This window comes from Cloacibacillus sp. (genome assembly GCF_020860125.1).
Classification (GTDB): Bacteria; Synergistota; Synergistia; order Synergistales; family Synergistaceae; genus Cloacibacillus.
Window position 1 is genome coordinate 62,554 of sequence record NZ_JAJBUX010000118.1, and the last position, 49,122, is coordinate 111,675.

Below are 49,122 nucleotides of genomic sequence, written 5' to 3' on the forward strand. Positions count from 1 at the left end.
TAGTCACGCCCTCACGGGCGTGCTAGTTGAAACCTGGCGACGCGATAAATTACCTGCACCCAGCGTCCGTCACGCCCTCACGGGCGTGCTAGTTGAAACCCTTGTGCATTTCTGATAGGTTACTTTTTTTCCGGTCACGCCCTCACGGGCGTGCTAGTTGAAACAATTCAGCCTTTTATCCAGCATGGGGTCGTCATGTCACACCCTCACGGGCGTGCTAGTTGAAACGTGCCGGAGTCCCGAAGTTGCCGAGCTCAAAGCGTCACGCCCTCACGGGCGTGCTAGTTGAAACTCCTGCGCCGACTGTAGGTAGCGCGGGAATTTCGGTCACGCCCTCACGGGCGTGCTAGTTGAAACAAACTAACAGAGGCTACCATCCTCTGACGTTAGGTCACGCCCTCACGGGCGTGCTAGTTGAAACACGGCACCAGTCGGCATAGGTGGTACGCGATGTGTCACGCCCTCACGGGCGTGCTAGTTGAAACCATCAGCCCGAGCGTCATACCAAATACGGTCAGGTCACGCCCTCACGGGTGTGCTAGTTGAAACCGGCAACGAAGGAGGCTTCCACGCGATCTTGGACGTCACGCCCTCACGGGCGTGCTAGTTGAAACCCTCCGCGGTGGCGCTTCATCTCAATAAACAGGTCACGCCCTCACGGACGTGCTAGTTGAAACGCAATGCTGGCGGTTATCGTGCGCGTGCTGAGACATCACGCCCTCACGGGCGTGCTAGTTGAAACACCCCCGAAGAGAGCAGGAAGCCCCGCCAGCTCGTCACGCCCTCACGGGCGTGCAGTTGAAACTCACGCATATATGCCACGCGAATATGGAAGCATCAAGCGGTAATAATACACATACCGTCTTTGCCCTATGCCTCCTGTACCGCGCCCTTCATGGACATCGCTATCAGGTGCGAGCGGACGAAGCCGTAGCTGCGCAGGTCGTCGAGGAAGTTGTGCATGCGTTCTTTTGATGAGAAGGCCGCTTCGATGAGGAAGTCCAGCTCGCCGTAGATCTCCCAGAAATGGATGACGTCGGAGGATGAGCGCAAAATGGGGATGAGGATGTCGTTGGGCTTTTTATCGTATTTCTGGCCGCTGTTGAAATTGAAGCTTATCATCACGTGGAGCGCGCGGCCCAGCGCGTCTGTGTCTATCTCCGCTTTGTAGCCGGTGATGACGCCGTTTTCTTCCAGGCGCAGTATTCTTTCGCGCACCGCGGGGCGCGTCATGCCAACCGTTTCGCCGATCTCTTTGTATGTCTTTCTCGCGTCCTGCTGAAGCTCCCGCAGGATCTTCCAGTCGGTCGAGTCCGGATTATTTTTGTTCGCCGCCATCGCCGTCACCTTCCTTCGCCCCTATGTTACCCGTAACGCGGCCTTTGTTCAATTTCCCGGTATAAAAATGTTTTTGCCTTACAAACGGAGGCGAAAGTTGTTTTCTCCTTTCGCCGCGGTATTTATTTACCGGCGTTTTTAGGGGAAAATAATGACGATAGGAACAGTGATGACGGCAGATTAAAAGGAGTGGTGGGAATGGGTGAAGAGAAGACGGCGATAACCTCCGCCTGGGATAATATCAATTTTTGCAGCTGCGTCGATCGCGAATGCCCCAATAATCCGGCTAACTGCACGCTGGGCTGCACCCCCTGCGTGGAAGAATGTCTCAGGCAAAATGAGATACCTGCCTGCTTTTTCAGAAAACAGAAGCCTGATATGGACCGCAAGCAGGATTATTCCTTTGAGGGTTTCGCCAGGTTCACGCTGGGCAAATAGCTGATATTTTCACATACAAAGGGCGTCCCATTGAGGGGCGCCTTTGTCGTTTTACTTGCTGGTGTTCTCTGTTTTTAAAGAGAGTCGGCGTGCCGCACTGTCTCCATAGCGTCTTTCGCGTAACGGTCAGCGCCGGTGTATTCGGCGAGGCTCTCGGTGAGCACCGCGCCGCCGACGATCACCTTGACGTCGGGGCATTCTTTTCTTAGAAGCTCTATCGTATCTTTCATGCTGGCGACGGTGGTCGTCATCAGCGCCGACAGTCCGACGAGCTTCGCGCCCGTCTCCCTCACCGCTTCTAGTACGCGCTGCGGCGGGACGTCTTTGCCAAGGTCGGTGACGTTGAAGTTGTAGTTTTCGAGGATCACCTTCACGATGTTTTTGCCGATGTCGTGGATGTCTCCGTGGACGGTGGCGATGACGATCTTTTTGCCCTTCTGCGTGTCGCCGCCGGTCTTTACCAGCTCCGCGCGCAGCACCTCAAAGGCCGCCTTCGCCGCCTCGGCTGATTTTATGAGCTGTGGCAGGAATATTTTCCCGTTCTCGTAGTCTTTGCCGACTGCGTCGAGCGCGGGAATGATCTCTCTTTCCACGATCTCAAGCGGCGGATGTTTGATGAGCAGCGTCGCCGCCGCCTTTGCCGCCTCGTCTTTCAGGCCGCGCGCGATCGCATAGCCGATCTGAGGCGTATCTTCCTTGACGGAAGTGGCCTGCTGCGGCGCGGCGGCGCCATATTTTTCGATGTACTCTTTTGAGTCGGCGTCCTGTTCGAGCAGTACGCGCGCCGCGGCTACGGTCTCCGTCATTCCCGCGTCGCCGGGGTTCATTATCGGCGCGTCGAGCCCGGAGGCGAGCGCCATCGCCAGCATCGTCCGGTTGATTATCGGGCGGGCTGGAAGGCCGAAGGAGACGTTGCTGACGCCAAGCACCGTCTTTACGCCGAGCTCGCGCTTTACGAGCGAGATCGCCCGCATCGTCTCGTGCGCTTGGTCGGGCTGGGCGCTGACCGTCATCATGAGGCAGTCGATGAAGATATCCTCTCGCCTCAGCCCCGCAGCCTCTGCAGCCGCCACGATGCGGCGCGCTATCGCCAGGCGGGCCTCCGCGTCCTTGGGGATGCCGTTCTCGTCCAGCGTGAGGCCGAGCACCGCGCAGCCGTATTTTTTCGCGATCGGCAGCACCGCGTCAAGCGATTCCTTTTTCCCGTTCACCGAGTTCAGCAGCGGCTTTCCGTTATATATGCGGGCGGCGCGTTCGAGAGCTGCGGGCGAGGCCGAGTCGAGCTGCAGCGGCAGGTCTGTCACGGCCTGGATCTCACGCACCGCCTCGGCGAGCATTGCCGGTTCGTCGATGTCCGGCAGCCCCATGTTTATGTCGAGCACCTCTGCGCCCTGCTCCTCCTCACGGATCGCCTCGCGCAGCACGAAATCCATATCGTGTGCCCGCAGCGCCGCCTGGAGAGCTTTTTTGCCGGTGGGGTTGAGCCATTCGCCGATGACGGTGACGCGCTCGAAGCGTGCCTGCCGCGAGGGCGAGCAGATGCCGCCGCGCGGGGCCGCCGCCGTTTTGACTGGAGCCATGCCGCTTATCATCGATTTTGTAAGTTTTATGTATTCCGGCGTCGTGCCGCAGCAGCCGCCGACGAAACGTACCCCTTCGCCAACGAAATTTTTTACGCAGGCGGCGAACTCCTCAGGCGTGATGTCGTAGCGCGTCACGCCCTCTTCCATCACCGGCAGTCCGGCGTTGGGCTGGACCAAAACTGGCAGGCGCGTCGCGGCTAGGATGCGGTCTACGACCGGTACGAGCTGTTTGGGGCCGAGCGAGCAGTTTACCCCGAGGGCGGAGACGCCGAGCGCCTCGAGCGTCATCACCATTGACTCCACCGAGGCTCCGAAGAAGGTCGTCCCGTTTGCCTCGAAGCTCATCGTGGCGAATATGGGCAGGTCGGAATTTTCTTTCGCGGCGATCACCGCCGCCTTCAGCTCGTAGAGGTCGGTGAAGGTTTCAAGAAGGATGAAGTCGGCTCCCGCCGCCGTTCCCGCGCGGATAATTTCCGCGAATACTGCCACCGCTTCGTCGAAGGGCAGATCTCCCGCCGGCTGGAGCACTCGTCCGCAGGGTCCGATGTCGAGCGCCGCGTATTTTCCCGGCGCGCCGCCGATGGCTCTCTTGGCGGTCTTTACCCCCGCCTCTACCATCGCCGCGAGTTCCATTCCCGCCTTTTCGGCCTTGAAGCGGTTCGCGCCGAAGGTATTTGCGAGAATGACGTCGGCTCCTGCCGCGAGATATTCCCGGTGTATCGCCTCTATCGCCTCCGGAGCGGTGACGTTGAGCGTCTCCGGCACCGTTCCCAGCTCAAGGCCGCCTCTCTGGAGCATCGTCCCCATCGCGCCGTCGAATAACAAAATTTTATCAAGCTCTATCACCGCAGTAAGCTCCTCTCTTTCTGTATGGGCAGGCTCCTGCGGCGGCGCAGGCCGCGCAGCTCCTGTATCTCTTCTGCGGCCTGTCGGCGATGCCGATGATGGCCGTCACGGATTTTATCGGTACTAGCATTCCTGAATGGGTAAGAGAGAGTCCGATGGCCCTTCCCGCGTTGAGCGCCTCAATTATCTTCGCGGATTCGGCGGGCTCTACGCCGGAGTAGCCGGGGCTGAAACGCATCGTCAGCCAGATCTCACCTTTGACGGCCACCAGCGCGGTGCGCGAGGCCTCCGCCATGATCGCCGGTTCTGTTTCGTCGCAGAGCCTCTCTATCTCGGCGGAGGCGCAGGCGTCGAGGATCATCGCCCTGGAGATCGATTCCGTCTGTGTGCGTGTGATAAGCCTGTCCACGCCGCTCCCCAGCGTCGCCGCGAGCAGTGCCGCCCGCCGCAATTCTCTGCATAATTCAACAAGCGCCGCACCATGCAGCCGCAGCTCCGGCGTTATCTCTACGGTGTCGTCATCTGCCCTGATATCGAATATTTTATATACGGTTCGCGGAGACGAATGACGCAGAAGCTCCGCGTAACAGTTCTCCATCTCGGCGGAAAGCTCCGCCTGCGGCTCGCCGGATACACCGAGCAGCCGCAGCGCCTCGGCGCGGACGGAGGGCGGCAGTTTGCCGTCAGCCACGTTTTACCCTCAGCGAATATAACACGCCGCGGATGTTTTCGCAGATGCGCTTGGCGATGTCGGGCTGATTCATCGTATAGAGGTGGATGCCGTCGACTCCCTCGGCGAGCAGGTCGATTATCTGGTTCGTCGCGTAGGCGATTCCCGCCTCGCGCATCGCCATGCTGTTATGGCCGTAGGCGCGGATTATCTTCTGAACCCCCTCGGGAACCGAAGCGCCGCACATCGAGACCATGCGGTTTATCTGCGTCGGAGAGGTTATCGGCATGATGCCAGCCTCGATGGGCGTCGTGACGCCGAGCTTTCTCGCCCTCTCCCGGAAGCTGTAAAAGGAGGCGTTGTCAAAGAAGAGCTGGCTGATGAGCACGCTGACACCGCACTCGCACTTTGCCTTGAGGTGTTCCAGGTCCTCCTGCATCGAGTAGGCTTCGAGGTGTTTCTCAGGATAGCAGGCGGCAAAGACACGAAAATCATAATTGTCGTTGATGAATTTTATCAGTTCGCTCGCGTACTTGAAATCCTTCGTGCCCTCGTTGTTGATATCGCCGCGCATCGCGAGAATATTCTGGATACCCTTTTCCTTCAGCTTGTCGAGCGTGGCGCGCATCTCTTCGCGGGTGCTGCCGACGCAGGTGAGGTGGGCCAGCGCCGGGATCGCGTAATCGCGCTGGATGCGCGAGGCGATCTCCGCGGTGTTCTCGCGGCTCGTGCCGCCAGCGCCGTAGGTGACGCTGATAAGGTCGGGATCGAGGCTCGCGAGGGCGTCCACCGTGCTGAATATCTGGGAGAGATCTCCCGCCCCCTTGGGGGGGAATATCTCAAAGGAGAAGGTGGGCTTGTCAAGTTTGAAGAAGTTTTTCATCGTCGTCTCCTGCCTGTCATGTAATAATAAAATATATAAAAACACGCTCCGGGCCGGTCAAGAGAATTGGCCGCCCCGGATTTATCCCTGCCGGCTGTTCCTTCGCAGCGCCGCCACGGCCTGTTCCACTATCTGGGCGGCCCCGTCCTCGGTGTTCGGCGGCGCGATGATATCCGCCGAAGCCTTTACGATCTCCTTCGCGTTGCCCATCGCGACGCCGGTACCGGCCCAGCTTATCATCTCGATGTCGTTCACGCCGTCTCCGATCGCCATCACCTCTTCGCGCGCGATCCCGTAGTGTTCGCTGACCCGCTCCAGCGCCTTGGCCTTATTGACGGTGGGGTGGACCATCTCAACGAAGGCTCCCCATGAGGTGGCCTGATAGATCCGTTCGCCGAACTCTCCGCGCACGGCGGCGCACATCCGTTCAAATTCCGGCTGGTCGAAGGAGATACCGAGCAGCTTCGCGGAGTCCAGTCCGCACTCCCAGAAATCCTCTCCGAGTTCGACAGCCCGCAGCCCGCAGATATTTTCGTAATATGTGCAGCGTTCGTCGGCGCGGTCTTTGACGACGAGCTTATCGTCGGCGTATATCTGAATATACCAGCCCCGTTTTCTGAAAAAGTCCAATATCTCGCGCGTGAGCTCCCTGCCGAGAGTTTTTTCATAGACGGTCTCACCCGATATCGGATCGCGTATCAGCGCGCCGTTATAGAAGATAGAGGTGCTTTCGATGCCGATGTCGCGGATATGTATCATCGCGGAAGGGTACATGCGCCCCGTCGCCGCGACGACCCTTATGCCGCTCTCCTGCGCCGCGCGCAGCGCCTCTTTGGTGCGCCGGGTCAGGCGGCTGTCGTTGTCGAGCATCGTGCCGTCCATGTCGAGGGCGATAAGTTTCGGAGTCGTCATATCGCCGCCCACACCATCAGTGAGGCCAGCTCCGCCGCCACCGCCGCCGCCCCCATAACGTCACCGTTCACGCCGCCGAGGCGTCTGTTCATGTGCAGGGCAATAACGAAGCCGATTACCGCCGATACCGCGGCGCAGACGGAAAAATGAAAAATAGAAACTGGTAAAAAGATGACGAGGCAGAGCGCCGATATAAAAAGGTCATAAGAGGTGAAGGTGTCCACCCAGCCCTTGCCCATCCCATATTCCCAGGGATATTTCCCGAAAAATGCCGCGACGTTTTCCGCGAAGCGGGCCGCCGCCGCCGAGGTGACGCAGGCCGCCAGCCGCATATCGGGAGAGACCGTGGCGAGCAGCGAGGTCCAGAGGCCGAAAGCGATTATAAGCGAAGCGCCGCCGAAGGAGCCGAGACGGCTGTCCTTCATCACCTCACGCAGGCCGTCGCCGGTGCGTCCGGAGCCGATGCCGTCCCACAGGTCTCCCCAGCCGTCGAGGTGGAGCGCCCAGCCGATGAGAAAATAAAATGCCGCGCCGACCCAGGCGCTTGCCAGGGCATTAAGGCCCAGTACCGAGGCCGCCGAGACCGCGAGTCCGGTGAGCAGTCCGAGCAGCCCTCCGGCAAGCGGCGCGAGCGCCAGCGCGCGGTTCCCATTGGGAACCGTTTCCGGCCACCATTCCTTGGGCAGTGGGATACGCGAAAGCAGCGTCCATATAACGATGAAGCGCGCCGCGAAATCCCTCTTAAAGCCCTTGTCGTGAAGCTCCCCGTCAAGCTTTCTCGAATACTCCCTTAACTTTTCACGATAGTCGTCCATTGGGTTCACCATCCATAATAATTCCGTTATCATGCCGCGCCGGGCACGGCCATGTTTTATAGTTGATCATACAAAAATAACACGGTCAGTGCGGCAGAGTTTACGCCGTCCCGCCGCCCTTTATCCAGAGTGGGCAGCCGGCGACCACCAACGCGACATTCTTCGCGTATCCGGCGCAGAGCTGGTTCATACGTCCCTGCAGGTCGCGGAAGCGACGTCCCATCAGATATGGCGGCACGAGGCCGAAGCCGACCTCGTTGCTCACTATTATAAGCGAAGCGCCGCCGCCCACGCTCCCGCAAAGCTCTCTAGTGAGCGAAGCGATCTCCCCTTCGCGCTCAAACCAGGCCGCTTCGTCCTCTCCCTCTGATTCAGGGAAAGAGAGGAACAGCCGCGTCAGCCACATAGTCAAACAGTCCAGCAACAGCAGGCCGGAGGCCGAGGCGACGGCGCGCAGCAGCTCCCGCGGCTCGCCCTCCCAGGTGCCCCATTCGGCGGGCCTGCGGCTCCGGTGTATCTCTATACGCTTCTTCATCTCGCCGTCCCGGCAGTCAGCGGTGGCGAGATAGGTGACATGTTCTTTCTGACTAAGGGCGAGCTCCTCGGCGAAGGTGCTCTTCCCGCTCCTCGCACCGCCGAGGATGAGCGTGATCTCTCCCATCGCTACAGACCGAAGTCAACGTTCTTGAGCAGATTCTCGAGTGTCTGCTCGAAAACCTGTCCCTTCGCGTCGCCGCCGAGGTCGCCGTCTCCGGGGCCGACCGGTATCTCGAATTTGAAGCGGAAGGTCGTGTTGCCGTCCTGCGTGAGGCTCTTCTCATCCGGGTCGCTGTTGCTGGTCGGTATCGAATCCTTCGCCGAATTCTGGCGCACCGCCCGCTGTACCTTCACGTTATAAAAATCGGGAGCAGTTATCGTACCGCCGATATTCATCGTCACAAAGCGGAACTCGTTCTTCGCGAAGCCTGAAAGAACGCCGCCGAGCACGCTTTGCAGCACCTCGCCCTTATCGAGCTGTCCAGAGGTGTAATCAAGACCGGCGGAGACTAATCCCTGAAAGGCCCCGATGAGCGAATTCAGCGCGCGGATATTGACCTTGCCCATCGCGAAGAGGCTGATATCCTCCTTGCGGCTGATATAGCCGTCAAGCATCACATAACGGTAGAGAGGGTCGTTCTTCGGCGCCGTCGCCTGGCTGCCGGGGAGGATGTTGAGATCTCCGCCGTCATAGGTGAAGGTCGCCTGCACCGAGTCATAGCGCAGTGGCTTGCCGCCCGTAAACTTCTTCGCCGTTTCGAGGACGTCAAAGCTCGTCACCTCTCCCTTATGCAGGTAGAGGGCGCCGCCGGCGTGTACCGTCGATTCGCGGCCAAATTCGCCGCCGCCGCGTATCTTAAGGTCTCCGAGTCCCGATATCGACCCCTTTAACTTGGGCGCCGCCTGCTTCACGAGCATCTGCACATCAGTGCTCAGCACCGTGAGATTGCCGCCCCATTCGCTGTTCTTGAGGTCGAAACCGACGCCTCCCGTGAGCGTTCCGCCGTTGGTGGAGGCGTTCAGGTCTTCTATCATTATGTAATTCTGCGAGACGAAGAAAGGCGCTTTGATATCTTCAAAGCGTATCCCCATGAGCCTCATCTTCGGAGCGGAAAATACCCCCGTCCCCGTCAGCTCGGAGAGCTTGCCTTCGCCCTTCATCGAAAAATCGGCGACGCCGCCGAAGCGTGAGCGGAAATTCTCCGGCAGATAGGCGCCGAACTGGCGCATGTCTATCTTTTCTCCCTTTATATTGAACTTTCCGCGCCAATCATTCTCATCCTCGTAAAAATGTCCGTAGGCCTTGAAAGTCCCGTTCTTGAGCAGCGCGTGCGCGTCGCTGATCACGATATCCTTCAAAGAACCGTGATACTGGACCTCTACGATTGGCAGCAGGAAGCCGCGGTAACGGAAGGGAGCGATACGTCCCGAACCGTCGAACTTGGGATCGCCCACCGTCCCGGAGACCTTGATCTCCGTTTCGATCAGCCCCTGCACCGTGCGGACCACCGGCAGGTGCCTGCGCAGCAGCTCGTAGACATTCAGCTTTTTGACCGAGGCCACGAGATCCAGCTTCGCGGTGGAGAAGGGCTCTCCCGCCCCCGGCATCTCTATCCTGCCGCTGCCCGTCGTCGCGCCGTTGAGAAACACACCGTCGGCCTTTTTAATCAGGATCTCCCGCGGATTGCCCTCGATGGCACCGTTTATCTTCTGCACCTTAAAATTACGCCAGTGCACGTTGTCTCCTGTGAAATCAAAGCTCCAGTCAAGGCCGCCGCCCGCCGCCGAACCGGCCGTCACCGTGCCGGAGACCTCGCCGCCGATATCCTCGCCCGCCTTGAGCAGGCCGTTGATTATTGAGAAATCTACGCGGGAGACCTTGCCGTCAAGCTTCCACGAAGTCGGGCTCTGAGTGCCGTCCGCCCGCTTTACGGGCAGCGCGACATTACAGGCCAGCGTGCCGCGTCCGCCGCCGGCGTTTATATTTATCGGGTCCATGCGCAGAGCGTTCCCCGAATATTCAATATTCATGCCGAGCTTCGCCAGCCGCAGATCGCGGAAACGCGCCGCGCCTGTGCTGACACTGGCTTTGACGACCGGCGACTTCGGCGAGCCCGTGAGGCTCCAGCTCCCGGAGGCGACGCCCTCCACATCAAGCGTCTTCAGCACTGAAAGCAGCGGATAAAAGCGTTCGGCGTCCACATTTCGGAAAGTCCCGTCAAAGCTGAGCTGCTTATCCGCCGAGACAGCGAAGGATGCCGCTCCCTTTGCCGTTATCCGCGCGCCGTTCCACTCCGCCGAAGACTTAAGCAGCGAGACCTTTTTATCTCCCATGCTGTAAGAGGCGGATAGACTGATATCGGAGACCTTGCCGACCTTATCGGCGGTTATCAGCGGCGAAGCCGCCTCCGCGCCGACCACCCAATGGCCGATAAGCCCCCTGCAGCTTCCCTTAAGAGAGACACTGCCGCTCACCTTGACATTTTCCGTCTGCGGCAGGCTCTTCAATATCTTTTCAACGGGGAAGCCCTCTGTGGAAAAGGCGATATCCGTTGGCACCTTCTCGCCAAAGCTGAGCATTCCCTTTAGCGCGAGGGCTCTGCCTCCGGCGGTCGCCGACATATCGAGCACCCCGGCGGGCTGACCGTTAAAGACGGCGCTGCCGTGAAGCCTGTTAAGGGCGATATCCTGATAACTCAGGTCGGAGGGTGCCATGTCTATGCGTCCGACAAGGGCGTTGAGCGGCCCCTTGAGGTCCGCGCTGAGAGAGGAGATACTGCCCTTGAGGAAAAGCGCCCTGCCGGCCGTCTCCTTCTCGAACTGCGCCGTCCAGTCGGCGAACTTCAGATTCTTAACATCTGCCTTAAGCGTGAGATAGCTGTCCGCGGAGGTCGTATTCAGGCTGAAACTGCCGGAGAGGGATGAGTCGAAAATCTTCCCCTGTCCCACCTCCACGCTGATCTCGCCGGGGCGGTAGCTCCACTTTGTCTGCACCTCTTCCAGCGGGATACCGCGGATGACGGCGTTGTGAAGACTGCCGCTGCCCTCTGTGACGATGTTCCTGCCGCTGCCGGAAATCTTGGCGCTGCCGGAGAGCACGCCGCGTACGCCGTACCTCTCAAGCGCCGGCACTAGGTCGGCCACCGTGGTAAGATTTAGCTCCTTCAGCGATATCTGCATATCCATCGAGGGATAAAGAGCGCCGGAGAGCGAAACGCCGCCGTCCTCCAGACCGGCGGAGAAATTGTCGGCGTGCCACACTCCCTGCGATTTGCCGATCGAGCCGTTCACGGAAAAATCCTTGCTCTCCACCGTTCCCTTTACGTCGAGATCATAATTCAGCGAATTCTTGATACGGATGCGGCTGGGCTTGAAATTAATCGTACCCCACTCCGTCCTCAGCGTGTTGTCGCTGATCATGACGGTGTCGATAGGGATATCCGTCGGTCCGTCGGACTTCTTCTCCGACTTGGGCATCAGCTCCTGCAGCGCTTTGAGCGAAGTATCCACGCCGTCCAGGCCGATAAGCGAGACGCGCGGACTGCCGGAGAGCACGCTTGGCAGAGAAATATCCACGCCGATATTCCTTATAAAAAGCAGCTTATCGCCGGAACGGGATATCTCGACATTCGAGGCGGTGAAGCCGGTGACGGGGTTTCCCTGCAACGGGGACATCGTGACCTTCAGATTCAGCTGCTTCTCCGCCGCCTCCTCCACCTTGCCCTGCACGAACTCTCCGAGGAAATTTGTATTTGATAAGACAAAGCCTCCCCCCGCGATCAGGACGATAAAAATCGCCACGCCGATCATCCATTTTCTTGCCGCTGACCTTTTGTTCTCTATATCCTTATCCAAAACGAATACCACCTTATAATACATTCCGAATATCTTTATTATATGTACGTTATATGCGCCGCAGCATTTTTAAGCTCTCCTACAGCCTGAGAGACAAAATAATTCTATCACGTTAAAGGGATTTTAAACCGTATATATGGCATATTGGAAGACAAAGCAATATTATGCACCCGCATAAAGCGGGGGAGCGGAGGATATTAAATAAAGCGGCCATACATGTCCGCTTTATGAGTCAGATTTGAGCGGCGGGGAAGAAGAAAACAGGCCGCCATTTTACGGTGCCGGTGCCTGTCATAACCTGCGTACATTACCGCGGCGGCAGGCTCTTTCTGTTGGCGGATTTCGGCGCGTAGTCGCGCATGCCGGGGACCGCGCCGCCCGCGATCTCCCAGAGATAGAGCGAAGCGAGGCTGCCGCAGGGGGAGTAGCGTTTTCTGTATCTTTCAAAGAGCGCCGGGGTAATCTCCTTGTGGTGATAGAGCATCCGCAGGCCGCGGCGGATGCCGAAATCCCCGAAGCTCAGCACGTCGCGCCGCTGCATGGAGAAAATCAGCAGCATCTCGGCGGTCCAGACTCCGATGCCGCGGAGGGTGCTCAGCGTCTCGATCACAGCCCCGTCCTCCATCTCCCACAGCGCGGCGGGGTCAAACTCTCCGGCCTCCGTCTTCCGCGCGAGCTCAGTGATATACTCGGCCTTTCTGAACGAAATGCCGAAACCCTGCATCCGTTCCAGACCGGCGGCGTGGACGCTGCGAGGCGTCACCTCGCCGAGACCGGCGGAAATCCGCGCCCAGACCGTCCTCTGCGCCTGTGTCGAAATCTGCTGTCCCGCGATATGGTGGACGAGCGCGGAAAAAATATCCGGCTCCACATGCCAGCCGGAGAGCGGCCCGATCTCTTCGATCGCCGCCGCGAGTTTCTTATCCCTCTTTTTCAGATGATTCAGCTCTTCTTCCGTATATGAAAAATTCACGTGCCCCTCACGCCCTTATCCCCGTATATCTTAATTATAAGGGGAAAAACAGGCGCCTGTCAGCGGTATGTCCGAAGAGAGCAAGGCAAATGTATAAATTAGCCGCCATCCGACGGCGGTTACGGCCTTCTGCGCGTTCTGAGCGGCGCGCCAGCAATCATGAAGAGCAGCAGTACGATACCTACCGCGCCGTTGGCGCTGTAAATGATATTTACCAGGCTCTTGAAAGAGATAAACGCGCCTGCCAGACAGCCCGCGGCGGAGAGCGCCGCCGTCAGCAGATAAAATTTTCGCGACCTTTCGGCGGCAAAACGCGCCGATACCGCCCACAAAAGCGGCACGGCGGAGGAAAATATGCCGCCCATGATGATAAATGAAAAGGCCAGCGCGATTTCGGGATGTATCTTTGCCGCGAGAATCAGCGAGGGGATGTCGGCGGCGGCCACCTCTTTGATGGAGGCGAACATTCCGCACATCAGCACGATGATGCCCAGCGCGAAGCCGGCCGCGCCCAGCGAAGCGCCGAGCACCGCCTCCTTCGCCGAATTGGCCCGGTGCCCCATCGCCGCGGTGAAGGCCGCCAGCCACAGCATCTGGTTGCCGCTGTAAAAGACGCCGGCGGTGAACCAGTTCGTCCCCGCCCGGTAGATATCGACCTCTCCCGCTTCGACGAGTTTAGCGCCAGCCATGATACCGCTGAGATTTCCCAACGCCGAATAGAGGCCGATGCCGACCGCGAACAATATCAGGACCGGGCCGATCATACCGATGACGTCTACGATCCTGCCGAGGCCGAGCATCACCGTACCGCCCGACAGCGCCGCCATCAGCGCGCAGCCCACATAGACCGGCAGGCCGTAATACTGGGCGACCGTCGCCCCCGCGCCGCCGATCAGCACGATAAAAGAGGCGTAGATACAGACGACCGAAAAATAATCATAGACGCCGCCTATGTGGCGTCCGCAGTAACAGCGAAAAATATCGTTGGTGTTTTCAAATTCCGTGGCATAACCGGTGAAGGCGAAGCTGCCCGCCGCGTAGGCGATGACGATCAAAGTCAGCGCCGCCGTAAGAAAACCATTCAGTCCATAGCCGGTGAAATACTGAAGCACCTCCTGCCCCGTAGCGAAACCGGCTCCGACGAGCAGGGATATCGTCGACCCCGCAAAAATCACGACATTCCACAAACTTACCTTTTCGGTTCTCATCAGCGGTCATCCTTTCACGTCTATTATATTTGTCATAAAATGAAGGTACTTTCCACGCTGTTAAATTATAAAACGGCAAGTCCAACAATAGTCCAACAAACCCATCCTGCCGTCATCAGTGATTTCACCGGGCGTCCTGCCTGCGGGAAGAGGGGCCGGGCGGCGGAAATTCTGTTAAAATTACCGCATCACCTGTGAAAGGAGCGGCAATATGGCATTTGAAATAATCCACGGAGATATTACCAAGGTGAAGGCCGACGCGATCGTCAACGCGGCCAATACGTCTTTGCGCGCGGGCGGCGGGGTATGCGGCGCGATATTCGCGGCGGCGGGCGCTGAGGATCTGACGCGCGCTTGTGAGGCCGTCGGCGGCGTCGCCACGGGAGCCGCCGTCGTCACACCCGGATTCGCACTGCCGGCTAAATATATAATCCACACCGCCGGCCCCGTCTGGCATGGCGGCGGCGCGGGGGAGCCGGAGCTTCTCGCCTCCTGCTATAAAAGCTCGCTGAAACTCGCCGCGGAAAAGGGCTGCCGCTCAGTGGCCTTTCCGCTCATCTCCGCCGGCATCTTCGGATATCCGAAAGACGAGGCAATGCGCGTCGCCGAGACGTCGATAAGAGAATTCCTGCGGGAAGATGACGGCATGAGGGTAATGCTGGTGCTCTTCGCGGGCTGACAGCGCCGCGTAACATTCCTTATAGCTGGTAAAATCGAAACATAGCGGCGGGACGCCGAAAGCCCCCGCGACATTCCTGTGCGGGGGCTTATCGCGTAATGAGACATACCTGCGCCGGGCCTAGTCAGGCGGCTCTTAGAAAAAACAAAGAACGTCCGCCGTCGTGGAGAGAGGCTCTGTTCTACGCGCCGAATACCGCTTTTGCCTGCCGCATATTTTCGACGACGGGTACGCCGAAGGGACAGCGGCTCTCGCAGGCCCCGCACTCAAGACAGTCCTGCGCCTTATGAGGCAGCGCCGCGTAATGCTCGCGCACCGTCTCCGGCACCGCGCCCTGCGCCTTTGCCAGACTGAGAAACTTCGTCACCGCCGCGACGTCGATCCCCGCGGGGCAGGGCGCGCAGTGACCGCAGTACATACAGTGGCCGCGCCAGCTTATCTTCGGCAGCGAGGCGAGAGCCGCCGCGTAATCCCTCTCCGCCGCCGGAGCCTCGGAATAGGCGATACTCTCCCGCAGCTCTTCCGGCGTACGCGCCCCGGAGAGCACCGTGGCGACGGCGGGGCGCGTCAGCGCGTAATGGAGGCACTGATATGGAGTGAGCGCGCGCCCCGCGGGCGACAGCTCTTCGTCCAGCAGATCGCCGCCGCCGAAGGCCTTCATCACCGTTATCGCCACACCGAGGCGGCTGCACGTTTCGTAAAGCGCCTCGCGCTCCGCATCCATATTCAGCAGCGGTTTACCGTAACTCTCCGCGCTCCAGAGCCGTTCACAGTCCTCGTCTCCAGGCTGCAGATCGTAACAGGGATTGACGCTGAACATTAGAACCTCGACGAGTCCGCTCTCCGCCGCCGCAATCGCCGCGGCGGGGTTATGGCTGCTGACGCCGATATGCCTTATCCTCCCCGCCGCTTTAAGCTCCCGCGCGTAGCGCATCACGGGACCCTCCGCGATCTCGCGCCAGTCCTCCGTCGAATCGCAGTAATGTATCATGCCGACCTCGACATAGTCGGTGCCGAGCAGCTGCAGCAGCTCCTCAAAACTCTCGCGCACCTCTCCCTCGTCGCGCGTGCGCCGGTACTGCCCATCCTCCCACGTCGTGCAGAGGTGGCCCTGTAAGATGAACTCCCCGCACCGCCCCGCGAGGGCGCGCCCAAGGTTCTCCCTCACCCGGGGGTCCGAGGAATAGAGGTCTATATAATTCACGCCGCCCGCGGCGGCGATATCCACCAATTCTTTCGTATAACGCCCGTCGTGACCGACAAATCCCTCGCAGCCGAGGCCGATCTCGCTCACCATAATTCCCGTCGAGCCAAGTTCGCGGTATTTCATCTTTCTTCCTCCCTGCGGCTCCGACGCGCGGAGCCGTTCAATCATTCTTGTGCGATGAGACTATAGTACTTGGAGTTGGCTCTAAGTCAAGAACCTCACTTTCTTTTTTGTAACCTTCCGCAGCTCCTCTCACTGTTAAAGTTGTCATACCTTGGCAACTTACAAAACCCAATAAGGAGGACTGCGACAATGCAGAAAGAGAACCAGCAAGTTCACTCGTCTCCCCTACCCGTACCCCGGCCGAAGCCCGTTTCCGTTCCGGAGGCCGTCCGTGCCTACAAGCCGCTTGTAAAGGCCGCCGCGAAACGTTACCAGGGGCGCGCCTCAAAAAGATCCGCAGAAAGATAAAAAAGGTGCTGAACGAATAAATTGCCTAGATTAAGTAAATTATGCTATACTATACTCGGTAAAATCACCTACCAATAAGATAAAAATAATATGAAGGAGCGAACTATGTTGAAAACTCAGAACAGAGACCACTGTAATATTTTTGCATTGAACGAGAGTGCCCCCCCAGAAAGTAAAATCAAGTTTAAGATATTCCTGTCCATTTATTTTAATTCTTCTCTTACTTTCACTTACACTCATACTGAATACGGCGCGGCCCGCGGCGGCGCTGACAAGCGCGGACGTAGTCTATTACGGGACCTATCCTCAGACTAAGAATGCCTCGGGAGATTTTTCAGCCGGACCTATCGCGTGGCGTGTGCTTGAGGTCAGCGGCGATAAGGGGTTCCTGCTATCCGAGAAGGTGCTGGACTGTATGTATTTTAATAAAGTCCCCACTAGCCGTCCTTCTCAATATTGGCTATGGTGGAGCGAATCCCCGATACGTAAATTTCTCAATGGTAAAAAATACGTGCCCTCCGTATCGGCGGATATTACGGGGCATGTTGTCGAAAATCCCAAAGATTACAGCTTCTACGAAAGGGCCTTTGTTTCAGGCGAACAGAATTGTATATTAGAGGTGAATCTGGACAACAGTGTAAAGCTTTTTTCAAATGATATTCCTACAGGACCCAACACAGACGACAGAATTTTTCTGCTCTCTACCGCGGAGCTTCAGGATAAAAGGTATGGTTTTGACAGTGGCGGAAACGGAGATCCAGCGCGCGATGCCGAACAGACGGCCTACTGTGACAAGAATGGAACACTTGCTGGATATTGGTGGACCCGTTCTATTGCGAACGACCTGGCGGATCACGAAGTGGTGAATGTATTTCCCTCCGGTATGCTTGCCGGCAACCCCATCTATAACTGGATTCTCGGGATTCGCCCCGCCTTTTACTTAAATATGAAAAACGTCATCTTTACCTCCCCCGCGAACGGAGGCAAGGGCGGCGGCGTGACGTCTGTCCTGTTAAAGCAGAACTATACCTCCGACTATAAGGGCAGGTGCGAGCAGAAGCTCACTATAGCTGCTGATAAATATAAACTGTCATCAGCCGCGCTTACGACGGGCGCTGTGGCTCCGGGCACTGATATTAAGCTGTCGATAGAATACGCGGGGGCCTCTACCGGTCCGGAATATCATCTTGCCGCGGTTGTGACCGAAGGAGACAGGGCCGTTTACTACGGCAGGATAAAAAGCCTCGCCTCGGCGGCTGACAGGGACGGCTCCGCAAACTTTACAATTCCGGAGTTTAGGGATGGAGACAGTCTTCACGTCTTGGTCGAAGGGCGCAGCAACAATCATAACTATATGACAGACTTCGCGAGCATGCCTAAACTCCTCGCCGGCACCGGTACGGGCAGGCCGCAGGAGGCGCTGTCAGAGGATGTTGTCGAAGAGCCTGCCCCTAAGACCACTGCTATAGAGGTGAACCCCTCCGCACTTACCATTGTTAAAGGATATGCCACGCAGTTATCCGTTATCTTTGCTCCCGAAGGAGCCTCCGAAAAGATAATCTGGAGCAGCGACAAGCCGGATATTGCCGCAGTAAACTCCAGCACAGGCGTCGTAAAGGCGCTTGGCGCGGGAACTGCCGTCATAACGGCCTCCACGCCCGGCGGCAAAACCTCGTCGTGCGCGGTGACAGTGACGGAAAAAACGCAGGCGGAGGGCATCGTCCTGACACTGGCCTCTATGACTATGCACAAAGGTACAAAGGAAAAAATCACAGTCTCCTTTAACGGCATAGCAGAACAGCCGCTCGTCTGGAGCAGCAGCGACGAAAAGATAGCCAAAGTGGACGGACAGGGTAATGTCACCACGCTCTCCGAGGGAAAATGTATGATAAAAGTTTCCACCGCGGATGGCACGGCGGGCGCCGAGTGTGCGGTTAAAGTTACGCCGGGCTCCGGCGGCTCAGGAGGCGGTTCCGGCGGCTGCAACGCTGGGCTGGGGCTCGGCGCGCTCGCGCTTTTGGCGCTCCTTCCCTGTGCAGTCAGGAAAAACAAAGGCGAAAAATAAAGGCTAAAACACGGAACGGAGAATGTAAAACTCCGTTCCGTGTGCCATTATGCCGGGAGATGATCGGATGTCTGCGAAACATCAAGGATTTCACGCGCCGCTGTTGATCGCGATACTTTTTTCAATCTGCCTCTTCCTCATCTTTTGCCTGATGGTTCACGAGTGGCGATATTGATAGAAAGTTCCGTGAAATGCTTATACGCGGGAAAGAATAAAATCTTTCTCGAAAATAGTCTGCCGGAGGTAACAGGCCGTACCCCCCAACCGCAGAACAGGAGTGAGACGGATTGCGCTTAAAAGACTCGAAACGATTCTTCCGTGACCTGATGGAAGATGCAACTATACGCGGTAAATGTATTGAGATCGCCATGCTGCCCAAAAATGAACGTGGTATGGCACTCCGCGCGCTCGGATACTCATTCACCCCTAAGGAACTGGACTACGTGCTTTGCCGCGAATTTTACCTCATACCGGAAGAAGAGCGCCGTCTGCTCGGCCCCGGCGACTTGCGCGATATTGTGATGGATATGTGGGGCAATTGTATGTGACGGCGGCTCTTAGCCGCCGTCTTTGTCGTCGGGCTCAGGTCCTGTTGAGCTAAATCAGCGGTGCGTCTAAACGCCGATCCACCTTTGGTCAGAGAAAAGAGATAAATAACGATTTTCCTTTGGATAGGAAAAGAGATAAATAGTGGTTTAGCTTTTGCCCTTGCTCTTAAAGGCGCCCTCTCCGAGGGAGCTGGCTCGGCGGTGTTTTTCCGTCGAGACTGAGGGAGAGTTGACCTTAGGTTCTTCCACGGCTTTCGCCGCGGGCTTTGTTTGGCGCGGTTTCCGCGCCAAACAGAGCAACACTCCTTCCGTCAGCCGCCAAAAGCAGGCGGCCGACACCTCCCTCGGAGAGGGAGGCTGTAAGGGCAAAGTCAAAAGAAAAGTTAAACCGCTATTTATTTTTTACCCTATCAAAGCTAAATCGCAATTTATCGTTTACCCTGTCAAAAGCTAAATCGGCGTTTAGATGCGCTGCCGGTCTTTATTAATGTGTTTGCCCCGTTTTCCCCGCCACGCTGTTTGACAATAAAAAATGCCGGTAATATCATATAGGGGTTGTATTTGAAAAGAGGTTACATGAAATTGAATGTTTTGCTTATAAAACGTTATCTGGTATTTATTCTCGGGGTCCTCATCAATTCATTCGGAATCAGCTTTATCACAAAGGCCAGCCTCGGCACTTCGCCGATAACCAGCGTTCCCTATGTGTTCAGCCTGCGTTTCACGCCGACGCTGGGGGAATGTTCCTTCGTCCTCAATATGTTGTTTATCTTCCTGCAGCTTTTGCTGCTGCGGCGTGATTTTCAGAAGATCCAGCTGCTGCAGATCGCGGTGAATTTTGTATTCAGCTGGTTTATCGACGTGAGTATGCTGCTTCTGGCCTCCTTCGCGCCGGTGAGCTATGCCGCGAAGCTCGTCTCATTGGCGGCGGGCTGCGCGATACTCGCCTTCGGCATCAGCCTCGAGGTCTACGCGAACGTCCTGATGATCCCCGGGGAGGGGGCCGTCTACGCGATCTCTAAGGTGCTGAATAAGGAGTTCGGCGTCGTCAAGGCGGGCTTCGATATCACGCTGATGCTCACGGCGGTGACGCTCTCGCTGCTGTTTTTCCGCGGGCTGAACGGGATAGGGGAGGGGACGGTGATCTCGGCCTTTATCGTCGGGATGATCGTCAGGCTGTATAATAAACGGCTCGGTTTTATCGGCAGTTATCTGAATCCGCAGCGTCAGTGACGCGGAGCTCTCAACTATTTTATTTCAGCCTCATACGCAGTACGGAAAGCCGCCGTCTCCGAAAAAGTCGTGCGTCGCGAGCATGGCCTGTTCCCAGATGTCAAGAAGCCGCTCTTCCAGAGAGGCTTCAAGCCGCGCCGGTTCGTATAATTCCCATTTCCCGTCAGGCTGCATGTAGAGTTGCCTTATTCTGAGGCCGGTTTCGTATTGTAGCCCTCGTTGTAGTAGCGCCTTTTGCCAGCCGTACGCTTACCGTACTCGATTGCCTCCGCGGGGCAGCCGCAGATGCAGGCCATGCAGTGGGTGCAGCGTCCGTTCCATGATGGGCGTCCCTCTTTGATCTCGATGCCGTTCAGCGGGCAGAGCTCGGCGCACCTGCCGCAGCCGGTGCATTTATCGGTGGCGTGGAAGGATTTGCTCTTTACCGCCAGCAGGTAGAATAGGGGATTGACGACGGCGCTTTTTAGGATATCAATAAAAGATGGTCTGTAATCGTTGATATAGGCTCCACGGCTGATGCTCTCGGCGATCGCGAATATCTGCGGCGTCGTCGCCCTGATTATGCTCTCGGATCGCTCCCGGTCCGGTACGTTCATGAGCGCCACGTAGTTCTCCGGCATGTCTACGGAGGCGAGCCCCATGAACTCCAGCCCCTTCGACTCGCAGAGCCTCTTCGCGTAATGCACGGCGTTGCCGGCCTCTGAGGCGCAGGTGACGACGAAGTAGGCTTTTTTACAGCCCTCGAAGGAAGCCGCGCGGATGAAGCTGTCGACGGCGCGCGGGATGCGCCACGCGTAGACCGGCGCGACAAAGACGAGGGGCCTTTCAGATTTTATCGCCGCCCCGGTGTCATGCTTCATAAGCCTGTTGAGGAAGGCCGTTTCATCCTTCGTGACCGTCTCGATCACCTGTGCCGCGTAGCGGCTATTTCCGGTTCCGCTGAAATATAGAATCATTAGCTCATACTCCTTTATCTTCAGCATTCAATGATACTTTACGGCGGGGCAAAAAAGCAATAGGAAAAGTGAAAATAGCCGCATAAATTGCGCCTCCGGCGTAGTTTTTCGCAGGTTTTTGCGGTTTGCGTCATATGATCACGCGCCGCTTCGTCCGCGCCTGCCATTTGGCCTGTCGCGCAAAGAGAGATATAATGTAGCCTATGTGTATTTTTTAGTGGAATATATTTCATTTGTGGAGCGGGAGGCGTTATGGACAACAGACTGAGCCAGAGGGAAGTTGAAATATTCGAGACGATGTCTGTGCCAAAGGCCGTGGCGGCCCTCGCCGTGCCCACCGTCATCAGCCAGATCATCGCCATGGTCTATAATCTCGCCGACACCTGGTACATCGGGCAGCTCAACGATACGAACATGATGGCGGCGGTGACGCTGATATTCCCCACCTTTCTCATGCTCTCCGCGCTTGCGAACCTCTTTGGTATAGGCGGCGCGAGCCTGCTTTCAAGGTCGCTTGGCGAGCATAACTACGCGCGCGTGCGCGAGGCCGGGGCCTCAAGCGCCTGGATGGCCGTGGCCGCCGCGTTGACCTATTCGCTGCTCACGATGATATGGCGCGTGCCGCTGCTGCGCATGCTCGGCGCGGACGAAGGCACGATAGGTTATGCGAACGGCTATCTCTTCTGGACCGTGGGTGTCGGCGGTCTGCCGACGGTTATGAACATGGTGCTCGCGCACCTGATCCGCTCCGAGGGAGCGTCGCGCGAGGCAAGTTTCGGCATGAGTTTCGGCGGGCTGCTGAATATGCTGCTCGATCCCTTTTTTATCTACGACTGGGGGCTGGGACTGAGGATGGAGGGTGCTGCCATCGCCACCTGTATCTCCAATATCGCGGCGACATTCTATCTTCTCTATTACCTCTTCCGCACGCGCCGGGAAAATGTCATTTCGCTCTCTCCGAAGTATTTCCGTTTCAAAAAGAGCGTCGCCGGCGAGATATTCTTCGTGGGGCTGCCCTCCTCGATCCAGTCCATGATGAGCGTCCTCTCCAACGCGGTGCTGAACTATCTGATGGCCTCCTACACGGCAAGCGCCCTCTCCGCCGTCGGCATCGTCAAGAAGGTCGATATGGTGCCTACCTACGTCGTTCAGGGGATATGCAGCGGCGTCATTCCTCTCCTGGCCTATAACTATGCCTCCGGGAACTATAAACGCCTCTGGCGGTGCGCATATTTCGCGGGCGTCTGTTCGCTCTGCGTCACCTTCTCTTATCTGGCGCTCTGCGAATCTTTCGCGCCCTTCATCATCAGAATATTCATCGATAACGTCCGGGCAGTGGAGCTGGGGGCGGTATTCCTGCGCCTGCACTGCATGTCAACGCCCTTTCTGGCGATATTCTTCCTCGTCATCGCCTTCTTCCAGGCGACAGGGCGAGGCACGCCGGCGCTGTTCATCTCTTTTTTGCGCAAAGGCGCGATAGACATTCCCTTCATGATCGTGATGAACATCGTCTGGCCGATGTACGGGATAATGGCCGTACAGCCGATGATGGATTTTATCGTCGCCATCATCTGTCTCGCCATCTACAGGGTAGTGCAGAAAAAGGACCGAAGGGAGCTGGAGCTCAAGAAAGCGGTATAGGCGCGCTTTTGCTGGTATGCAGCGATGGTTTGGATAAATAAGTACACGGCGTCCCTACAGATACAGCCTATGCTATAATTGCGCGTAGGGAGGAAAAATAATGGCGAATGCGCTTATCGGAACACTTTCAGCGGAGATCAAGACATTGCTTTCCCTACCATATATTGCTGATGCGCCGATACTTATCGGTGCTGGTAACATTACCCATATGAAGGCAAGACATCCCGAAGACTACGCGAAATATGGCGCAGACATTGCGTCCATAATTATGGCTCCAGACTATGTTGGCGTCAGCGCCAAAGATCATTCGATAGAATATATAAAACAATATGCGGTAAATGTGGAATACGTAAAAGTTGCTGTCAGAGTCTCAAACAGTGGTGTCCTTTTCGTAAGATCACTATATGTTATAAGCGAGACGAAAATCTACAACTTTATAAAGTCAGGTACACTAAAACAACTTTCGTCCAGAAACCCTTGACATAAAATCCATAATTTCATACTATATAAACATAAAAAATAAAACCCTGAGGACGGAACGGGCAGCCGTCGCCCCTCGCAAGAGGTTAGGAGATGCGGGAATGTCACCCTGCCTGGTTTTATTTTTATGTAACAGTAAATACGAAAGGGGCGGGGAGCGAGCTTCCCGCTTTTTTTACATACTTATGGTATGTATGGCACATTAGTGCTGCTGCATAACAGCTTTTCAAAAACATATAATATCTCAGTCTCAGATCTTTAGATTCTATTAGATACCGATGGTTTGACGTTTGTCATATATAAGCCCTTTAAGAAAAGAAAAAGCCCTGCAAATCTACTGATTGCAAGGCTTGTTATTTACTGGTGGAGATAAGCGGGTTCGAACCGCTGACCTCTTGAATGCCATTCAAGCGCTCTCCCAACTGAGCTATACCCCCAAAAGACAAAAGGAATTATACTGACTTCCGGCGGCGATGTCAAGAAAATCTTTTCGCCGCCCGCCGGCGGATTTTTTACTGCACGTAGCGCTTCAGTTTCACATTAGCGGGTAGCACCTTGAGCTCCGTGAGACGGAGGCGTATATATTCCTTTTCGTAAACCTCAAGGACGCCTGTCGCATCGACCCAAACGCCGGGGCGGGGGTAGGGCTTGTCCCATTTCACCTCAAAGCCGGGGTTGAGGTCCGTGCCGCAGCAGCCGGGTCCCTGGCGCGTCACGGAGTAGAAGGTCTCTCCCGTATCGTCGTCGGTGTATTTTTCAAATATGCCCTGCAGCCGTATTTTTTTGCCGATGTAGTCTTCGGCGTTGAGGTATATTTCGTTGGTCAGCGAGACGAAGACTCGTTCTTTTATCTCGATCACCTTTTCCGCCGCGGAGAGCGGCGCGGCGCAGAGGATCAGCAGGCAGAGCGCCGCAAAGAGAGGCCGTCTCATCTCAGCCTGCCCACCGCGGTAAAAATGAGGAAGAAGGCGAGGTTCACAAGCACGATGCTCGCGCCCGCCGGCATGCTTGCCGTGTACGAGAGTACAAGCCCGACGAGGAACGAGGAGAGCGAGACGGAGGCGGCGGAGAATACCACGCCGCGGAAGCTCTTGAAGAAGTGCATCGAGGTGACGGCGGGGAATATTATCAGCCCGGAGATGAGCAGCGCCCCCATCAGCCTCATGCCGACGGCGATCGTCACTCCCGTGAGCACGGCGATCACCATGTTGTAGAGGCCCGCCTCCACGCCGGTGGCCCTTGCGAAGTCCTCATCGAAGGTGACGGCGAATATTCTGTTGTAGCAGAGGAGAAATAGCAGCAGCACTCCCGCCGAGGACATTATGCTGAGCCGGACGTCGCTTTTGCTCATCGCGAGGATGCTGCCGAACATATAGTTGCAGACGTCGGTGTTGATGCCGCCGGAGAGCGATATCGCCGTCACTCCCGCCGCGAGCGAGCTGACCGATATCAGTCCGATCGCGGCGTCGCCTTTGATGCCGCTGTTGTCTGTCAGCCTCAGGAGCACCGCAGCCGCCGCGACGACCACGGGAATGGTGATTCCCAGCGGCGAGGTCCCCATCGCCACCGCCGCCGCGAGGGCCCCAAAGCCCACATGTGACAGGCCGTCGCCGATCATAGAGTAGCGTTTGAGGACGAGGCTGACCCCCAGCAGCGCGGAGCAGAGCGAGACCATGAGCCCGACGGAGGCGGCGCGCACGAGGAATTGGTAGGAGAACATCTCCGTGATGAGATCAAGCATTGGCGCCGCTCTCCGCGCCGTGGCCGGGCCAGCCCGCGCGCTCTCCGAAATATTTCTGCCCGCCGCTGAGTTCGAGGATGTGGCTGGCCAGGGAGGGGGCGCGCGCGAGATCGTGCGTCACCATGATGACGGTGGCCTTTTCGTTGGCGTTTATCTTACGCAGCAGCGCGTACATACTTTCCGCCGCCTCCGCGTCAAGTCCCGTAGCCGGTTCGTCGAGCAGTAGCAGTCCGCCGGAGGCGCAGAGGGCGCGCGCCAGCAGCGTTCTCTGCTGCTGGCCGCCCGAAAGTTCGCGAAAGGCCCTTGTACGCAGCTCCCAGATGCCGGCCAGCCGGAGGTTTTTCTCGGCCTCCCGGTGGTCGCGCCGGTTGTAAAAGGGGCGCGGGCCGATGTGGCCAAGTCTTCCCGAGATGACGATCTCGTAGACGGTGGCGGGAAAGTCGTTACGCGCCTCCCTCTGCTGCGGCAGATAGCCGATGTCTCTTTTTTTAAGGCCGCCGCCCAGGCGTATCGACCCCGACGAGGGCTTTATCAGGCCGAGCAGCGCCTTTATCAGGGTGCTTTTTCCCGAGCCGTTTTCACCGACCACCGCGAGGAAGGCGCCGCAGGGCAGCTCGAAATCGACGTCTGAGAGCGCCTCCCTGCCGCCGTAGGCCACGCTGAGGCCGCTGCATACAAAGGCCGCCATTTTAGTTGAGCGCCTCTTTGATGTTCTCGAGGTTTTTCCGCATCAGCTTGACATAGGTTGCGCCGCTTTCATATTCTTCGCGGGAGATATTGTGACAGGCGTGCAGGAGCATCTTCCTGGCTCCCGTCTCGCGGCATATGGCGTCGGCGGTCTTCTCGTTGGACATCTCGATATGGAACACGACGGGGATCTTCTCCTCTTTCACCCTGTTTATGAGGTAGGCGATGGTCGCGGCGCTGGCCTCGCTCTCCGCCGCGCAGCCGGGGAAGGCCGCTGAGTATTTCAGGCCGTATTCATCGGTCAGATAGCGGAAGGGGAAGCGGTTGCCGAAAATCAGGCGGTGCCGCTGGACGTTGGAGACTGCTTGGCGGAAGTCCTTGTCCAGCCTGTCCAGCTCCGCGATGTATGCCTTGGCGTTTTCCTCATAGGCGGAGCGGTTCTGCGGGTCTATGAGGATGAGCTTGTCCATGATCGCGGCCGTCATCTTTTCGGCGTTGCGCGGCGAGGTCCAGATATGTTCGTCATATTCGACTTCGTTGTCATGATTATGGTCTTGCCCATCCTTATCCTCTGCCCCGTGGGCATGTTCCTCTTCCTTGTCGTGATCATGATCCTCGGCCTCCGCCTGCATGCCCTCCGCCAGCTCCTCCTCCACGGGGGATACGCAGCTGATGAGCTTCAGTACCTGTGGCCGGTGCTCTTTGTCTATAGAATCGAGTATCTTATCCGCCCATACGTCGTTCTCTCCTCCGATATAGATGAAGAGGTCACAGTTCTGGATGTTGACGATGTCCTGCGGCGTGGGGGCGTAGGAATGGCTCTCCATGCCGGGCTTGAGCAGCATAGTGAGCTCTATTTTATCGCCGCCGACCGCGCGCGCAAAGTCATATTGCGGGAATATCGTCGTGATCACCTTTGGTTTCGAGGTCCCCTTTAAGGCGATAGCCGGCGTTTTTCCTCCGGTGAACAGATAAATGACAGCGGCTGCTATTATCAGAATGGCCGCGCATGCCAATACCAAGAGATATTTTTTCATAATAGGGTGTTACCTCCATAATTTCTAATATTTTTTATATTTTTATCGTTGCCGGGGTATGGAGGAGCCCCTATTTATTCATCTCCGTCTTGAGGGCGGTGAGGGTGCGGACGAGGATGCATTGTGACTGCGGCGGCAGGGGCAGGCTGGTATATCCCTCAAGAGCCCCCGCGCCGTCCTGTAAAGTGGGCAGCGGGGCGGTGTTGTCCGTCTGGCACCTGCTTATCGACAGGCAGACGGGACAGCCGACGCCGGTGCAAAGGTGCCCGGCGCGGTGCAGCGGAAGCGCCGTAAGCAGAAAGAGGATGGAGAGGAAGAGCAGCAGCGCCATAAGGCGTGGCGCGCGGCATCGGACGGTCATATTTCTTCCCCGCCTTCGTCAGGGGTACAGCCGCAGTAGCCGTAGATCACCGTCTTTGACGGGTCGAGCCGGAAGGTGTGGTCCTCGAGCAGATGTTCCGAGAAGCTCTGCGCCGCGGAACAGTCCAGGTGGGTCAGCCTGCCGCATTTGAGGCATTTCAGATGCAGGTGGAGGCGGCAGCTTTCGCCGCAGAGGCGGTAGGAGGCCGACTCCCCCTTTTCCGAGATATATTTCAGCGCCTCGCCGTCGGCCGCCATCTTCTCGAGCTGGCGGTAGACGGTCGTCCGTCCGATGTGATGCCCATCTTTGTTGAGAAGTTCGCAGAGGCTGTCGACTGTGAAGCAGCGCGAGGAATCATTACGAAGGACCTCGCGCACGGACTCGTGGTGTTTTGTTTTATATCTGCCGCGTTCCGCCATCAGTCTCGCTCCTTAAACTGCAATCTGTTTTCAATTTTATATCACAACGCGGCCGATTACGCAAGAAGCACTTACGGCGCGCGGGGTTTTTGCGCCGTCGCGAGGTCGCTGGCCGCCGGCAGGATTTTCTCGTCCTCATAAAATCGCCACATATTTTTGTTACAAAAGATAGGAGATATCCGGCGCGGCGGAACGGAAAATACTGCGGAGACATCTGCTGATAAGTGGTATAAAATATGCAGATGCCCGCGAAGTATCGAGCCGGGGCATGATAAACCGGGAAATGGAGACACAAAGGATAAAATATGAGAAAAGGTAAATTTGAAAAAATTAGAGACAAGACGCTTGCCGGGCTGGCGGTGGTTTTTGCCCTTCCTCTGATCGCCTTCGCCGCGGCTCCGGCCGACGCGCTGACGGCGGCCGAGGTGAAACCGGCGATATTCAAGGCGCTGGGCCATGAGGTGCCGCAGAAGCAGCTTTCGGGCGTCGCGGGGGAGCTGACGCGCGCCGACGCGCTGCGCCTCTCTCTGGAATCGATGGGCTGGGGCTTCGTCATCAAGGCCGTGGATCAGATCGGTATTCTTCCCGAATGGCCGGAGGTGGAGGGGGTATCCTATATCGCTTCGACGATGAACCCGCTGCCGCCTGAAGCGGTACGGGCCGATCTCTCCGCGCCGGTGACCTCTGAGGACGTCGCGCAGATATCGGCGTGGCTCAAGGAGTGCCGGAAGGAGGCGCGCTGGAAGGCCTCCTTTGCCTGGGAGGGTACGGAGCTGATCATGATAAAGCACGGAGTGGGCGATCCCGCGGGCCCCGCGACGGGAGACATGAAGAAGGGGGTCAACGAACCGCTTTTCGCCGCGGTGCTGGCCGTCGATATGAAAAATATCCCCTGCCAGATCGCTACCGCGGTGATGGTGGGGGCCAACAAGGCGCCATTGGCGACGATCGCGGGAGAGAACTACGGCGTGATCGGCGGCATCAACGGCGGATACTTCGCGGGGGCGAAGCCGATCGGAGTGTTGCGCCGTCAGGGCTATACGGATAACGCGAAGTTCTGGCCGAACCGTTCGGCCTTTGGCTGGAACGAGAGCGGCGAGTATGTCTTTATCGACGGCAAGGAGACGGCGAGCATCGCCAGTGACCACAGCTTCGATAAATTCACGGAGGTGCTGCAGGCGGGGCCGCTGCTGGTGAAGAACGGGACGCCGTCGGAGAATACGGAGAAGATCCAGCCCAACGTCCTTGACTTCCGCCATCCGCGCACCTTCGTGGGAACGGACGGGCGGCGCGTTCTCTGGGGCGTCGTCGACGGGCGCGACAATATGCACAGCGTGGGGATGACGATCGATGAGCTGCGTCGCCTCTGCGGCTGGCTCTCGCTGAAGACGGCGCTCAACCTCGACGGCGGCGGCTCGAGCTCTCTTTGGTGGCGCGGCATGACCTTTACGCTGCCGAGCAACGCCAGCGACAGGGAGCGTCCCATCCCCTATGCTATACTTATGTTTGAACCGGGCGCGGGCGTGCGTCAATAGATTTTTGCGCAATAAAGGCTTTGCCCGTTGCTAATATTCCCCATAGGCTGTTAAACTATTGAATAAAATCAAAATGTCTGAGTAATTGACAAAAAACGAGGGTAAAAAGATGGCAGAGAAGAGATACGCATTAGAGCTGGACAACAGCGAATGGAAGGAATATATTGAGAAGGGGCTGGAGGAGCCGAAGTTCCGCGCCGACCAGATATGCCAGTGGCTCTGGCAGAAACACACCGACGATACGGAGGAGATGACCAACCTCTCCAAGCCGCTGCGCGAGAAGCTCGCGGAGAAGATGGACTTTGCCTATCCGGTGCTTGTGCGCGAGCAGCGTTCGCAGGACGGGACGCGGAAATTTTTGTGGCAGCTGCGGGACGGCGAATCCGTCGAATCTGTGCTGATGAAGTACAGCGACCGCCTCACGGCCTGCATTTCGACGCAGGTCGGCTGTCCGCTGCAGTGCACCTTCTGCGCCACGGGGCTTTCTGGCTTCGTGCGCAATTTGAGCGCGGGAGAGATAGCGGGGCAGGTGCTCGCGATCGAGAAGCATATCGGGCGCGAGGTGAACAATGTCGTCTACATGGGCATGGGAGAGCCGTTCCTGAATACGGAGGCCGTCTTAAAATCTGTGCGTATGCTGAACGACCCTAAGCTGCGCAGCCTCGGTATCCGCCACATCACAATATCGACCTCCGGGGTGATCCCGGGAATCAAAGCGCTTGCGGCCTCCGGTCTCGGCGTTCGCCTCGCGGTCTCGCTCCACGCCGCCGACGACGAGCTGCGCAGCTTCCTGATGCCGGTGAACCAGACCTATCCGATCGCCGACCTGCGCCGCGTGATGCAGGAATACCAGGAGTCTACGGGCGACAGGGTGTCGATAGAATACGCCCTCTTCGGAGGGGTCAACGACAGCGTGGAGAGGGCGCGTGAACTGGTGCGTTTTCTTAAAGGTATCCATGTATTTGTCAACCTCATCCCCTTCAACGCCGTCGACGGACGCTACGAGAGGCCTAAGGCCGAGGATGTGCTGCGTTTCCGCAACATCCTTCAGACCGCTGGTTTCGAGACGGAGATCCGTTCCGAACAGGGCGGGGACATAGACGCGGCCTGCGGGCAGCTGCGCCGCAAAACGGTCGGCGGCGGTTCCGCGCCGCTTGAAGCGCCCGCGTACTCACTCACGAAGGCCGACATGGCGCCGGAGAATAGGCGTGAGCGGACGGCTGCGCCCACCGCCGATCCACGGAAAGAAGCTTTGCCGCGCAGAGAGGCGTCAAAGAGGACGCCCTTGAAACCCTCGGGAGGCTTTGTCGCGGAGCGCGGCAAGCGCAGGAAGAGCGACCGCGATCCGCAGGAGCGCTACCGCAGCGGTAAGATGAAAGAGGCCCGCCCCAGCTACAGAGGCGACGGCGAAGAGACGCCGCGTTCATTGCGGCGCGACGCCCGTACGGAACGAGAACCCATTCAGAAGCAGGATGCCTTTCCGAAGAAGAGCTCCGATGAAAAACGCGGCGGGGATAAAAAAGAGCTTCGCGGGGCTGCCGCCAGGGGGACCGCGGGCAAGAAAACATCCGCCAAAAGAGGCTCCGACAACAAACCGCAGGGCGCCTTCAGCAAGTTCTACGGCGCCTCCGGCGGGAAGGCCAAGCGGAGCAAAAAATCATAGAACACGGGGGATATAGATGAGATTTCTCTTATTTCTGCTGATCGGAACGCTGATCTTCGGCTTTGCCTTCCCGGCGATGATATTCATCATCGGATTTATCGGCCTGTTGATCTGCGCGGTGATCGTATATAAATTCCTCACCGGGGGACAGTCGTTTCGCGTCTATACCTCGCGTGACTTCTCGCCTCCGGAAGACGAAGAACCCTCTTCCCGCCGGATGGTATATACCGAGGATGACCCGGAGGTCGTGAGCCACAGACGGCGGCGAAATCCCGACGCCGTAAATGTCGCGGCTGACGAAGAGGAGATAGAGGAGGCCAGCGAGATCATAGAGCTTCCGGCCACCGCGCTCAGAAAAGACGACGAAACCGAAAACACGGAGAAATAGCGTCGGTTAAATAAAAAACGTAACGTGCGCCCGCGAAGGGGATTCCCTTTGACGGGCATCTTTTATTGCCGTTCCTCTTTTTTCGATGAGAGATATTTTTTGAATCTGATAAACTGTATGGCCTCTTCGCGTTCGCGCGATTCCAAAGTATGAAAAAGATCCAGCAGTGCCTCGTCCTGTGACGGCACCGCCACCTTCGTGTGAAACTGGTCCTCTGGAAGGATATAGGTCGGGACGATGATAAATGGAGCCGGTTTGTCTATCTCACCGAGCAAGAAGGAGATCGTCGTCTCCAGAGCGTCGGCGATCCTCCTGGTCGTGGCAAAGTCAGGCTCACGATCGCCGTTTTCCCAGCGGGTCACAGTCGCGGGCGTGACGCAGAGCATCTCGGCCAGCTTGGCGCGGGACATATTTTTACGTTTTCGTGCGGTTTTCAGCCGCTCGTTAAATATTTCCATAGTTCGATTATTCCAGAACGGTACTTATAAGGCAAAGAACTATTAGGAACATTAAATCATTCCTATCTGGAATATTGAGCCGTAAAGCTCATTGAAATTCCATGGTGGAATCGATAATATCTTATAGGATATAGTATGGTGACAGCGCCGCCAGAGGGATAAGACAGATGTTGACATAGGCATTTTGCCCTATACCATAATGGTATCAAGTTGGAATCTGTGGAAGAGGTATTGGCATGTGTACACTGGATGCTAAGGATTTCGTCAGCGAGCTGATGAGAGCCCCGGAGAGGCTGATAAAAATTTCCCAGATGCCTGAAGAGGAGCGCCGCGGTGCTATCAGGGCTCTCGGCTACGGCTTTACCTCACGCGAGCTTGACGACTACATCTGCTGTTACGCCGATATGCTGAGCAGTGATTTATACTTGGGCGAGGGAGACTTCCGCGACATCATTATGAAGAAATGGGGCAACTGCCTCGACTAAAAACGCCCTCACGCGGATAGGTGGGGTTGATATGGATAAAATATAGGGTCCGGCGCGGAGTGCCGGGCCTTTTTGTTTGCCCGGCGGTGTTGGAAAAATGTTCATCACGGGCGGTTTATGCGGAATAGCGGCCGCCGGCGAGGACGACGGGCGTATCTGCGTCTTTGGTACCAGACAGGGATTTGCAGAAAGAGGGGAGCGCCGCGCGGCCCCCTTTACTTTTCCGACCAACGCCGGGCGGCGCGCACATCGACCGTGGTTGGAACATCAGGAAGGATGGCGCGGGCCGCCTCCTCCATCGCCCGCTTCAACAGGCCGCCGCAGTTGGCGGCGTTCTCCTGCGGGCATTCCACGATGACTTCATCGTGGATGGTGGCCACGATAAAGGCCTCGCTCCCCGACAGATCGATTGCCAGCCGCCCAAGCGCCAGCTTGAGAATATCGGCGGCAGTCCCCTGTACCGGCGCGTTGCTGTGGGCCAGCAGGCCGTACCATTGCGGAAAATAATATCTCCGTCCGGTAAGCGTTCTGCCCTTGGGGCTGCGACCGCGGCTGAGTGCGGCGTGCCACTCTCTGATCGACGGATAGGCCTCGAAAAACAGTCTGCGGAAGCGTTCGGCCTCCTCGTGCGTCATCTCCACACCGTAGGACTGCCGTGCGGAGAGGCGCAGCCCCTCCGCGCCCATGGCGTAAATCAGGCCGAAGTTGACGGCCTTCGCATACTGCCGCTCCTCCCGGCTGACAGAGGCGAGCGGTTTTCCCAAAATAAGCGACGCCGTCAGGCCGTGTAGGTCAGTGCCGTTTCTGTAGGCCTCCAGCATCCGCCGTTCCCCCGTGATCTGTGCCGCGACGCGCAGTTCGATCTGCGGATAGTCCGCGATGAGCAGCAGGCGTCCGGCGGGGGCGATGAAACATCCTCTGAACTCTTTGCCGCGCGGTATCTGCTGGATGTTGGGGGCATAGCAGCTCATACGCCCCGTCCACGCGGCGATTTGGACATATTGCGGGTGAAGCCGTCCGGTCTTCGGATGGAGCATCTTAGGGATCGGCAGCAGATAGGTTGAGAGCTGTTTTGAGACCGCGCGGTAGCGCGAGAGGGCCGCGACCAGCGGGTGCGAACGGTGGGCGGCGAGCGCCGCCTTCGAGGTGCTTTTCACTTCGATGCCGTGTTCCCGCAGCAGCGACAGGATATGGAGGTTGCTGTCAAAGTTATCCCCGGAGGCGTCGGCCTCACCCCAGAGCGTCGTCTGGAGCGGGCGCTGCCCGCCGAAGCGGCGCAGCTCCTCAAGGGCCTCCCTCTTTTCCTCCTCCGCTCTGGCGGTCAGCCTCTGCCAGGCCGCGAGGTCGAGCTGTATTCCGTGATATTCCATCTGGGCGAGGGCCGCCGCGCAGTCGAATTCGATCTTCGCGATTCCCACCAATCCCTTTTCCTTGAGCTTCCCGATCATCGCCCTGCGCAGCCGCAGCAGAACATCAGCCTCCGCGGCGGTCTCTTCCTTCAGCCAGCGCCGCGCGATCTCCTCAAGCCCGGCGCTCCGATGCCCGCTCTCGGAGAGCAGCTGATCCGCGAGTGTGACGTCGAATATTTTTGTGGGGTTAATGCCGGCGGAGAGGAGAAACTGCAGGTCGGTTTTAGCGTTGAAGAATACTTTCACCGGCGGCGATTCTAACACCTCCCGCAGGGGGCTCAGCGCCTCTAAGGGAAGGGAGAGGCAGTCTACGGTCATTGTGCTATCGCCCCATGCCAGATTCAGGGCTGCGAGCCCGTCACTGCGTGGGTCTGCTCCGCTTGTCTCCAGAGTTACGGCGACCGCCTCTCGATGGCTGATTTCGCCGCTGTAAGACGAAAGCTCTTCCGTAGTAACGGTCACGCGGCGGTTCATAGGAAAGCGGCCGCTCCTGCGGCGCACGGGGCCTCTATGGGGATGGATGGCTCCGTCCCGCCGCGGAGGCGCCTGGCGTTTTTTTCATCTGCTATCCACATAGACAATTACCCCGGTTTCAATAATCGATAGATTTTTTCCTGTTAAGTAATAAATCACTCTGTTCTTATTTCATTGTTATTCTATAATAAAGTTATACCGTAAGGTGTCTGCGAATACAACTTTTTAGAAAAGGAGCGTGTTGACGATGAAAGAAGTTCTCGATTTTTTAAACAAGGTCGGAGTCTACTACTTGGCGACGGAGGAGGGAGACCAGCCCCGTGTGCGGCCTCTCGGTTTTGTCATGGAATGGCGGGAAAAGCTGACTTTTTGTACTGGTAATAAGAAAAATATGTATAAACAGATGGTAAATAATCCCAAGGTGGAGATCTGTGGCTGCGACAGCGATGGCAACACGCTGCGTATCTCTGGCAAGGCGGTATTCGCGACGACGGAGGCGGCGCAGGCGAAGGCTCTGGAAGTTATGCCGGCGCTGAAAAATATCTATTCCGTTGGCGACGGCGTCTTTGAGATATTCTATCTTGACGGGGCGAAGGCCGTCCTGTCTAATATGAAGGGAGAGAGCCGGGAGCTGGCCGTTTAAACGGCATTCCGTCGTTGTGCCTCACCTGACGAATATATCAGGATGGAATTACGTGAACATGAGAGATACAACCCCCCGCGGTTGGGCCGCGGGGGGTTGTCTGTTTGTATTACCGGCGTAAAGGGTTGTTCTTTACTGCGGCCTTTTGAGCACGAAGCGCGGTCTAGCCGCCGCCATCACCGGCACCGGTTCGCCCTTCGGCGCTGATTTTTGCGTGCTGTCCTCTTCGGCCTTCTTTTCGTCCTCTTTCCTGTAGAGCACCTGGCTTGATTTTGAGCCGTCGCGGTAGACAGTGATGCCCTTGCAGCCCTCTTTCCAGGCGAGTGTGTAGGCGTTGAGCACATCCTGAACGCTGCATTCGTGGCAGAGGTTGACCGTCTTGGAGACGGCGAGATCGGTGTAACGCTGGAAGACGCCCTGCATACGGACGTGGGCCGAGGGAGACACGTCGTGGGAGGTGACGAAGACCCTCTTCATGACCTCTTCCGAGAGTCCCTCTTTCTGGGCCCGCTCATAGTAGCGGTTCACCTGCTTCATGATAACTTTTGTGCCGTCCGTTTGTGTGCGCACGCGCGTATGCTCGAGAGCGAAGAGCGGCTCTATGCCGGAGGAACAGTTGGCGAGCAGGGCAATCGTGCCGGTAGGCGCAATGCAGGTGAGCGTCGCGTTGCGGCGTCCAAGGTGCGCGAGTGTCTCCGGTATGCCTTTCTCTTTGCCGAGGGCCACCGATGTTTCGTGCGCCCTCTGCTGGATCGTCCGCATGATGTTTTCCGCGAGCTCGTAGGCCTCTTTGCTGTCATAAGGAATATGGAGCTGGAAGAGCAGGTCGGCCCAGCCCATGACTCCGAGCCCTATCTTGCGCGTCAGCTTCACCGCCTCGGCGATCTCAGGCAGCGGGTAGTGGTTGACGTCGATGACGTCGTCGAGGAAGCGCGTCGCCACCGCGGAAACCTCGCCCAGCAGTTCATAGTCAAAGGCGCCCTCTTTTACCATCTTGGCGATATTTATCGAACCGAGGTTGCAGGCCTCGTTCGGGTAGAGCGGGGACTCGCCGCAGGGGTTTGTGCTGGTGAGCTCTCCGAGGTTGGGCGTGGTGTTGCCGCGGTTTATCGCGTCAAGGAAGATTATCCCCGGATCGCCCGTGCGCCAGGCCGAATCGGCTATCTCCGCAAGCAGCGCCGCCTCCTCGCCCCGTGGGTCGCTGTTGACCTTTTCCATGAAATCGTCAAAGACGCCGACGGAGATGTTGAAGTTCGTTATCGTCCCGTCCTTGTCCTTGCAGTGGATGAACTTACGAATATCGGGGTGGTCGATATTGAGAATACCCATGTTGGCGCCGCGGCGCATGCCGCCCTGCTGGACCGTCTCCGTCGCCTTGTCGAAGAGTCCCATGAAGGATACGGGGCCGGAGGCGCGTCCGTTGGTGCTGTTGACCTTCGCGCCCTCGCTGCGGAGCTTCGAGAAGTTGAAGCCGGTGCCGCCGCCGCTCTTGTGTATCAGCATCTGCTTGCGCAGAGCCTCGCAGATGCCCTCCATAGAATCTTCCACACCGATGACGAAGCAGGCCGCGAGCTGTCCGTGCGGCGCGGGGCGTCCCGAGTTCATGAGGGTGGGGCTGTTGGGCAGAAAGAGAAGTTCCGCCATCACGTCATAGAACTCGTCCGCCCATTTATACTGCATGGCAAGACTTGATTCCGCGCCCGCGACATGTTTGGCGACCCGTTCAAGCATCTGCTCCGGTTTCTCTATAGGGTTTCTGTTCTCGTCGCGCCACAGGTAACGGTCGCGTAAAATATCTTTGGCTGAGGGGCTGAAAGCTGGCTTTATGATCATGATGACAGACCTCCGAGATAAAAACATAGTTTTAATTGGCAGGCGCGTTTTTTACGCAGCCTTTATTTATAATAACATAAAACTGCCGTTTTGGAAGGTAAAATACACTATATATATTGACATCTTATCCACAAAACACTAGTGATAGTGTGACTAACTTTGTGGATAAAAATAGGCCTTTTTTACGTTACTTCTTCCAGATATCTTTGGTGAAGAGGAGGAGCACCGTATATAGTTCAAGTCGTCCGCAGAGCATGTCGAAGGTGTAGACCCATTTCGCGAAGGCGCTCTGTCCGGCGAAGTTGCAGACGGGGCCGACCTCCGCCAATCCGGGACCGACGTTGCTCAGCGTGGCCGCCACGGCGCTTATCGAGGTTACGATATCGTTGCCGTTTAAGCTGACGGCAAGCGATGAGGCTCCCCATATTAGGAAATAGATGGTGATGAAGCAGGCCGAGGAGGTGACCATCGAGGGGCTTGCCGTACCGCGTCCCTGAAAGATCGCGACGACCGCGTTGGGATGGACCATTTTTTTGAGCTCCGCGGCGGCTCCTTTGAGGACGACCTGAAAACGCACGCACTTGATCGCTCCCGCGGTCGACCCCGCGCAGCCACCCACTAGCATGAGAAAGAGCAGAAGGAGCTGTGTGAATATCGGCCACAGCGCGTAGTCCGCGGTGGCGAAGCCGGTCGTGGTGATGATGCTGACCACCTGGAAGGAGGCGTAGCGCAGGGCGTCGGCAAAGCTGCCGTATATTCCCTTCCAGAGCAGTACGGCGCAGATCATCAGAATGGAGGACCCTACTACCACAGTGTAGAAGCGGAACTCCGAGTCGCGGTAGGGGCGCAGGCTTCCGCCGCGAATGGCCGCGAGGTGGAGGTTGAAGTTTGCGCCGGAGAGAAACATTATAAGCGTGAGAATATAATCAATATATGCGGAATTGTAAAAGGCGACGCTGGCGTTATGGGTGGAGAATCCCCCCGTCGATACGGCGGCGAAGATATGGGCGGTGGCGTTATAGACCGACATTCCTCCGAGGACCAGCAGGACGATGCCGACGACGGTCAGCCCCATATAGACCTTCCACAGCATCATCGCCATATCGGTGATCCGGGGACTTGTCTTTTCGAGGCTGGGACCTGGGCTTTCGGCCTTGAAGAGCTGGGTCATGTTGATGCCGAAGAGCGGCAGCATCGCGATTACGAGGACGACGATCCCCATGCCGCCGAGCCACTGTGTCTGCGCGCGCCACATGAGAATGCCACGCGGTATCACCTCGACATTCCGCAGGACGGTGGCTCCTGTTGTCGTAAATCCGGACATCGCCTCAAAGTAGGCGTCGGTGAAGGCGGGAATATATCCGCCGAGCATATAGGGCATGCAGCCCTGTAGAGAGGCTACCACCCAGGCGAAGGCGACGCCGGCGATTGCCTCGCGCGTCCCCAGTTCGTCCTTTGAGGAGCTGCGCCCCGCTATGTGCAGCACCGCCGCCATCGCCAGCCCGGTCAGCACGGAGAGCAGGAAGGCGTGAATATCGTCGCTGCCGTCCTTCAGCGCCCAGGCCAGCGGAAAGGCCATCGAAGCGGTTATCGTCAGTATAAGTATTGACAGAAAACGCGCGACGATCCTGTAATTCAAGAGTTGTCCTCTCCGAAGGGACGCATGGCCGTGTCCATAACGGCAGCAGTGCCGAATACGACCACCTTGTCGCCGGCTTCGAGGACCGTTTCGCCGGTAGGGATCAGCATTTCGCTTCCGCGCTCCAGCAGTCCGATCAGCGAGCCGGGCGGCATCTTCAGGTCGATGAGGCTCATGCCGTTGGCGGGCGAGTCTTTGGACAGCGTTATCTCAACGGCCTCGGCGCTGATCTCCTCGAGCACCGTCAGCACCCTCGAAGAGCCGGGGTAACGGACGCTGCGCGTGATGACGTCGGCGAGCGTCTGGTTGCGGTTGACGATCGCGTCGACCGGTATATGGTTCGTCATTTCAAGATAATTTGACCGGCGCACCACCGCGATGCTCTTGGATACGCCGAGGGTTTTCGCGAGTACCGAAAGCATGAGGTTCGTCTCGTCGTGCTCCGTCGCCGCCACGTAGCCGTCGGCCTCCGCGATGCCCTCGGAGAGCAGGAACTCCGTGTCCGAACCGTTTGCGCAGAGCACCATCACCTCCGGCAGTTCGCGGGAGAGTTTTTCGCACTTGGCGCGGTCCTCGTCGACAAGGCGCACCTCGATGCCGCGGATATGGGATATGAGCCTCGCCGCGGTCTGGTAGCCGACCTTTCCTGCGCCGACGATGAAGACCCGCTTGAGGCGTTTTGATTTGGAGGGCTGAAAGAGCCGCTCTATATCGAAGACTATCGAGCGGTAGCACATGGTATAACAGAGGTCTCCCGCCTGCAATACGTCCATCGCCTTGGGGACGAACGAGTGCTCCCCGCGCCTGATGCATACGACGAGCATGATCATATTCGGATTATTTTTACGTATTTCATAAAGTTGAAGCCCCTTGAGGGGGGAGTCCTGCGCGATGCGGAAGACATAAATCCCCGCGCGCCCTCCGGCGATCTCGTTCGCGTGTATAGCGGAACGTACCTCGAGCAGCTCCTCTATCTCCTTCGCGACGGAGCGTTCCGGCGAGATTAGCATATCGATGCCGAGATCCTTCGCCCAGCTCTCATTGTCCGTGAACTCCAAGCCTACGGCGCGCGCGATGACGTGAGGCACGCCCATCCTCTTCGCTATCCAGCAGGCCATGAGGTTGACCTCGTCCTTATTGGTACAGGCGATGAGCATCGAGATATCGGAGCTGCCCTCCCTTATCCCGGCCTTTGCGAGCACGCTCGGACGGGCGCCGTTGCCCCTGATCACCATTACGTCAAGAGAGTTCTCAGCCCTTTCGGCCCGTTCCTCGCTGTCTTCGATGATGATGATATTATGTCCGTCCGACGATAAATTTTTGGCTACGCTGTATCCGACTTCGCCCGCTCCGACAAGCACAATGCGCAAAATGGATCTCCGTCCTTTCGGGACTTGATTCTAAATCTGGTAAGTATATTACGATAGTTTGGAGATTTTACAAGTCATTTAAGGCAAATTGTGGCTGGGGGGATACAAAAAGAGGGAGAAGGGGCATGCCGCGCGCCCCTCCTCCCATGAGTGGGAAATGTCTTACTTGCGCTTCTTGCTTTCGGCGCTCATTGTTTTTTTGATGGCCCAGGCGAAGCAGCCAAACCCGATAGCGACACAAAGAATCATATTAGCCTGCCACATTGAAAAGTCCTCCTTTACCTCGGTGCCTTTAATCGATCTTATTGGAGTGGACGAGACGTTTGGAGATGACCCCGTTCAGCAGGAAGCAGATTATCGCGATAATGCCCCATTCTACGACCATCGAGCCTGGGGTGTACTGGTACGTAGTGATCGGCCAAAACTTGTACCACTCTCCCGGATACCACTAAGCGGCGTCCCACATCCACCAGCCCCAGACGAAGGCGAACTCAAAGGGGAAGAACTTGATGCAGCTCCACATCCACTTTACGTGAATGTCGGAGCAGGGCATGATGTCCTCTTCCCAGAGCTTATCCACGCCGTACTTAAGCGAGGCCAGCGAGTAGATGAGCCCGACGACGAGCAGCCCGACGCCCCAGACCATGTCCTGATTCTCAAATACCCGGTTGTCGAGCGCCGAGAAGGAGCCGACGAACAGGAAGAAGATCGCGACGCACATCGTCGCCTTGACGCGGGAGAAGCCCATGTCGATCAGGTTGCGAGTGCCTGTCTCAAGCATCGCGATGACAGAAGAGAGCGCCGCTGAGAAGAGGGCGAGGAAGAAGAGCACCGCCATAACGAATCCGCCCGATGTGTGGGCGAAGAGGTTTGTCAGGTGGACGAAGGTGAGTCCGTTCGCGCCGGCCTTCATGACCGCCTCGGGGTCCGGTGAAAGGGCGTAGACCGCGGGCAGGACGACCATACCGGCGAGCATGGCGGCGACCATATCGCCGAAGGTTACCGTGAAGGAGTTGAGTTCGATGTCCTCGTCCTTTGCCGCGTAGACGTAGTAGACGTGGAACATGCCCCAGCCGGCTCCAGAGGACCAGGCCGCCTGCGTAAAGGCCGCGAGCCAGATCCTTGGGTTTAAGAAGTCCTTGGGGTCGACGTGGAACATATATTCAAAGCCCTTCCAGGCTCCCGGCAGGAGCACGACACGCACGAGAAGGACCGCGAGCAGTACGAATACGGCGGGGATCATGATCTTGTTCGCCGTCTCGATGCCGCCCTGAATGCCGCGGAAGATGATTACCGCGGAGAGCGCGATGGCGAAGGCGAACCAGCACCAGGCCTCATAAGCTGGGGGCGTCGTCGCGAAGCCGGAGAAGAACTGCGTGGCGAAATCAGTCCCGCCGTCCCGGACGGCGTCAAGGAATCCCGTGAAGATCAGAACTAAATATTTTGATACCCAGCCAAGGACGACGACGTAGTAGCATCCGAGCATGATACATACCATCGCGCAAAATGCGCCGACCCAGGCGTATTTCTCTCCCAAAAGCGCTTTGAAAGCTCCCGCGTTCGCCATCCTCGTCTTTTTTCCGAAGACGGATTCGGCGCAGATAAGCGGTACAGCCCAGACAAACAGGGCAAAGAAGCAGATAAGAATGAAAGCTCCGCCGTTATTGGAGGCAACCTCACGCGGGAAGCGCCAGATATTTCCGGTGCCTACCGCCATACCGAGAATTGTACATAAAAGTCCCCAGCGGCTTGAGAATTGTTCTCCGCCTTTTTTGATTTCAGCCATGCCATAAACCTCGCTTTCTATAATGTGATAATAAAATTAATAGTATTTCCTGCCGCGCCATAACATAGTTAATACTCATGTTAAGGCGCCGTATCCTTTCATTTAATAATTAAAATTTAAATAATTAAAAACTGCGATTACAATGTTATTTTAGTTTACCATATTTTAAAATATATTACAATAATAAAAGAATTGAAATATCAACGGTCAAATTTTTAATCAAATTAAAATTATTTTTTGATAGAGGGAGGGTGTAAGTTGTTTTTTTAGGTTGATTTCGTCCTTAAAATTTAATATTAGTCCTTATTTAGAAATTATCGTAACAAAAAAATTAACGATTCTAATCCAGTGGAGAGACAAAAAATTTTCGCCTCGAAAAGAATCTCTTTTTGAGGCGAAAATTATTAAAATACAGCTATTAAATATCTAATATATCGATATTTAAGCATCCACTTTTGCGCCCACGGGACGTTTCCTCTGTCTGTCTATCTCGGCCTCAAGCCTTATCAGTTCGTTTATCGAATCGATGTCGATGTTTTTCAGTATCTCGTTACGGTTCATGATGCCTATCTCGTTGCGCGTCCTGCCGGGATTTTTTTCAAGCTCCGTGAAGGCCGAGATCTTGCGGTCCCCGTGATAGACGTCAAAGTCCACGAATCGCTGTCCCCGGTCGTTGTATTCAAGTCCCATCGCGAGTTTCTTTATCGTCTGGATATCCACCGGCGTATAGAGCTTCATCATGTAGACGGGGATCGTCCGCCGCGTCAGCGCCTGTTCCCGCTCCCATTTTTCCTTGAGCACGATCCCTATCTGCATTCCCTGGGTCACGGTGAGCAGCCTTTGGCGGTGGAGGTCGAAGAGACCGTCGGAGTCGCATATTTTTATTTCAACATCGTTCCAGTCGGGGGTGCCGAGCGAGTCTCCGAGGTATTCTATGCCGTGTACGGAGAGGTACTGGACGATCGCCCCCTTTGAACGGGTATGGATGAGCAGCGCCCTTTTATAGATGTCCTCAACGGGGATGCTCTTAGCGAGGGATTTTGGCGTAAAGTATATTATTGAGGAGGTGCCAGGGATGTCGGGACGGAAGATGGGGTCGCGGTCGATGATCTCGCCGCCGATGTCCCGCTGTATCGCGCTGATGCCGCGTTCAAGGTTTCCCATGAGACGCATCATTATATAACCGGGCATCATGCTGACGCTGTCCACGCCGCCCGTCATACGGCTGTTAATCAGCGTCGTAAGGAGAAGCTCGAGCGGATTTTCCGAGACATAGGTCTCATACAGCGGGCCGCCCTCCTCGGAGCGTGCGGTGAGAAAGACGAGTCTCCGCGTCGGCCCGTATTTCCTCAGAGCGCTCTCGGCGTCGAGCGAGATCAGCGTCCCCCAAGCTCCAAGCTTGTGGCGTATCTCCGAGACCTCCGAGGAAAGTTTGATCGCGATGCTTTCGGGGCCTGTCCTTACCAGCGATATCATTTTGTCCTGCCTCCTCCGTGATAGATTTACAACGAGACCTTTTTGCGCTGGAGCCGTGCGTTGTCCGTCCCCGGAGGGTAGGGGATGGAGATCACCTCTCCGGTATAGATGTGGATCAGGTACATCGACTGTAGTCCGTTAAGGTACATACGCCCCTCCTCCGTGCAGCCCGAGGCGTATTCGAGGTTATGTCCGTAAAGGTTATATTGCGCCGGGTCGCCGCTCACATCTTTATAGGTGTGTCCCGCCCGGAAGCTGAACTGTCCCAGCGAAAATCGTCCGGGGCTGGTCCATACCTGCACCGACTCGCTGTGCGGCTCTTCGAGCAGCGTCGGGACGTGGTCGTGATTTCCAGTGACGAGGATCGCTCCGTAGTCCTCCTCCTCAAAGATGGAAAGGAAATTCTTTATCCGCTTTTGATAGAGGTCAAGCATTCCGGGGCGCTTCTCAAGTTTGATATTGTCTACGAAGTCACCCGTGTGAACTATCCAGGCGGGATGGAGGCGTCGCAGCACGCGCCGCAGATAGGGATAGATGGTGTAGGGTGTGTCGGAAATATGCAGCACCATATCCCTGGCGTCGATGCAGGGCGGGTTGATGCCGAACCATATTCCGAGGTCGTCAAAGTGCTTGATGATCGGGCACTCCCTTATCTCCTGAAGCGTCGGTTTCGGAATGTTGGGTGGTATGTGCAGTGTCGCCATGTCTATCGCCTCTTTATTATTTCAAAAAATTTTACGTAATTATGAACGAAAGACTTGTCTTTTTATCCTCCTTATTGTACCATAGTACCGATGATAAAATAAATATGGTTCTCCGAGCCTGCGTACCTAAGGAAAATATCTATGGTTATCAGGCCGTCAGGGTTGTTTTGGAAACGAGACAGCCTCCCTTTGGAAAGGAGAACGGCTGTTGCTTATGTTACGGGCCGTACTCTATACAAGGGGGTACGGCCCGTTTATTTTGTCGCCGATAGCTTAAAAAACACACAATCTCCACTTAAGCAAGGGGTGACCCCAACACCCCTTGTTTTCCCTTGATTTATTTGTTGAAATAATAACCGGAAATAGTGTACAATAGCGGCGGTGCGGATTTTATCCGCCAGGTGTTACCGCGTATGTTTGCCTGCATACGTCCCTGAAACTGCCTCTCCTGCGGCCGTGCGGTCATGGAGGCCAGTCGTTAGGGCGGTTCTGGAAACGGAACCGTCTCCCGTTGTGGAAAGGGGATCTCCGAGGCTTGCCGCCTCCAATCTTTTATCCTCCGTCCCGCGGGTTTTGAATATCGGTTGTAATGCAACACAAATCTCACGAGGAGGGTTTCTAACCCATGCGTATCAACAAGAAAGGCTCCATTATCGCGTTACTTCTCGTCGTCTGCCTGCTGGCCTTTGGCTCGCTCGCGACGGCAAAGGCTCCCGTGCTCCGGATGGCGACCACGACAAGCACCGACAACACAGGCCTGCTCGACTACCTCGCCCCCATCCTTCTTAAGGATACCGGCATTGAGATCCAGTGGGTATCCGTCGGTACCGGCAAAGCCCTTGAGTACGGACGTAACGGCGACGTTGACGTCGTTCTCACCCACGACCCCGCGGCAGAGGACAAATTTATGGCCGAAGGCGCCGGTTCCAACCGCCGCAAGGTCATGTATAACGACTTCGTGCTCATCGGCCCCGCGAACGATCCCGCGGGCGTAAAGGGCAAGCCCGTTACCGAGGCCTTTGCCACGATAGCGAAAAAACAGCAGCCTCTCGTCAGCCGCGCCGACAAATCGGGCACCCATTCCGCCGAACTTAAGATCCTCAAGGCCGCCGGCGTGAAGGATTTCGACAAGGCGAAGTGGTACGTGCAGACGGGTCAGGGAATGCTCAAGACGATCAACATTGCCGACGAGCAGAAGGGCTACACCCTCACCGACCGCGGAACCTTCATCAAATATGACGCCGGACTCAAAGGCAAGCCGGGCCTCGTGATCATCTGCGAGGGCGACCCCGAGCTCCTCAACAAATACAGCGTCATGGCGGTGAGCCCCCTGAAGCACTCGAACGTCAAATACGACCTCGCGCTCAAATACATCGACTGGATCACCTCTTCAAAGGTCCAGAAGGATATCGCGGACTTCAAGGTCGAGGGAAAGCAGCTCTTCTTCCCCGAAGCCGAGATTCGCGCGGGCCACTAACAGCTTAACAGAGCCAGTACATAGGGCGGACGCCGGATGAAAATGCTGAAGCGTCCGCCCCTTTTATGCGGAACTAAAAACAGGGACTGATTCGATGGATTTCATAGCGGACGGATTCATACAGGCTTTCAGTCTCCTCTTCTCAATGGACGAGGAGACTATGAACATCCTTGTCACCACGCTGCAGCTGACGGCGGTTTCGATGGGGGGTATACTGCTCATCGGGCTGCCTCTCGGCTTCCTTCTCGGGTACTTTGATTTCCCCGGCAAACGCTGCGTCCGTACCGTGGTAGACACGCTGCTCGCGCTGCCGACCGTGGTCATCGGCCTGCTCGTCTACGCCTTTATCTCGCGGCGCGGTCCGCTTGGCGGCTGGGACCTGCTCTTTACGATTGAGGGCATGGCCATCGGGCAGATCATCCTCGGGACGCCGATCGTGGTCGCCTATACGGCGACGGCGATCGAGGGGCTTGACAACCGCCTGCGCCAGACGCTGATGACGTTGGGAGCCTCGGGCGCGAAGCTTGCGATGACGAGCCTGTGGGAGGCCCGCTTTCTCGTCCTTGTCGCCGCGCTGACGGCCTTTGGCCGCATCGTCGGTGAAGTCGGCTCCGCGATGATGCTCGGCGGCAACATCAAATGGCACACGTGCACGATAACCACGGCCATCACTTTGGAGACCGGCAAAGGCGACTTTGCCCTCGGCATCGCCCTCGGCGTTATCCTCATCCTCATATCCCTGATACTCAACATCTCTCTGACATTCCTGCGCCGCAGGACGCAAAACTAAGACCAGACAAATAAAAAATACTGAATATGGACGGTGTAACTGAGATCATGAAAAAATTTGCCATCGCGCTCGCCGCTCTTCTCATATGTTCGCCCGCCTTCGCCGGCACGATAAAGCTGTCGAGCACAATCGGCCCCGTCGACGCGGGCATCATCCCGCTTCTTGCCGAGACATACAAGGCGAAGACCGGCACCGACTTTGTCATCGAAAAGGCGGGGACCGGCGCGACACTCAACAAGGCCAAAAGCGGAAACTTCGATATGGTCGTCGTGCACGCGCGCGCCCTCGAGGAGCAGTTTATCGCCGAGGGCTACGGACAGAACCGCAGGGACTTTATGTACAACGACTTTATCATTCTCGGCCCTCAGGAGGACCCCGCGGGCATCAAGGGCATGAAATCCGCCGCCGAGGCGCTTAAAAAGATCGCCGCGGCCAAGGCCCCCTTCATCAGCCGCGGGGACATGTCCGGTACGCACGTCGCGGAGATGAACGTCTGGAAGGCGGCGGGGATCGCTCCCGACGGCGAAAAGGACGAATGGTACACGGTATTCTCACTCGGCAAGCTCGGCAACGGCCCGACCACCGACTTCACCAACCGGCGCGGCGCCTACACTATCATGGACAGGGCCACCTACCTCACAAAGAAGAAGGGGCTCAAGATAATCCCGCTCGTAGAGGGCGACCCGATCCTGCTGAACCTCATCGCGGCGATCGAGGTAAACCCGAAACGCTTCCCGCAGGTGAATAACGCCGACGTCGTGAAATTCGTCGACTGGGTCTGCGGCGACGAAGCGCAGACGATAATCAAGGACTTCAAGGTGAAGCAGTACGGCGAACCGCTCTTCTTCCCAAACTCCGACGAATGGAACAAAAAGCACGGCAAATAAATTTATAGTAAAATAATCGAAAGGGGGGCGGAAGATTCTCCGCCTCCCTTATCTTTACGGAGGAACGTCTGAGATGAGCTCACTGCTTTATGAAATACGAGACCTGAAACAACGCTACGGGAAGGGGCCACTCTCCCTCGATATCGCGGAGCTCTCCATTCGGAGCTCGGGAATAACCGGCCTCGTCGGACCCAACGGCAGCGGCAAATCGACGCTGCTTAAAGTTCTCTCCTTTCTCATCACATACCAGAGCGGCAGCATCCTCTTTGACGGTCGTCCCTCCGAGGGGCGCGAAGTGGCGATCCGCCGCGAGGTGACCTATCTGCTCCAGGACTCCTATCTGCTCAACCGTTCCGTCTATGAAAACATCGCCTACGGGCTGAAACTGCGCGGAGACGTCCCCGACATAAAAGAGAGGGTGCGCGGGAGCCTGACGCAGGTGGGGCTTGACCCGGAAAAATTTGCCCAGCGCCCGTGGTATCAGCTCTCCGGTGGGGAGGTTCAGCGCGTGGCGCTCGCCGCCCGCCTCGCGCTGCGCCCGCGTGTCCTGCTGCTCGACGAGCCGACGGCGAACGTCGACGAGGCGAGCGCGCAGCTCGTGATGGAGGCCGCCGTCAGCGCGGCGAAGGAATACGGCACCACCGTGATCGTGGCGACCCATGACCTCGCCTGGCTCTACGAAATGTCCACCGACGTCGTGAGCCTCTACCGCGGCCGCGTCGTCGGCAGCGGTGCGGAGAACCTTCTGCAGGGCAAGTGGCGCCTCACCGGCGGCTACATGGTGCGCGAATTCATCGACGGTCAGGCGGTATTCGCCTACCAGCCGCAGTCCGGCAGGCCGAACGCGGCGATGCTGAACTCCGCCGGCGTGCGCCTGTTTGTCGAGAGGCCCGACGCGGCGCACGATATGAACATTATCCGCGGCCGTATCGTGCAGATGACGCTGGAACGCGCCACGGACTCGGTGCTGGTCTCGATAGAGGTCGGCGAGAACGTGATAAAGACGCGCATGGAGGCGGCGGAGCTGAACCGGCTGGAGCTGTGCCCCTCAAAGATGGTATATCTTACGTTTTCCTATGCCGCTGTTCGCTGGATCTAAAAAATCGGCGCTTATACGCACGACTAACTTCATAACCGAGGGCTTGGCAATGCTCACCGCACTTTAGTGCGCCTCCGCTTGCCAAGCCCTCAGTTATTTCGTTATTCGCACGTCTAAGCGCCGATTTTCCTTCGGAGAGGAAAAGAGATAAATAGTGGCTTAGCTTTTGCCCTTGTATCCTCTCTCCCTGGCCGCCTCAGAGAGGGCGCCAAAATCTTTGGTAAATCGCAATTTACCTCTTTTCCCACCCAAAGGAAATCGGCGTTTAGAAGTGCGAGTTGCTAAATAAAATAGTGGGGCCGATACCGGAGCCGTATTAGCATACGGCGAGGATTCGGACCCACCGTTTTATGACGCAAATCGTGCTTATAAACGCCGATTGATTTAACGTTTCTTTCTTCTCAGCCAGAGCGGCACCAGCGCGAGCATGGGAAGCGCGCCCAGACCTGCGGCGCAGCCGTGGCCGGAGCCGCCGGTCTTTTTCCGGGCGACGGTCACCGTGCATGCGGCGCTCTTTTCTCCGGCCTTCGCGGTGACGACCGTCGTGCCGACCGACAGCGCCGTTACCTTGCCACTCTCGTCCACCGCGGCTACCGCCGGGTCGGCGCTTGTCCAGACGACCGCTTTATCTGTCGCGTTGTCCGGCTTCACCGCTGCGGTGAGCGTTTTGCTCGCCCCGATGTCCAGCGTCAGCTCTGTGAAGTCGAGGCTGACTCCGGATACGGGAACTTTGCCGACGGCGGCGGTGAAACAGAGCGGGCCTGTAGCGCAGCTCCTGGTGAGCGGCTTGAGGTTGTTTTTGTCGCTGAAATCGGTGGCCCGCAGGTCGATGTCGAAGCTCACCGCCGTCACGCCCGGTTTTATGCCGGAGACGGTACAGGGCCAGCGGTCGGAGATACCGGCGATGTCCGGCGAGGCTATGAAGATATCGCCGCTGACAGAGAGGTAGCCCGCCATATCGTCCGCCCTGCCCGGATAGGAGGTCAGGGCGGGAGCGAAGCCGCCAACCTCTACGGAGAGCGTCCGCTTCGCGGGCAGGATGGTGGTGACGACCTTTTTCATCTCCGCCGCGTCGAGGGAAACGACGTCGGCGCTGACTGCGTCCGGCCCCTTGTCGCCGGAGCCGACGGCCTCAAGATCGCCGGCGGGCCAGCAGCTGTTGGATATGTTCCCCAAGTCATTGTATCCAGCAATGCCGCCTGCGTAGTTGTCGGAGCCGCCTGAGGCTGTGACCGTACCGCCGCTGTGGGCGTTGTTAGTTATCGTGCTGCCGCTGTTGTATCCCGCGATGCCACCTGCGTTGCTGTCGGAGCCGCCGGAGGCCGAGACGCCGCCTCTGTGGGCGTTGTTGGTTATCGTGCCGCCGTAGCTGTTGTATCTCCACATCACCGCCGCGAGGAGGCACATGCGGCGGTAGGAGGAG

At 57.1% G+C, this 49,122-nt stretch carries 44 protein-coding genes, 1 tRNA gene, 1 CRISPR repeat array and 2 riboswitches; of the genes, 16 read left to right on the forward strand and 29 right to left on the reverse strand.

The features are described 5' to 3' along the window. Positions 1-2: 2 nt before the first annotated feature. A CRISPR array of direct repeats spans positions 3-806; the repeat unit is 31 nt; unit sequence GTCACGCCCTCACGGGCGTGCTAGTTGAAAC. A gap of 64 nt (positions 807-870) precedes the next feature. Next, positions 871-1,338 carry an Lrp/AsnC family transcriptional regulator gene (locus tag LIO98_RS14520; protein ID WP_291958791.1) on the reverse strand — a complete coding sequence of 156 codons (468 nt, stop codon included), beginning with the start codon at positions 1,336-1,338 and terminating at the stop codon, positions 871-873. Between the two features lie 198 nt (positions 1,339-1,536). Here LIO98_RS14520 and LIO98_RS14525 point away from each other — a divergent pair, with 198 nt between their 5' ends. Beyond that, positions 1,537-1,776, forward strand: coding sequence for a DUF6485 family protein (locus tag LIO98_RS14525; protein ID WP_291958795.1), 240 nt, complete (start codon positions 1,537-1,539; stop codon positions 1,774-1,776). Between the two features lie 74 nt (positions 1,777-1,850). Here LIO98_RS14525 and LIO98_RS14530 read toward each other — a convergent pair whose 3' ends face one another. From LIO98_RS14530 to LIO98_RS14570, 9 genes are all read right to left on the reverse strand, one after another. Next, positions 1,851-4,205, reverse strand: a complete 2,355-nt coding sequence (locus LIO98_RS14530; protein ID WP_291958796.1) for a homocysteine S-methyltransferase family protein — start codon at positions 4,203-4,205, stop codon at positions 1,851-1,853. Next, entirely contained in the window at positions 4,192-4,896 is a 705-nt protein-coding gene (locus tag LIO98_RS14535) for a vitamin B12 dependent-methionine synthase activation domain-containing protein (RefSeq protein ID WP_291958797.1), read from the reverse strand. Before LIO98_RS14535 ends, LIO98_RS14530 begins: the two co-directional genes overlap by 14 nt. Next, positions 4,889-5,758, reverse strand: a complete 870-nt coding sequence (gene metF, locus LIO98_RS14540; protein WP_066742492.1) for a methylenetetrahydrofolate reductase [NAD(P)H] — start codon at positions 5,756-5,758, stop codon at positions 4,889-4,891. Before metF ends, LIO98_RS14535 begins: the two co-directional genes overlap by 8 nt. Positions 5,759-5,839: 81 nt before the next feature. Then, complete coding sequence (locus tag LIO98_RS14545) at positions 5,840-6,670, reverse strand: Cof-type HAD-IIB family hydrolase (protein WP_291958799.1); 831 nt, start codon at positions 6,668-6,670, stop codon at positions 5,840-5,842. Next, on the reverse strand, positions 6,667-7,497 hold the full coding sequence (locus LIO98_RS14550; protein WP_291958801.1) for an adenosylcobinamide-GDP ribazoletransferase: 831 nt from the start codon (positions 7,495-7,497) through the stop codon (positions 6,667-6,669). The genes LIO98_RS14545 and LIO98_RS14550 overlap by 4 nt, the downstream gene beginning before the upstream one ends. 88 nt (positions 7,498-7,585) lie before the next feature. Further along, positions 7,586-8,146, reverse strand: coding sequence for a bifunctional adenosylcobinamide kinase/adenosylcobinamide-phosphate guanylyltransferase (gene cobU / locus LIO98_RS14555; RefSeq protein WP_291958804.1), 561 nt, complete (start codon positions 8,144-8,146; stop codon positions 7,586-7,588). 2 nt (positions 8,147-8,148) lie between these two features. Further along, positions 8,149-11,901 carry a translocation/assembly module TamB domain-containing protein gene (locus tag LIO98_RS14560; protein WP_291958805.1) on the reverse strand — a complete coding sequence of 1,251 codons (3,753 nt, stop codon included), beginning with the start codon at positions 11,899-11,901 and terminating at the stop codon, positions 8,149-8,151. A gap of 283 nt (positions 11,902-12,184) precedes the next feature. After that, positions 12,185-12,850 (reverse strand): DNA-3-methyladenine glycosylase 2 family protein, encoded by a 666-nt coding sequence (locus LIO98_RS14565; protein ID WP_291958807.1) that lies wholly within the window; start codon positions 12,848-12,850, stop codon positions 12,185-12,187. 119 nt (positions 12,851-12,969) lie between these two features. Then, complete coding sequence (locus LIO98_RS14570; protein ID WP_291958809.1) at positions 12,970-14,058, reverse strand: hypothetical protein; 1,089 nt, start codon at positions 14,056-14,058, stop codon at positions 12,970-12,972. 211 nt (positions 14,059-14,269) lie between these two features. Between LIO98_RS14570 and LIO98_RS14575 the strand changes: the two genes are divergently transcribed. Further along, entirely contained in the window at positions 14,270-14,737 is a 468-nt protein-coding gene (locus LIO98_RS14575; RefSeq protein WP_291958811.1) for a macro domain-containing protein, read from the forward strand. A gap of 181 nt (positions 14,738-14,918) precedes the next feature. Here the strand turns inward: LIO98_RS14575 and LIO98_RS14580 are convergent, their stop codons facing one another. After that, on the reverse strand, positions 14,919-16,067 hold the full coding sequence (locus LIO98_RS14580; RefSeq protein WP_291958813.1) for an aldo/keto reductase: 1,149 nt from the start codon (positions 16,065-16,067) through the stop codon (positions 14,919-14,921). 706 nt (positions 16,068-16,773) lie between these two features. On the opposite strand from LIO98_RS14580, the gene LIO98_RS14585 reads away from it, so the two are divergent. From LIO98_RS14585 to LIO98_RS14595, 3 genes are all read left to right on the forward strand, one after another. After that, positions 16,774-18,480 carry an Ig-like domain-containing protein gene (locus tag LIO98_RS14585; RefSeq protein WP_291958815.1) on the forward strand — a complete coding sequence of 569 codons (1,707 nt, stop codon included), beginning with the start codon at positions 16,774-16,776 and terminating at the stop codon, positions 18,478-18,480. A 287-nt stretch (positions 18,481-18,767) separates the two neighbouring features. Beyond that, positions 18,768-19,028 carry a hypothetical protein gene (locus LIO98_RS14590; protein ID WP_291958816.1) on the forward strand — a complete coding sequence of 87 codons (261 nt, stop codon included), beginning with the start codon at positions 18,768-18,770 and terminating at the stop codon, positions 19,026-19,028. Between the two features lie 582 nt (positions 19,029-19,610). After that, positions 19,611-20,261 carry a DUF6198 family protein gene (locus tag LIO98_RS14595; protein ID WP_229712374.1) on the forward strand — a complete coding sequence of 217 codons (651 nt, stop codon included), beginning with the start codon at positions 19,611-19,613 and terminating at the stop codon, positions 20,259-20,261. A 30-nt stretch (positions 20,262-20,291) separates the two neighbouring features. Here LIO98_RS14595 and LIO98_RS14600 read toward each other — a convergent pair whose 3' ends face one another. Beyond that, entirely contained in the window at positions 20,292-20,435 is a 144-nt protein-coding gene (locus LIO98_RS14600; protein WP_291958820.1) for a hypothetical protein, read from the reverse strand. Positions 20,436-20,446: 11 nt separating this feature from the next. Further along, complete coding sequence (locus LIO98_RS14605) at positions 20,447-21,217, reverse strand: EFR1 family ferrodoxin (protein WP_291958822.1); 771 nt, start codon at positions 21,215-21,217, stop codon at positions 20,447-20,449. A gap of 252 nt (positions 21,218-21,469) precedes the next feature. Between LIO98_RS14605 and LIO98_RS14610 the strand changes: the two genes are divergently transcribed. Beyond that, the gene (locus LIO98_RS14610) at positions 21,470-22,858 is read left to right on the forward strand and encodes an MATE family efflux transporter (protein WP_291958824.1); all 1,389 of its coding nucleotides are present in this window, start codon (positions 21,470-21,472) and stop codon (positions 22,856-22,858) included. A gap of 100 nt (positions 22,859-22,958) precedes the next feature. Then, positions 22,959-23,339, forward strand: a complete 381-nt coding sequence (locus LIO98_RS14615) for a PBECR2 nuclease fold domain-containing protein (protein ID WP_291958826.1) — start codon at positions 22,959-22,961, stop codon at positions 23,337-23,339. A gap of 360 nt (positions 23,340-23,699) precedes the next feature. Here the strand turns inward: LIO98_RS14615 and LIO98_RS14620 are convergent. The 7 genes from LIO98_RS14620 to LIO98_RS14650 form a co-directional block, all read right to left on the reverse strand. Then, positions 23,700-23,775, reverse strand: a tRNA-Ala gene (locus LIO98_RS14620). A gap of 75 nt (positions 23,776-23,850) precedes the next feature. Beyond that, a complete protein-coding gene (locus LIO98_RS14625; protein WP_291958827.1) occupies positions 23,851-24,270 on the reverse strand; it encodes a hypothetical protein in 420 nt (139 codons plus the stop codon). After that, positions 24,267-25,079 (reverse strand): metal ABC transporter permease, encoded by an 813-nt coding sequence (locus LIO98_RS14630; protein ID WP_291958828.1) that lies wholly within the window; start codon positions 25,077-25,079, stop codon positions 24,267-24,269. The genes LIO98_RS14625 and LIO98_RS14630 overlap by 4 nt, the downstream gene beginning before the upstream one ends. Beyond that, a complete protein-coding gene (locus LIO98_RS14635; RefSeq protein ID WP_291958829.1) occupies positions 25,072-25,767 on the reverse strand; it encodes an ABC transporter ATP-binding protein in 696 nt (231 codons plus the stop codon). The genes LIO98_RS14630 and LIO98_RS14635 overlap by 8 nt, the downstream gene beginning before the upstream one ends. A gap of 1 nt (position 25,768) precedes the next feature. Further along, positions 25,769-26,803 (reverse strand): metal ABC transporter substrate-binding protein, encoded by a 1,035-nt coding sequence (locus LIO98_RS14640; protein ID WP_291958831.1) that lies wholly within the window; start codon positions 26,801-26,803, stop codon positions 25,769-25,771. A gap of 70 nt (positions 26,804-26,873) precedes the next feature. Next, the gene (locus LIO98_RS14645) at positions 26,874-27,164 is read right to left on the reverse strand and encodes a hypothetical protein (RefSeq protein ID WP_291958833.1); all 291 of its coding nucleotides are present in this window, start codon (positions 27,162-27,164) and stop codon (positions 26,874-26,876) included. Then, entirely contained in the window at positions 27,161-27,583 is a 423-nt protein-coding gene (locus LIO98_RS14650; protein ID WP_291958834.1) for a transcriptional repressor, read from the reverse strand. The genes LIO98_RS14645 and LIO98_RS14650 overlap by 4 nt, the downstream gene beginning before the upstream one ends. Before the next feature lie 305 nt (positions 27,584-27,888). On the opposite strand from LIO98_RS14650, the gene LIO98_RS14655 reads away from it, so the two are divergent. From LIO98_RS14655 to LIO98_RS14665, 3 genes are all read left to right on the forward strand, one after another. Further along, entirely contained in the window at positions 27,889-29,118 is a 1,230-nt protein-coding gene (locus LIO98_RS14655) for a phosphodiester glycosidase family protein (protein ID WP_291958835.1), read from the forward strand. 109 nt (positions 29,119-29,227) lie between these two features. Beyond that, positions 29,228-30,781, forward strand: a complete 1,554-nt coding sequence (rlmN, locus tag LIO98_RS14660) for a 23S rRNA (adenine(2503)-C(2))-methyltransferase RlmN (RefSeq protein ID WP_291958836.1) — start codon at positions 29,228-29,230, stop codon at positions 30,779-30,781. Between the two features lie 16 nt (positions 30,782-30,797). Beyond that, on the forward strand, positions 30,798-31,169 hold the full coding sequence (locus LIO98_RS14665; protein ID WP_291958837.1) for a hypothetical protein: 372 nt from the start codon (positions 30,798-30,800) through the stop codon (positions 31,167-31,169). A gap of 62 nt (positions 31,170-31,231) precedes the next feature. Here the strand turns inward: LIO98_RS14665 and LIO98_RS14670 are convergent, their stop codons facing one another. Continuing rightward, the gene (locus LIO98_RS14670; protein WP_291958838.1) at positions 31,232-31,627 is read right to left on the reverse strand and encodes a helix-turn-helix domain-containing protein; all 396 of its coding nucleotides are present in this window, start codon (positions 31,625-31,627) and stop codon (positions 31,232-31,234) included. Between the two features lie 236 nt (positions 31,628-31,863). Here LIO98_RS14670 and LIO98_RS14675 point away from each other — a divergent pair, with 236 nt between their 5' ends. Beyond that, the gene (locus tag LIO98_RS14675) at positions 31,864-32,112 is read left to right on the forward strand and encodes a hypothetical protein (protein ID WP_291958840.1); all 249 of its coding nucleotides are present in this window, start codon (positions 31,864-31,866) and stop codon (positions 32,110-32,112) included. 215 nt (positions 32,113-32,327) lie between these two features. Here the strand turns inward: LIO98_RS14675 and LIO98_RS14680 are convergent, their stop codons facing one another. Further along, positions 32,328-33,995 (reverse strand): DNA polymerase, encoded by a 1,668-nt coding sequence (locus LIO98_RS14680; protein ID WP_291958842.1) that lies wholly within the window; start codon positions 33,993-33,995, stop codon positions 32,328-32,330. A 247-nt stretch (positions 33,996-34,242) separates the two neighbouring features. On the opposite strand from LIO98_RS14680, the gene LIO98_RS14685 reads away from it, so the two are divergent. Then, positions 34,243-34,638 carry a pyridoxamine 5'-phosphate oxidase family protein gene (locus LIO98_RS14685; protein ID WP_291958844.1) on the forward strand — a complete coding sequence of 132 codons (396 nt, stop codon included), beginning with the start codon at positions 34,243-34,245 and terminating at the stop codon, positions 34,636-34,638. A gap of 132 nt (positions 34,639-34,770) precedes the next feature. Here the strand turns inward: LIO98_RS14685 and LIO98_RS14690 are convergent, their stop codons facing one another. From LIO98_RS14690 to LIO98_RS14715, 6 genes are all read right to left on the reverse strand, one after another. Beyond that, positions 34,771-36,471, reverse strand: coding sequence for an adenosylcobalamin-dependent ribonucleoside-diphosphate reductase (locus LIO98_RS14690; RefSeq protein ID WP_291958846.1), 1,701 nt, complete (start codon positions 36,469-36,471; stop codon positions 34,771-34,773). A 187-nt stretch (positions 36,472-36,658) separates the two neighbouring features. Beyond that, complete coding sequence (locus tag LIO98_RS14695) at positions 36,659-38,110, reverse strand: potassium transporter TrkG (protein ID WP_291958848.1); 1,452 nt, start codon at positions 38,108-38,110, stop codon at positions 36,659-36,661. Beyond that, the gene (gene trkA / locus LIO98_RS14700; RefSeq protein ID WP_291958866.1) at positions 38,107-39,471 is read right to left on the reverse strand and encodes a Trk system potassium transporter TrkA; all 1,365 of its coding nucleotides are present in this window, start codon (positions 39,469-39,471) and stop codon (positions 38,107-38,109) included. The genes LIO98_RS14695 and trkA overlap by 4 nt, the downstream gene beginning before the upstream one ends. A gap of 457 nt (positions 39,472-39,928) precedes the next feature. After that, positions 39,929-41,266: a sodium-dependent transporter gene (locus LIO98_RS14705; RefSeq protein WP_291958850.1), complete on the reverse strand. Its 1,338-nt coding sequence runs from the start codon at positions 41,264-41,266 to the stop codon at positions 39,929-39,931. Positions 41,267-41,707: 441 nt separating this feature from the next. Beyond that, positions 41,708-42,742 carry a hypothetical protein gene (locus LIO98_RS14710; RefSeq protein WP_291958852.1) on the reverse strand — a complete coding sequence of 345 codons (1,035 nt, stop codon included), beginning with the start codon at positions 42,740-42,742 and terminating at the stop codon, positions 41,708-41,710. 26 nt (positions 42,743-42,768) lie between these two features. Then, positions 42,769-43,446: a metallophosphoesterase gene (locus LIO98_RS14715; protein WP_291958854.1), complete on the reverse strand. Its 678-nt coding sequence runs from the start codon at positions 43,444-43,446 to the stop codon at positions 42,769-42,771. Between the two features lie 98 nt (positions 43,447-43,544). After that, a riboswitch (molybdenum cofactor riboswitch) is annotated at positions 43,545-43,662 on the forward strand. A 203-nt stretch (positions 43,663-43,865) separates the two neighbouring features. Continuing rightward, a riboswitch (molybdenum cofactor riboswitch) is annotated at positions 43,866-43,986 on the forward strand. Positions 43,987-44,071: 85 nt separating this feature from the next. On the opposite strand from LIO98_RS14715, the gene LIO98_RS14720 reads away from it, so the two are divergent. The 4 genes from LIO98_RS14720 (at position 44,072) to LIO98_RS14735 (ending at position 47,699) form a co-directional block, all read left to right on the forward strand. Continuing rightward, positions 44,072-44,923, forward strand: coding sequence for a substrate-binding domain-containing protein (locus LIO98_RS14720; protein ID WP_291958856.1), 852 nt, complete (start codon positions 44,072-44,074; stop codon positions 44,921-44,923). A 94-nt stretch (positions 44,924-45,017) separates the two neighbouring features. Next, entirely contained in the window at positions 45,018-45,713 is a 696-nt protein-coding gene (locus LIO98_RS14725; RefSeq protein WP_291958858.1) for an ABC transporter permease, read from the forward strand. A gap of 26 nt (positions 45,714-45,739) precedes the next feature. Then, on the forward strand, positions 45,740-46,600 hold the full coding sequence (locus LIO98_RS14730; protein ID WP_291958860.1) for a substrate-binding domain-containing protein: 861 nt from the start codon (positions 45,740-45,742) through the stop codon (positions 46,598-46,600). A 73-nt stretch (positions 46,601-46,673) separates the two neighbouring features. Next, complete coding sequence (locus tag LIO98_RS14735; protein ID WP_291958862.1) at positions 46,674-47,699, forward strand: energy-coupling factor ABC transporter ATP-binding protein; 1,026 nt, start codon at positions 46,674-46,676, stop codon at positions 47,697-47,699. Between the two features lie 384 nt (positions 47,700-48,083). On the opposite strand, the gene LIO98_RS14740 is transcribed toward LIO98_RS14735, so the two are convergent. After that, the coding region (locus LIO98_RS14740; RefSeq protein WP_291958864.1) for an Ig-like domain-containing protein at positions 48,084-49,122 on the reverse strand (1,039 nt) is incomplete at its 5' end.

What these genes read in the sequence shown, in the direction of transcription:
- LIO98_RS14675 (WP_291958840.1), top strand. Translation starts at nt 31,864, where the DNA reads ATGTGTACACTGGATGCTAAGGATTTCGTCAGCGAGCTGATGAGAGCC.
- rlmN (WP_291958836.1), top strand. Translation starts at nt 29,228, where the DNA reads ATGGCAGAGAAGAGATACGCATTAGAGCTGGACAACAGCGAATGGAAG.
- LIO98_RS14730 (WP_291958860.1), top strand. Translation starts at nt 45,740, where the DNA reads ATGGACGGTGTAACTGAGATCATGAAAAAATTTGCCATCGCGCTCGCC.
- LIO98_RS14545 (WP_291958799.1), bottom strand. Translation starts at nt 6,670, where the DNA reads ATGACGACTCCGAAACTTATCGCCCTCGACATGGACGGCACGATGCTC.
- LIO98_RS14570 (WP_291958809.1), bottom strand. Translation starts at nt 14,058, where the DNA reads ATGAGAACCGAAAAGGTAAGTTTGTGGAATGTCGTGATTTTTGCGGGG.
- LIO98_RS14710 (WP_291958852.1), bottom strand. Translation starts at nt 42,742, where the DNA reads ATGATATCGCTGGTAAGGACAGGCCCCGAAAGCATCGCGATCAAACTT.
- LIO98_RS14615 (WP_291958826.1), top strand. Translation starts at nt 22,959, where the DNA reads ATGGCGAATGCGCTTATCGGAACACTTTCAGCGGAGATCAAGACATTG.
- LIO98_RS14610 (WP_291958824.1), top strand. Translation starts at nt 21,470, where the DNA reads ATGGACAACAGACTGAGCCAGAGGGAAGTTGAAATATTCGAGACGATG.
- LIO98_RS14725 (WP_291958858.1), top strand. Translation starts at nt 45,018, where the DNA reads ATGGATTTCATAGCGGACGGATTCATACAGGCTTTCAGTCTCCTCTTC.
- LIO98_RS14720 (WP_291958856.1), top strand. Translation starts at nt 44,072, where the DNA reads ATGCGTATCAACAAGAAAGGCTCCATTATCGCGTTACTTCTCGTCGTC.
- LIO98_RS14680 (WP_291958842.1), bottom strand. Translation starts at nt 33,995, where the DNA reads ATGAACCGCCGCGTGACCGTTACTACGGAAGAGCTTTCGTCTTACAGC.
- LIO98_RS14520 (WP_291958791.1), bottom strand. Translation starts at nt 1,338, where the DNA reads ATGGCGGCGAACAAAAATAATCCGGACTCGACCGACTGGAAGATCCTG.
- LIO98_RS14665 (WP_291958837.1), top strand. Translation starts at nt 30,798, where the DNA reads ATGAGATTTCTCTTATTTCTGCTGATCGGAACGCTGATCTTCGGCTTT.
- LIO98_RS14640 (WP_291958831.1), bottom strand. Translation starts at nt 26,803, where the DNA reads ATGAAAAAATATCTCTTGGTATTGGCATGCGCGGCCATTCTGATAATA.
- LIO98_RS14735 (WP_291958862.1), top strand. Translation starts at nt 46,674, where the DNA reads ATGAGCTCACTGCTTTATGAAATACGAGACCTGAAACAACGCTACGGG.
- LIO98_RS14655 (WP_291958835.1), top strand. Translation starts at nt 27,889, where the DNA reads ATGAGAAAAGGTAAATTTGAAAAAATTAGAGACAAGACGCTTGCCGGG.
- LIO98_RS14630 (WP_291958828.1), bottom strand. Translation starts at nt 25,079, where the DNA reads ATGCTTGATCTCATCACGGAGATGTTCTCCTACCAATTCCTCGTGCGC.
- LIO98_RS14685 (WP_291958844.1), top strand. Translation starts at nt 34,243, where the DNA reads ATGAAAGAAGTTCTCGATTTTTTAAACAAGGTCGGAGTCTACTACTTG.
- LIO98_RS14550 (WP_291958801.1), bottom strand. Translation starts at nt 7,497, where the DNA reads ATGGTGAACCCAATGGACGACTATCGTGAAAAGTTAAGGGAGTATTCG.
- LIO98_RS14705 (WP_291958850.1), bottom strand. Translation starts at nt 41,266, where the DNA reads ATGGCTGAAATCAAAAAAGGCGGAGAACAATTCTCAAGCCGCTGGGGA.
- LIO98_RS14715 (WP_291958854.1), bottom strand. Translation starts at nt 43,446, where the DNA reads ATGGCGACACTGCACATACCACCCAACATTCCGAAACCGACGCTTCAG.
- LIO98_RS14600 (WP_291958820.1), bottom strand. Translation starts at nt 20,435, where the DNA reads ATGCAGCCTGACGGGAAATGGGAATTATACGAACCGGCGCGGCTTGAA.
- metF (WP_066742492.1), bottom strand. Translation starts at nt 5,758, where the DNA reads ATGAAAAACTTCTTCAAACTTGACAAGCCCACCTTCTCCTTTGAGATA.
- LIO98_RS14605 (WP_291958822.1), bottom strand. Translation starts at nt 21,217, where the DNA reads ATGATTCTATATTTCAGCGGAACCGGAAATAGCCGCTACGCGGCACAG.
- LIO98_RS14670 (WP_291958838.1), bottom strand. Translation starts at nt 31,627, where the DNA reads ATGGAAATATTTAACGAGCGGCTGAAAACCGCACGAAAACGTAAAAAT.
- LIO98_RS14690 (WP_291958846.1), bottom strand. Translation starts at nt 36,471, where the DNA reads ATGATCATAAAGCCAGCTTTCAGCCCCTCAGCCAAAGATATTTTACGC.
- LIO98_RS14650 (WP_291958834.1), bottom strand. Translation starts at nt 27,583, where the DNA reads ATGGCGGAACGCGGCAGATATAAAACAAAACACCACGAGTCCGTGCGC.
- LIO98_RS14525 (WP_291958795.1), top strand. Translation starts at nt 1,537, where the DNA reads ATGGGTGAAGAGAAGACGGCGATAACCTCCGCCTGGGATAATATCAAT.
- LIO98_RS14580 (WP_291958813.1), bottom strand. Translation starts at nt 16,067, where the DNA reads ATGAAATACCGCGAACTTGGCTCGACGGGAATTATGGTGAGCGAGATC.
- LIO98_RS14625 (WP_291958827.1), bottom strand. Translation starts at nt 24,270, where the DNA reads ATGAGACGGCCTCTCTTTGCGGCGCTCTGCCTGCTGATCCTCTGCGCC.
- LIO98_RS14635 (WP_291958829.1), bottom strand. Translation starts at nt 25,767, where the DNA reads ATGGCGGCCTTTGTATGCAGCGGCCTCAGCGTGGCCTACGGCGGCAGG.
- cobU (WP_291958804.1), bottom strand. Translation starts at nt 8,146, where the DNA reads ATGGGAGAGATCACGCTCATCCTCGGCGGTGCGAGGAGCGGGAAGAGC.
- LIO98_RS14560 (WP_291958805.1), bottom strand. Translation starts at nt 11,901, where the DNA reads ATGTATTATAAGGTGGTATTCGTTTTGGATAAGGATATAGAGAACAAA.
- LIO98_RS14645 (WP_291958833.1), bottom strand. Translation starts at nt 27,164, where the DNA reads ATGACCGTCCGATGCCGCGCGCCACGCCTTATGGCGCTGCTGCTCTTC.
- LIO98_RS14575 (WP_291958811.1), top strand. Translation starts at nt 14,270, where the DNA reads ATGGCATTTGAAATAATCCACGGAGATATTACCAAGGTGAAGGCCGAC.